Origin of the sequence: Novosphingobium sp. ES2-1 (assembly GCF_015169775.1) — a bacterium.
In the GTDB taxonomy this organism is placed as follows: Bacteria; Pseudomonadota; Alphaproteobacteria; order Sphingomonadales; family Sphingomonadaceae; genus Novosphingobium; species Novosphingobium subterraneum.
In genome coordinates, this window is record NZ_CP063449.1 from 57672 (window position 1) to 114705 (window position 57034).

The window sequence follows — 57034 nt, forward strand, 5'->3', positions numbered from 1 at the left end:
CTTCGTGGTCGAGTAGCATTGCCAGCCATTCGGCATGACTGAGGCCGGCGGCATCGCCGTTGCTCTCCATTTCTGAGAAGGCATGGGCCATGCCAGTGAGGCCCAGCTGGTTCAGCTGGTCCAGTGTCGGATGTTTCAGCATTCATGGGTCCTGTCAGTGATAGTATCCGGAGCCCCGGATGTTGGTGTGAAGGATCGGCGTGCGCTCCGGGGTTTCGCGCACGGGAACCTGGTCGAGCCCTTTCTCAAGGATCGATTTGACGCTGGGATAATTGCGAGCCTGGATTTCCAGTGCACGCAGTGCCGCTGCCTCCAGGCGGACAGCGCCAAAGCGCTTGGCCAAGCCGATTATTCCGAGGCAGGACCGATATCCTTGCTCGGGATGTGGCCGGTCCTCGATGATTTTCTCGACCAGCAAGGACAGCATAGGACCCACACGCGCTGCTTCTTCGCGGATCTTGGCCGGCGTCCATTCGAGGTAGCGCCGATGGCTGGACGGCATGTGCTCAGGGATGGTTGTGTGTCGGCCATTGCCAGACCCACGCATGTGAACGGCAATACGCTCACCGCCGAGGAATATCTCGACAGTACGGGCCGTGCAGCGGACCTCGACTTCACGGCGGGCGAAGCGGTAGGGCACCGAGTAATGATGGCGGTCGACGGCAATGTGGTAATCGAGCCCGACCCGGCACCGCTTCCATTCTGCATGGACCCAAGGCTCGGCCGGCAGCGGCTTCAGGTTCGGCGCGTCTACTTCCTCGAACAATTGGCGCCGCGTCTTTCCGAACTGACGCATCACTCGCGTATCGTTGAGGTCAGCCAAGCAGCCGGCGATCGCCGTATTCAATTCGGCAAGGCTGTAGAAAATCCGGTTGCGCAATTTGCCCAGCACCCAGCGCTCGACAATGCCAACGCAAGCCTCGACCTTCGCCTTGTCCCGCGGCCGCCTTGGGCGCGCCGGAAGCACTGCGGTCCCGTAATGACGAGCCATGTCGTTGTAGCTACGGTTAAGCATTGGATCGAAGTGACAAGCCTTGATCACCGCGACCTTGGCATTGTCGGGAACCAGCAACTGCGGCACCCCGCCGAAGAAGGCGAAGGCCGCATTGTGCGCCTCGATCCAGTCAGCGAACTGCTCGGTCCAGGTGGCACACGCGAACGACAGGCTCGATCCGCCCATCACCGCCACGAACAGATGGGCGTCACGAACTTCGCCTGTACGCCGGTCGACAACGACGGGGACCTTGTCTCCGGCATAGTCGACGAACAATTTCTCGCCGCCTGCATGGCTTTGCCGCATCACAAGCGGCAACCGCCCCTGCCAACCCCGGAACAGGTCACACCAGCGACTGTAACGATACCCATCCGGGTTTGCGGCGTAATACTCCTCCCACAGAACCTGGAGTGTCACGTGCTTGCGCTTGAGTTCGCGCGCCACCACCGACCAATCTGGCTCTGGCTGCTTACGACGGCCGGGCCTCACCCCGGATATGCCGTAAAGGCGCGCTTCCAGTTCCGCGTCGGTCATCTCGGCCGGCACCGGCCACGTCAGCCCGGACCACCCGAAACGCCGCAGCGTGTCGCGCACCGTCGTCGGCCCGATCCCGACCCGTTCGCCAACTACCCGCGTCGACAACCCGGCATCCAGGCTCAGCTGCAAAATCTCGCGCACATGGCGCATCGCTAACCTCCTCGTCGGCATCCATTTCCTCCAGTCGACTGACGACCGGAGAAATGGCCCAACGATCAGGCTGCCCACACCTCAAACTGCGCGCGATCATCTCGGAATCCTGCGCGGACAATTCTCGGAACGCTGCGCGCGATCACCTCGGAATGCCGCGCGCGATCAAATCGGAACAGTGCGCGCGATGACCTCGGAATCCGCAAGCGCATCTTTCCCGCAGAGATTACGACACCGTCATTCACGCCGGAGTTCGTCGAATCCTACGAAATTGGCCTCAAAAACGAATTCTTCAACCGACGACTGCGCCTCAACATCGCGGCGTTCCTGTCCGACTACAGCGATATGCAGATCGTTGTTAATGAGGGAATCGCACCGAAGGTACGAAATGCGGGCACCGGCCGGATCAAGGGGTTCGAGGTCGAGGGCGAAGCGGCTCCAATCGATCAGGTTCAGTTGACCTTTGGTGTAGGTTATCTGGATGCCTATTACACCAACATCGACTTATCAGCCGCCCCCGTTACCAAGGATTCGAAATTTGCTTTCGTACCCAAGTGGACAGCTTCGGCAGCTATCAATGCGGATGTCTATGAAGGGCAAGCCGGGAAACTGACGCTTCGTGGTGACTGGTCCTATCAAAGCGGCACCTTCAAGGATGCGGTAAATAGCCCGCAATTGTTTCAGCCAGCATATAGCGTCTTTGGTGCGAGCGCGTCATTCACTGACAAAAGCGAACACTTCACCGTGACGGGCGGCGTCACCAACTTGACTGACAAACGATACATCCAAGGCGGATACGTCGATCTCGACATCGGCGGCGCCGCCACCGCAAGCTTCTCGCGTCCGCGCGAATGGTTCCTGAAGCTCGCCTACAAATATTAAGACCCTATACCCGAGGGCGGCGGCCCGCCGCCGCCCTCACCCTTGCCTCGACGGGCAAGGCCAGAACAGAATAACTCGGGAGAAATCCGATGGACGGCCTACGCTATTTTCTCATTCCGGTCATGACCTTGGCGGGCGTTATCGGATTCCTGCTCGGCGGCAGCTACGTCTGGTTGGGCGCGGCGACCTTCTAAGCGCTAACGATTCCAAGCAGCTGCTTTGCATCAACCAGATCGCCTGCCTTTACGAAGAGGCTCGAGACAACGCCTTCCGTCGCCGACAGGATCGCAGACTCCATTTTCATGGCTTCGATGGACATCAGCCTGTCACCCGGTTTGACCGGTTCGCCAACTTTTACGCAGATCGAGGAGATGAGGCCGGGCATGGGGGCAGCTACATGGGTTGGGTCTGCCTCATCCGCTATGCGGACGTCGACCCGGCCAATGTTGGCTACTTTTTCGACGATCGCTATGGTTCGCGGCTGCCCGTTGAGCTCAAAGAACAGCTTTCGCTCGCACTTCTCATTGAGCTCGCTCACGGCGATCAGGGCGATATTCAGCACCTTGCCAGGCTCGATCTCAACGGAAATCTGGTCTCCAGGACGCATGCCATAAAAATACGTGCTGGTTGGAAGCTTGGAGACAGGTCCATAGCGTGACTGCGACCGCAGGAAGCCAGCCGTGATTTCTGGGTACATCAGATAGCTTGCCAGCTCCCAAGAGCTGAGTGCCCTACCGCAGCTCGTTTTTGCCACGCTTTCAACCTGCTCAAGGTCTGCGGCTGGTAGCAGTTCGGACGGGCGTTCCGTGTATGGCTTCTCGTCCTTGAGGACAATCTTCTGAAGGTCCTTCGGAAAGCCACCCATTGGCTGACCGAGGTCGCCCTTCAGCATGGACTTCACCGATGCGGGGAAGGAAACCTCCCGGCGCCCAGAAAGAATGTCGTCGGGGGACACGTCCTGCGCAACCATCATCAGTGCCATGTCGCCGACGACCTTTGAAGAGGGCGTCACCTTGACGATATCGCCGAACATCAGGTTGGCATCATGATAGGCCTGCGCGACCTCGTGCCAACGCGTCTCGAGCCCCAGAGCCCGTGCTTGCTCGCGCAAGTTGGTGAACTGACCCCCGGGCATCTCATGTAAATAAACCTCTGAGGCGCCGCTTCTCAGATCACTCTCGAACGCCCGGTACTGTTCGCGGACTTGTTCCCAGTACGTGCTGATCCGCATGAGGCTGCCAGGGTCAAGGCCGGGATCACGTTCCCCAAACCTAAGGGCCGTAGCAACTGTGCCCAAACAGGGCTGCGAAGTGAGCCCAGACAGGCTGTCCATGGCTGCATCGATCGCGTCTACACCTGCCTCGGCCGCCGCGATCAAGGTCGCGGCAGCCCCCCCAGACGTGTCGTGTGTGTGCAGATGAATTGGTAGATCGGTCACGTCCCTGATCGCAGCAATGAGCAGCCGAGCCGCCTGCGGCGTGAGCAGTCCGGCCATGTCCTTGATTGCGAGCATATGGCAGCCGGCTCGATCCAGCTGGCTGGCCAGATCGACGTAGTACGAAATGCTGAACTTTGATCTCGCCGGATCAAGGATATTGCCGGTGTAACAGATCGCTCCCTCCGCGACCTTGCCACAGTCTGCAACGGCGTCGATTGCGACCCTCATGTTTTCGACCCAGTTGAAGCAGTCGAAGACTCTGAAGATATCGATGACGTTGGCAGCTTCACGAATGAACCGGCAAACGACGTTGTCGGGATAGTTGGTGTAGCCTACCGCGTTTGCCCCGCGGAGCAGCATCTGCGTCAGAACATTCGGGACCTTTTCCCTAATGCTCTGAATCCGATCCCAGGGATCTTCCTGCAGGAAGCGCATCGAAACATCGAAGGTCGCGCCGCCCCAGCATTCCAACGACAGCAGGTTGGGCAATGCCCGGGCGTAATCAGGTGCGATACGCTTCATGTCGTAGGTACGCATCCGTGTCGCCAGCAGCGACTGATGCGCATCCCGCATCGTCGTATCGGTGACCAGTACGCGCTCTTGTGCGCGGACCCACCGGGCAAAACCAGTCGGACCCATTTCCTCCAGGAGTTGCCGGGTGCCTGGCTGGATTTGTCCCTTCAGATTTAGCGGTTGTGGGCCTGCGCTGTCAGGCCTCGGCTGAGCCCTTCCTTTCACGTCAGGATGGCCATTGATTGAGACGTCGGCGATGTAGGTCAAAAGCTTGGTGGCTCGGTCGCGCCGCATTCGACCCGTGAGCAACTCCGGTCGCGTGTCGATGAACCGGGTGTTGTAATCGGCGTTTCGAAACGCAGCGTGGCTGAGCAGGTTTTCCAGGAAAGCCAGGTTGGTTGAAACGCCCCGGACTCGGTACTCGCGTACCGCCCTAAGCATTCGTGCGACCGCCTCCTGAGGGCTAGCCGACCATGCGATGATCTTCTCGAGGAGCGGATCGTAAAACCGAGTTACGATCGCACCTTCATAAGCCGTCCCCCCATCCACTCGGATGCCAGGCCCAAATGCCCCTCGGTAGGCGGTGATCCGGCCGTAGTCGGGGATGAAGTTGTTGTCAGGGTTCTCGGTCGTCACCCTGCATTGGATCGCGTGGCCATTTAAATGGATCGATGCTTGGTTGGGGATCCCTGTTTCGTGCACCGACCCGATCCGGCCGCCTTCGACGACTTTGATTTGAGCCTTCACGATGTCCAGCCCAGTGACGGCCTCAGTGATGGTATGCTCGACCTGAATCCGGGGATTGACCTCGATAAAGTAGAACTGGCCGGTGGATCGATCGACCAGAAATTCCACGGTGCCGGCATTGCTGTAGTCGACATGCCGACCAATCTTCAGCGCTGCGTCGCAGATTGCAGTGCGTTGGGCATCATCAAGATATGGCGCCGGAGCGCGCTCGACTACCTTCTGGTTGCGGCGCTGGATGGTGCAATCGCGCTCGAATAGATGGACGAGGTTCCCATGGAGATCGCCCAGCAGCTGGACCTCCACATGCCGTGCATCATCGATAAGCTTCTCAAGATAGACCTCATCCCTGCCAAACGCCGATTTGGCTTCGCGCCGGCCTTCCATAACCATGGGGATCAGCTGGCTGGGATCATGGATCGGACGCATGCCGCGTCCACCGCCACCCCAGCTTGCCTTCAGCATCAATGGAAAGCCGATCGACTGGGCAATCTTCATGATTGCATTGGAGTCGTCAGGGAGTGGAGGGCTCGCAGGTACAACTGGCACTCCGGCCGCCATGGCGATACCGCGAGCGGAAACCTTGTTACCCAATGATCGCATCACTGTAGGCTTCGGACCAATAAAGGCGATACCCGCAGCATCACATGCCTCAGCGAACTCGGGATTTTCCGAAAGTAGGCCATATCCTGGGTGAATCGCATCCACCTTGGTCTTGAGCGCAATATCGATGATGTCGTCAATGGCCAGATAGGCTTGGATTGGGCCCTTCGCCGGATCGAGGCAATAGGCCTCATCAGCCTTGAACCGGTGGAGCGACAGCTTGTCCTGATCAGCGTAGATCGCGACAGTATTGATATCGAGTTCGGTTGCGGCCCGAAAGACGCGGATTGCGATTTCGGAGCGGTTTGCAACCAGCAATTTGTTGATTTTCTTCATAGGATTGGTGCCGTGTTGAGTAGCGCTGAGAATTGACCCAGGTTCATCACTCAGAATTGACCTGGGTATTTATTGGTTATGATCTGAACGCCAGGGCCACGGTCAAGAGTTGGGTCCATCCTTGCGGGATTTGGGTCCGGCGGAGCTGGCTCTGAAGCGGAACCTGTCATTGCCTGTTTCGCCTCGTTTGCAGATTTAGACCACGGCGGCGACAACTGCGCGGTCATCGCCAAGCTGATGGAGAACTGCACGATCTCCGGCATCAACCAGCACGCGTGGCTGACCGACACTCTGGCTAAGCTGGCCAGCGGTCATCCAGCGAGCGCCCTCGGTGAGCTGATACCATGGACCACCGACACCTGAGAACACCGCTTACCTCGATCGCAGCAATCTCACTAAAAAAGACGGGTGCTTGACGAAGCAAGCACCCGCCAGGGTGGAGAGATCTCGGCCGCTTCAGCTTCCGGGCCGTTTGCCAACGCCGATTCCACCGTCGCTGAGCAAAACCGTTCCTGTCATGTAGGCCGAGTCCCGACGCGAGGCGAGCAAGGCATAGAGGCCGGAGTGATCATCCGGTTCGGCGATCCGCGCGAGCGGCGTCATCCCGGCAATCATCGCGTCGAGCCCTTCCATATCTTCCATGTGAACATCGGCTGTTCCACCCGCATGGGTACCGCCCAGCGGCGTTCGGGTGCCGCCTGGCGCCACGCCGTTGACCCTGACATCGGGGGTAAGTTCCCATGCCAGCTGGCGGATCAGACCAAGGACCGCGTGCTTCGATGCCACATAGGGCGTGCCACCGCCGCCGGTATAGAAGCTCGAGGTCGAGGCCGTGAAGATGATGCTGCCCTTGGTCTTCCTGAGTTCCGGGATTGCAGCGCGGGCACCGAAGAAGTAGCCCTTGACGTTGACCCCAAAAATCTCGTCCAACGTTTCGGAGAGCTTGTCCGGATCCATGTCCGCCAGCGGGGTCATGTAATCCCAGATGCCGACATTGCCGACAAACACGTCGAGCTTGCCGAAGGTAGCCACGGTCGCCGCAACCGCGTTCTGGTTGTCGGAATAGTTGCGGACATCGCCCTCAACCACGACTATTCCTTTGCCATGCCGCGTACGCACCAAGTCGGCTTGGGCGGCATCCCTGACCAGGACGCCTACCTTTGCACCTTCTTCGAGATAGCGGGCGACGACCGCCGCGCCGATCCCGGTGGCGCCGCCGGTCAGCAGCGCCACCTGTCCTTCGAGTCTTGCAGTCACATCGTTTCTCCCAATGATCGTTGCTTGCCGATCACTGATCGAACATTCCGGTGCGACCTTCCTGGAGATTGACCACCACCGACTTGGTCTGGGTGTAGTGATTCAGCACTTCATGGCTGAATTCGCGCCCGAAGCCGCTCTGCTTGTAGCCACCCAGCGGCATGTTGGCCTTGAGGTTGTAGTAACGGTTGATCCAAACCGTGCCGGTTTCGAGCTTGCGCGCAATCCGGTGGGCCCGGGCGATGTCCTTGGTCCAGACCCCGCCGGCCAGGCCGTAGGTCGTGTTGTTGGCCTGCGCCATCATGTCGTCTTCGTCGTTCCAGGTGATCACGCTGGTCACTGGACCGAAGATTTCCTCCTGCGCGATGCGCATGGTGTTCTTCACATTGGTGAAGATCGTCGGCTTGATAAAGTTGCCACCAGCCAGGTTGGCGGCATCCGAGCGGGTACCACCGGTAAGGACTTCCGCTCCTTCCTCGGTCGCGAGGCGAAGATAGCTTTCAACCTTGTCGAACTGCATCTTCGATGCCTGGGCGCCAAGCTGGGTGGCCATGTCGAGCGGATCGCCCTGGCGGATGCCTTCCAGCGCGGTCTTGAACTTGGCGAGGAACTCGTCCTGGATGGACTGGTGCAGGAACAGGCGCGAACCGGCCAGGCAGACTTCGCCCTTGTTGAGGACGGTCGACATGGTCGCGCTTTCGACCGCCGCGTCGATGTCGGCATCGCCGCACACGATGTGCGCCGACTTGCCGCCGAGTTCGAGCGTCTGCGGAATGATGTTGGCCGAGGCGTACTGGATGATCCGGCGCGCGGTGGCGACCGATCCGGTGAAGGCGACCTTGGCGACATCGGGGCTGGTAACCAGCGCCTCACCCACGTCGGCACCGTAGCCGGTGACTACGTTGATCACGCCCGGTGGCAGCAGATCGGCCATTTCCATGAAGAATTCGATCACCGAAAGGCAGACCGTCTCGGCCGGCTTGAGCACCACGGTGTTGCCCGAAGCCAGCGCAGGTGCGATCTTGCATGCCATCATCAGCATCGGCACGTTCCAGGGGATGATCTGCGCGCAGACGCCGAGCGGTTCGCGGTGAACGATGCCGACTGCGTCGGGATAATCGAGCGTCTGGCCGTGCAAGCCATAGGCGGCACCGGCGAACAGTTCGAACTGCCCGATCGTCTGCGGCATATCGAAATACATCGATTCGCGCATCGGCTTGCCGTTGTTGAGCGTTTCGAGGGTGGCATAATGCGAATGGCGGGCCTTCAGGCGGCGCGCGATTTCGATCAGGATGTCCTGACGCTCACCCGGCAGACTCTGCGACCACTTGGGGAACGCAGCCTTGGCGGCGGCAATCGCGCGTTCGATGTCCTTGGTGTTGCCCGCCTGAATCTTGGTCAGCACCTTACCCGTCGAGGGATTGACCAGATCGATGGTCTTGCCGCTGTCTCCGGCGATCCATTCGCCGCCGATGTAGTGGCCATATTCCGATTTGATTCCGTATTCGTTTTCTGCACTCTTCAACTGCGTAGCCATGACAATTCTCCCTTAAATCTCATCCAACTTCGATCAGCAGATCGTTCAACGGATAGAGCCGGCACGCCAGTGCGTAGCCCTGTGCCTGATCGGCGGCAGTTACCTTGGCCGTGCTCATCTTGCCGGTCCGATACTTACCCTCGACGACGCGGACCCGGCAGAAGCCACAGCCGCCGCCACGGCAGCCCACGCCGATTTCGTCCAGGCCGGATCGCTCCATCGCGAACAGTACGCGCTCCTCTTCGGAACAGGTGAACTGTGCGCCACCGACAATGCGGATCTGATGCGCTTCAGCTTTCATCCGACCAATCTTCTTCAACTTTCGATTGCGCTGTTGCAGTGGCCTTTGCGGCCAGACTCTGCCCACCGACCGCGAAATGTGCAGGCGCCATCTCCCGCAGGATCACCCTGACCGATTCGCGCGGCGCGCCGATCGCCTCGATCGCCGCGTTGGTCAGCGCCTGGATCAGCCGTTCCTTGGCTTCCGGAGCGCGCCCTTCGAACAGGTTTACCTCGATGATCGGCATATCAGGCCTCCACCTGGAACATGACCGCGCCAAGATCTTGAACCGTGGTCCGCACGGTCTGGCCCGGGGCCAGGTTGGGTGCGGCAGTGATCCCGCCGGCCATGACTATATCGCCGGCGTTGATCTGCTCGCCCGCCTCCGCGACCAGCCTCGCCGCAGCAACCAGCGAGCGGATCGGGTGGCCGAGGATTGCCGCGGTCGATCCCACCTGGACCACCTCGCCGTCGATCTCGAGGATCACGCCGAGATTCGAAAAATCGATCCGTGGATCGTGCCAGGAGCCGATCACCAGCCCGGATGAGGAGGTGTTATCGGCGATCACGTCTTCCAGTGCGAACTTGAAGTTCTCGTACCGACTATCGATGATCTCCATGGCCGGAGCGATCGCTTCGACCGCGGCCAACGCCGCGGCAGCAGTAACCTTGCCGGCCAGCGGCGCCTTCATCAGAAAGGCCACCTCAGGTTCGACCCGGGGGTGAACATAGCGCGCGCGCGACAGGGCTGAGCCTTCCTCGACCAGCATGGCGTCGGTCAGCCGTCCCCAAGCCACTTCCTCTACGCCGACCTGCAGCATCTTGGCACGGCTGGTCAGCCCCATCTTGACGCCGATCCGCCGTTCGCCGCGCGCCAGGCGACGGTCGACCGAGAGTTTCTGCACCTGATAGGCCTCCGCGACCGTGAAAGCAGTGTCCACCGGCGTGATCTGCGGTGTCGCTGTGGACTCACGCGCGGCGGTGTCGAGCTTTTCGGCGTAATTTACGAGCCTGTCCATGTCAGTTTGCCCTGGCCTTGATCAGATCGAGCGCCACGTCGATGATCATGTCTTCCTGGCCGCCGACCATCCTGCGGTTGCCGAGTTCGACCAGAATCTCGCGGGTATCGATACCGTACTGCTCCGAAGCCTTCTCTGCGTGTCGCAGGAAGCTCGAATAGACCCCGGCATAGCCCAGGCTCAGCGTTTCGCGATCGACCCGCACCGGTCGGTCCTGCAGCGGGCGGATGATGTCGTCGGCCGCATCCATCAGCGCCATCACGTCGCAGCGGTGCTTCCAGCCCTTTCGGTTGGCCGCCGCGATAAACACCTCGAGCGGGGCGTTCCCCGCGCCCGCTCCCATGCCCGCGAGACTGGCGTCGATCCGCACCGCCCCGGCCTGCGCCGCGACGATCGAATTGGCCACGCCGAGCGACAGATTGTGGTGCGCGTGGATACCGCGCTGGGTTTCGGGCTTGAGCACCCGGTCATAGGCCTGGAGCCGCGCGGTCACGCCGTCCATATCGAGCGCGCCGCCGCTGTCGGTGACATAGACGCACTGCGCGCCATAGCTTTCCATCAACAGGGCCTGCTGGGCGAGCGCTTCGGGCTCGATCATGTGGCTCATCATCAGGAAGCCCGAAACGTCCATGCCCAGATCGCGAGCAATGCCAATGTGCTGCTTGCCGACATCGGCCTCGGTGCAATGGGTCGCGACCCGGACCGAACGGACACCCATCGAGTAGGCTCGCTTGAGTTCTTCTGCGGTGCCTATACCGGGCACCAGCAGCGTGGTCAGCACCGCGTTCTTGATGACATCGGCGGCGGCTTCGATCCAGTCCCAGTCGGTATGGGCACCGAAACCGTAGTTGAAGGTCGAACCGTTGAGGCCGTCGCCATGCGAGACTTCGATTGCATCGACGCCCGCGTCATCCAGCGCCTTGGCGATCGTGCGGACACTGTCGGTGCCGTACATGTGCAGGATGGCGTGCATCCCGTCGCGCAGGGTCACGTCCTGGATGTACAGCCGGTCGGATTCGGGATTGAAGGTCATGCGGGGATCTTTTCCATGTGGGTCTTGGCAAGGCTCTCGCCGGCAGCCTTGGCGGCGGCGGTCATGATGTCGAGATTGCCAGAATAGTTGGGCAGATAATCGCCCGCACCCTCGACTTCGAGGAACACGCTGGTCTTGAGACCTTCGAATTCGCCGTAACCGGGAATTTTGAGCGGGCGGTTCGAACCGAAGCGTTCGAACTGGACGTCCTGCTTGAGCCGGTAGCCCGGCACATAGGACTGGACTTTGGCGATCATCGCCAGGATCGAATCGCGAACCTTGTCCTCATCGACCATTTCGGACAGCGTGAAGATCGTATCTCGCATGATCATCGGCGGTTCGGCGGGATTGAGGATGATCACCGCCCTACCCTTTGCCGCGCCGCCGACGGTTTCGATCGCCCGGGCGGTGGTGCGGGTGAACTCGTCGATGTTGGCACGGGTGCCGGGACCAGCCGAGCGCGAGGAGACCGACGCGACGATTTCGGCATAGTGCACCTTGGCGACCTGCGAGACCGCCGCGACGATCGGGATCGTCGCCTGCCCGCCACAGGTCACCATGTTGATGTTGCGCACCGCGGCATCGACCGCCGGGTTGACCGGCGGAATGGTCGCCGGGCCGATCGCGGCCGGGGTAAGGTCGACCATCAGCTTGCCGTCACGGGCGAGGATTTCGTCGTGCGCCTTGTGCGCATAGGCCGAGGTCGCATCGAAGGCGATGCCGATATCGGCATATTGCGGCATCCGGCACAGGCCCTCGATTCCTTCGTGGGTCGTCGGGACGCCGCGTTCGCTGGCCATCGCCAGCCCTTCGGAGGCCGGATCGATCCCGACAACCGCCGCTAGCTCCAGCGTATCCGAACCCTTGAGCAGCTTGATCATCAGGTCGGTCCCGATATTGCCGGAGCCGATAATTGCGCACTTCATCTTGGCCATTTGACCAGCCTCCAATTTGAATTCAGTCAGCGGCGAACGCGGCGCGGACCGTTCCGAGTCCGTTGATCCGGGCTTCGACCACATCGCCGCGCGCAACCCCGGCCATCGGCCCGAGCGCGCCCGACAGGATTACATCGCCTTCGAGTAACGGACGCCCCGCTTTGGCCATCACCCGCGCCAGCCACAGCGAGGCGGTGATCGGGCTGCCCAGACAGGCAATCCCGGCACCGACCGAAATCGGTTCGCCTTTGACTTCCATGACCATGCCGCAGCTGCGCAGATCGAGCCCGTCGAGCTTGCGCGGCACCGCGCCGAGCACGAACAGCCCGCTCGAGGCGTTGTCAGCGATCGTGTCCCAGATCTTGATATCCCAATTGGCAACACGGCTGTCCACGATCTCGATCGCGGGAACGACATATTCGACCGCCCGAATCATCTCCGCTGTCGTCATGTCGGGGTGCGGCAGATCGCGGCCGACCACGATCGCGATCTCGGCCTCGACCTTGGGCTGGATCACCTGGTCGAGCGACACCGGAATGCCTTCGGGCACGTCCATGTCGGCGAACAGCATCCCGTAGTCTGGCTGGTCCACCCCGAGCTGGCGTTGCACCGCGAGCGAGGTCAGGCCGATCTTGCGGCCGACCAAGCGCCGGCCGTTGGCGAGGTAGAGCTTGGTGTTGGCTTCCTGCACGGCATAGGCTGCTTCAACGCCACCAGCCGAAATCAGGTCGCGGATCGGGCTGACCGGCTTCCCCGTTTCGGCCGCGCCGCGCAGCGCCAGGGCCGCTTGTTCGATAGTCTTGGGGTCGATTGTCATCGTCTTACAGCTTCACGCAAATGTTGGTGATCTCGGTGTAGAATTCGAGGCTGTGCACCCCGCCCTCGCGACCGATCCCGGAATGGCCTGACCCGCCGAAGGCGGTGCGCAGGTCGCGCAAGAACCAGGAATTGACCCAGCACACCCCCACGTCCATCGCCGCCGCCACGCGGTGTCCGCGGGACATGTTTTCGGTCCAGATCGAGGCGCACAGGCCGTAAACCGTATCGTTTGCAAGTGCGATCACCTCGTCCTCGCTGTCGAACGGCACGATACCGCAGCACGGTCCGAAGATTTCCTCGCGCATCACGGTATCGCCGTGGGCGACGTCGATCCACAGCGTCGGTTCCACGAAGAAGCCACCGGCTTCCGCACCCGAGATTTCGGGAACGCCGCCGCCGGTGACCACGGTGGCCCCGTCCTCGACCGCACGGCGATAGTAACCCAGCACTTTCTCGCGGTGCTCGGCGCTGATCAGCGGGCCGAGATAGGCGCGATCACCGGTCACGCCCGGCTTGAAGCCCTGCGCCGCCGCCGCCATCCGCGCCACGAAGGCGTCGAAGATCGGTCGTTCGACATAGACCCGCTCGGTTCCGAGGCAGACCTGCCCGGTGTTCAGGAAGACCGAGCGCGACAGACCCTCGACCGCCTTGTCGAGGTCGGCATCGGCGAACACAATCGCCGGGTTCTTGCCACCGAGTTCGAACGAAATGTCGCGAACGCCGATCGCGGCCTTCTGCATGATCGCCTGTCCGGTGCCGGTCTCGCCGGTGAAGGTGATGGCATCGACATCGGGGTTGGACGTGAGGAATTCGCCGGCCGAACCCGGACCGAATCCGTGGACGACGTTGTAGACACCCTTGGGCATGCCCACCGCGTTCATTACTTCACCCAGCAGGGCAGCAGTCCGAGGCGTTTCCTCCGAAGGCTTGACCACCACGGTATTGCCGCAGGCCAGCGCCGGGCCAACCTTCCAGGTCATCAGCAGCAGCGGGAAGTTCCATGGGCAGACCACCGCGACCACACCCTTGGGCTTGCGCACGGTATAGTTGAGCGCCTGGCCGCCATCGGGGGTCGATGTGTTGAAGCTTTCGCCCGGCATTGTCGAGACGACATCCGCGAACATGCGGAAGTTGGCGGCCCCGCGCGGAATGTCGATATGGGACGCGACATGGCGCGGCTTGCCGGTGTCGGCCACTTCGGCAGCCAGGAAATCATCCGCTCGGCGTTCGATCTCGGTCGCCACGGCGGCGATCAGCTTGACCCGCTCGGCCGTGGTCATCTTGCCCCATGGCCCGGTAAGCGCTGCCTTGGCCGCAGCCACGGCGTCTGCGACGTCGGCCTGGCTTGCTTCGTGCACAACCCCGATCGCGGTGCCGGTGGCCGGATTGACGTTGGGAAACGACTTACCCTCGCTACCTTTGCGATAGGAACCGTCAATGAAGTTCAGGATAGTTTCGGTGACCGGAGAGGAGGAAGTTGAGGTCATTGGTGCATAATACCTAAGTTGGCCGGAGGCCATGGTGCGTCAGAATTGCCTTGCGCCGATCGCAGCGAGACCGGCGTTGGCGTATTCGACGTCCATCGCTTCGCTCCCGCCGGAAACACCGATCGCACCGACGAATACACCGGCGATTTCGATCGGCAGGCCGCCGCCGAACATTGCTAATCCCGGCTGCGCGACGATTCCGTCGCGCAGGGCCGGATTGCCGGAAACCATCGCATAGAGATCCGGCGTCGGGACGCGGAAGCTGGCGGCGCTGTAAGCCTTATCTTGCGCGATCTTTGCGGATGGCGAAGGGGAGCCGCTGGCGCGGACGAACGCGACCAGATCTCCCCCGGCGCCGACCACCGCGGCAACGACCGGACAGCCCGCCGCCGCACCCGTGGCAACGGCGGCAGCCGCTGCCTTGAGCGCCAGTTCGTGGCCTACCGTCCGGACCGAAACCACCCCGTCCATGATCAGGTGTTCACCGTCATGAAGCGGTCGTTCAGCGCCTTCTCGTAGTAGAAGATCGCCTTGCCGGCGCTCTCTGCCTGCCACATGCGCTGCGGATTGTCGGGATAATAGATGTAACCGCCGCTGAAGGTTTCGTTGCGGTTACCCGAGGGATCGAAGAAGTAGATCGTCTGGCCGCGGGTGATCCCGTGACGCGTCGGCCCGATATCGAGCGAAATATCGTAGCGGCTGATGATGTCGGCTGCATGGCCGACGTCGTGCCAGGATTCGAGGTTGAAAGAGGTGTGGTGGATCTTGCCGTCTTCGGGATAACCGAGGAAGGCAACATCATGCGCCTTGTTGCTGCAGCTCAGGAAGATGCCGAGGCGCGTCCCACTGCCTTCATCGACCAGCTCCTCGGTAACCGAGAAATCCAGCGCATCGACGAAGATTTTTGCGGATGCGGAGATGTCCACGCCATTCAGTGCGCAGTGATCGAAGCGGGTGGCACGCATGCCGCGCGGTTCGACCACCCAGACATCGGGGTTCTTGACCGCCGGGCCGGTGGCCGACAGTTCCATTTCGGCGTAGAGTTCGAAAACATGCTGGGTCGGCGTGTTGAAGCGGATCTTGCGACCCACACCGGGGTCCGATCCGGCCGGGATCACATCGACATGCACGCCAATATCGAGCAGGCGCTCGGCAAAATGATCGAGGTCGGCATCCTTGGCGACTTTGAAGCCCATCACGTCCATGCCGGCCTGATCGGCCTCACGCAGGATGATGCTGTGACGATCGAATTCGTCGAACGCCTGGAAGAAGGCGCGGTCGCCGTCGCGATTGACGAAGTTCAGGCCAATCCGGTCGCGATAATGGGTAATGGCCTCATCGAGGTCGAGGACCCTGAGTTGCACATAACCGGGACGAATTACACCAGTTAGAGCCATGACGATTATCCTCTCCGATCAGGCCTTGAGGCCATTCTTAAAAAACTCGGCAACCATGCGGTTGAAGCTTGCCATCCGTTCGATCTGCACCCAGTGTCCGCATTCGGCGAAGAGGTGCAAGTCCGCACGCTTCATCAAACCGGCGAGTTTCACGGTTGAATCCAACGGGATCACCTGATCAGCGACGCCATGCAGGATCAGCGTTTCGTGCTCGAGTGCGGCGATGTCTTCTTCGCGGCTGGCGAGCATCGCTACATTGCGCTGGCGGTCGGCACCGCCGAAGGTGGCATTGTAGGGCTCATGCGCTTCGGGCCGGGCGCTGGCGACATAGCGCGACTGGATCAGATCCTCGGTCAGGCGGCTGTGATCCCAGGCAAGGTACTTGAGCGAATCGCGCATCGCCTCGACCGAGGGCTCATAGCCCCAGACCTTGTCGAGCGCCGGGGTGATTGGAAAGTTGAGCCCGGCCGGGCCCATCAGCACGGCGCGCTCAACCCGGTCGGGATGGGCAATCATGAACGCCAGCGTGATGCCGCCGCCGAACGAATTGCCGACCATCGAAACCTTGTCGATGCCCAGCCCGTCGAGAAAACCGGCCAGCTGATCGACCCAGATCTGCTTGTCCTCGATCCGGCCCTTGCTGTCCGAATAGCCGAAGCCGAACATGTCGGGCGCGATGACCCGGAAATCCTGGGCGAGAACCGGCATGTTCAGCCGCCAGTTGGCCCATGCAGTCACGCCTGGGCCCGATCCGTGGACCAGCAGCACCGGGGCGCCTTCGCCGACGTCGTGGTAATTGGTCGAACTTCCGCCGACAACCAGCGACCTACCGATTTCCGGAAGTGCCGTGTCCAAAGTCGAGCTTGCCATGGTAGCCATCCGATCCTTTCCCGCCTCGATGATTTTGTATTCGGCTGAGCCTGGACGCCGAATCGCCGTCTCTGTCGCCAGAGGCGTCGTTCATTGCACTATTTGAAACGCATTTGCAAATGAAGAACGACGTGGGCGACGGCGATCGCCGCCGCCCCGCGCCCTTCGATCAGATGAGACCTTCGGCCTGCAAGGCCGCCCCAACCGCAGGCCGCTGCGCAATCCGGCCGCAATAGGCGCCCAGCGCGGGATAGGCGCTCATGTCGATCCCGACATGGGCAGGCCAGCCCAGCATCACGAACAGATAGATGTCGGCGACGCTAAAATCGGCACCCGCATAGTGCTCTTTGCCGGCGAGATCCTTATCGAGCGCGACCAAGTGATTCTTGACTGCGGTCGTAGCGGCGGCCTTGGCTTCATCGCTGGTGCCGGGCGTAAACAGGGGCACGAAGGCCTTGTGGAATTCCGAACCCAGGAAGCTCAGCCGGCTGAGCAGGCGGTACCGGTCCATGGTGCCGTCGCGCGGCGCCAGGCCAGCCTCCGGCTTCTGGTCGGCGATGTAAAGCAGGATCGCGGGGTTTTCGGTCAGCGTTTCGCCGCTGTCGAGGGTCAAGGCCGGAACCTTGCCTGACGGATTGACCGCCAGAAAGTCCTCACCGGTCTCGACCTTTCGGGTCGCCAGATCGACCTTGACCGCATCGAAAGCGGCGCCGGCTTCGCGAAGCGCGATGTGCGGGGCGAGCGAGCAGGCGCCGGGGCTAATGAACAGCTTCATGGATAGTCTCCTTCAGGGATGCAGTGAAACAGGACCCGGTCAGATCGGGGTTGCGAGCAGGGTCGCTATGCGCAGCGTGTCGTAGATGCAGGTCCGGCTTTTCAGACGGACATGTCCGCCGCCCAGATCGAACCGGTCGACGTATTTGCCAGCATTGTAGATGCGGGTTTCACCATCGTTACGGGTCTGGAAAACGACGTAACTGGCTTCCGCGGAGACCTCGTCGCCTTCCACGCCGGTGATCACAGCGCGCCCGATCAGATGGCGGTTGAAATGTTCGGGAAATACGTTGGCCTTGCGCAGCGCAACCACGCGGTCAACCAGCATCCCTTTGCTGTCGCAATACATCACTGCTGCGGGCAAGCCGTTATCGACATTCTCGCGCGCGATCACCTGGTACAGGCAATCGTCCACGAACAGGTCGGGCCACTGCTCGAGCCGGTCGTCGTCGAGGCACAGACCATAGGCGGCGTTGAAATCGTCGATCGCGCTCTGCACTTTGTCCGCAGGGGCGCTCATGCGCGGCCCTCCACCGCGAGATCGGCCAGGGCATTGCCCATCAGCCCGAGATAGCCCTTCCAGAAACCGCGCACGGAATTTTCATCCATGCCCATCGGCGCGTAGGAGGGTCGGACATCGTCCCCGCCCATCTCGACGAAACTGCGCTTGCCTTCGGCACCGATCGTGCCCTGCTGGCATAGTTCGACAGCCTCGCCGTCCTCCATCGAGATTAGCCCCGACGGCCCAACCAGATTGAGGTTGCGCAGGCGGTGGCGGGTCGTCTCCTCGTCATCGTCGGCATAGCCGAAATAGGTCCAGACCAGCTCGGTCTTGTCGGTGCCGTGGGGCACGATCTGCCTTGTCGCGAGGGTGTTCTGAATCTGCTGGACAACGACAGACGGGAAGATCGACTGGATGTGCAGTCCGACATCATCAGCGATCTCCGGGCGGAATGCCAGCAGGCGCTCGTCCTGCAGCTTGGCCTCACCCTGCATCTCGCGGTTGGCCTCGTCACCGAAAGAGCCGTAGTCGACATCGCCCTTGGGCTTCGAGACGGTAAAGACGGTGTGGTAGCCTTCGTCCGAAACCAGCCCTGCGCTTTCCTGGCTCTGGCGGTAGATGCCGAAAGTCGGATAGAACAGGTGCAACAGACCGCCGTGGTAGCTGTCACGACTGTTTTCCGAATAGAGCTTCCAGTTGCCGGCCATCAACTGCCGCGCATAGCCCAGCACCTTGACCGGGCGCTGGAAGACACGCTGAATGTATTTGCGCATCACTGGACCCAGAAAGTCCTCGAGCGGGGCGATGGACGGGTTGAAGGTGCCGAACACGAGACCGCCGAATGTCTCGACACGCAACCGCTCCAGCGAATGCTCGGCCATATTGAATTCCGTCGAATAGCCGCCCACGCCTTTCAGCCCCCGCCGGAACGGCACGCCGACAAGCGCACCGGTCGCGTCGTAGGCCCACTGGTGATAGACGCAGACGAACGCCCCGTCGGCCTGGTTGCCACGCAGCGAGCGGCACACGGTTGCGCCCTTGTGGGCGCAGCGATTTACCCAGGCATGAATGGTGCCATCGGTTGCCCGCGTCACCACCACCGGAGTATTGCCAACATGGGTCGAACGGAAATCGCCGCTGTTGGCCAGCTCGGCTTCGAGGCCGAGGTAGCACCAGGTCTGTCCGCGAAAGATGTTTTCCTGTTCGGCAGTGAAGATCGCTTGGCTGTGATAGACTGCGTAATCGACCGCAGTCGGCTCCGACCCCGCGGCGACGGGCATGGTTTCGGCGTTCATGGTCTTCTCCTTAAGCTTGTTCGAAACCGCGGCCCGAAGCGAGTCGTCCGCAAGTGCGCATCGCGCTCAGCATCATCGCGGCATCGGCCTTGCCGGTACCGACGATGTCGTAGGCGGTGCCATGGGCCACCGACATGTGCAGGTACGGCGGCCCCATGATGATCACGCTGTTGCCCGAAAAGCCCCAGGTCTTGACCGCGATGTGGCCCTGATCGTGGAACATCGCCAGGACCATGTCGTAGCGACCCTCGATGCAGTGGCGGAAGACCGAGTCAGGCGCGATAGGCCCTTCGACATCGATGCCCCTTGCCCGCGCCGCTTCAATCCCAGGCGCAATTTCAAGGCGATCCTCGTCGCCGATGGCATGTGGGTTGAGACCGGCAACCGCGATCCGCGGTTGGGCGATGCCCCACGATTGCATGGCCTCGTGCAGTTGCCCCACCGCCGTGGCGACGAGATCGGCTGAAATAACGTCGATCACTTGCCGCAGCGACATGTGGTCGGTGAGATGCGCAACCCTGAGCGGCCCGGTCAGCAGCACCAGATAGCTTTCGCCCGGGGTCGGGCTGATGACCCTGTCGAGCTTCTTGGCCAGTTTAAGCGAACCAGTGCTGATCGGCCCCATGATCGTGGCGGCGAAAGAACCGTCGCGGGCCAACGCGTCGAGCTCATCCAGCCATTGCGCGGTGGCGTGCCCGGCGGCCTCGGTGTCCTCGCCCAGGGGCAGAACGCCATCGGGCAGCGCGCCGGTATCGATGACGTCGATGATCGCGGGATCGTCGCTGGGTTTTTCGAAGCCGCGCATCACCCGCAGCCGTGCCTTGGTGCCAGTGAAATCGAGCGCCCGCTCTACCGCCGCAGCAGACCCGACCAGCACGGGGATCGAATCCGTGTGTACGGCACCGTCGGCCAGCGCCCTGACAGCCACTTCGGGTCCGATCCCGGCGGGATCACCGATCATCGTCCCCACGACGGGGCGCACCCGCTCAGAGGCTGTAGACATCGGCTACTTCTTGGAACAGATCGGTGACGACAATCGTCTTCTTGCGGCGGATCACGAACGAATCATCCCGAGGTTCGAGATCATAGAAGGCCCACCCGCTGAGAGTGGCGACTTTGCCTTCCAGCACCGAAACCGTGGTCCAAGACGTCCGCGCATGCACCTGGCCATCGCTCTCCTCAGCAGACAGCAGGGAGAACTGGTGAACCGTGCGTGGCTGCGGCGTGCTCGCCGCCGAGCGCCGGGTCCTGATCCGGAACACCCGATCCTCAAGCCCGCCCCGGTTGGGATAATAGATCAGCGAGACTTCGTTCTGCGGATCCGCAGTCGGCCGTTCGTGATCGTCCCAGGCTGGAACCCAGTATTCCGCCTCTTCGTGATAGAGCGCCAGCCAGGCATCCCAGTCCTTGTCGTCAAGCGCCATGGCTTCCTGACCGATGAAGCGGGAAACCGCCAGCCAGCGCGAATGGAATGCGGTCATCATGCCTTCTCCAGCGAACGCTCAAGGAAGGCGGCAAGCTCGCTGCACTCGCTGTCGATGGCCTTTTCCATGAGCGTGAGCCACTCGTCATGGATCGCCACATAGAGGCCTTCGTCGGCAACCGCCGGGCTGCTCAGCACCACATTGAAATCGAGCGGCTCGCCGAACTTGCCCGGGCCGGTGTCCCAGCGCGTCGAACCGCGCGACATCTCGTTGTAGCGGCCTTCGCCGGCGCCATAGCCGGTCTGGCAGTTGTTGAATTCGGTCAGGTCGTCCGGGGTCGCCATGCCGGTCGAATTGAAGAAATCCTCATACTGACGCAGCCGCAGGGCACGCGCCTCGGCGCTTTCGCCGACCGGGGCGATGCACACCGTGCTGACTTCGGTCTCATCCACCGCCAGCGGCTGGATGATGCGGATCTGAGTGCTGGTCTGGTCCATCAGGAAGACGTTGGGAAACAGCTGCAGGTTGCGGATGCGCTTGTTCATCCACTTGGCCTTTTCGGCACCGTGGGTTTCTTCGAGCCAGTCGATGATCTCGAAATTGGGGCGATCCATGAAGTTGGCATAGTCGGCCCACAACACCGTGTGTCCGTTGTGGAACGAGAACGACCCGCCATCGCGCGCGGTGAAGCCATTGAAGCTAATCGCCTTGGTTTCGTTCTTCGAAATGCCTTCGACGCGGCGCTGAACCGTCATGAAGTAGTTGGCGTGCGTGGTCATGACGTGATAGCCGTCGAGCCCGTTCTCGACCTGCATCTTCCAGTTGCCGTGATAGCGGTAGCGGTTGGTTCCGGGCAAAACTTCCATTGCGCCGGACTTCGACTGGTCCACCAGGATATCGATGAAATCCCGCGCGCCGGCGAGGTGATCGACCAGCGGGACGACATCGGCGGAGAGGCTGGCAAAAATGAAGCCGCGGTAGCTTTCCACCCGGGCGACCGGTTGAAGCCCGAAATCAGCGCGATTGAATGCCTCCGGATAGCCCCCGATGCTCTCATCGGTGACGTCCAGCAGGTCGCCCCCAGACGAGAATGTCCAGCCATGGAACGGACACATGTGGTTGCGCTTGTTGCCCGCCCGCTCGCGGCACACGCGCGCACCACGGTGCGAACAGGCGTTCACGAAGGCGCGGACATCGCCGGACTTGTCGCGAGTGACGAGGATGGGGACGCGGCCGATTTTAGTGGTGATGAAATCGTTCGGCTTGGGAATCTGACCTTCGTGCGCGAGGTAGACCCAGTTCCGCTCGAAGATGTACTTCATCTCGAGCTCGAACAGCGCAGCTTCGGTGAAAGCAGCGCGGTCCAGCTGGAAGATCCCGCGCTCGTGATCCTTCTTGAGCCAAGTGCGCATGCGCCCTTTCAAGCCCTGCAAGTCGGCAATTCTGCCGCCGATTTTCTCAGCGAGTTCCATCAATCCTCTCCCGCTCTGTGCGCCGGGCACCCAATGCCTCCGCGAATCAACCGCAGATCGCACACGGTGATTACCTCATCTCGTCATAGCGTGCAACGTGTTGCACAATGGAAAACAATCTGCTAGGCGAAGCAGCAGAAATGGCTGAAACCGGCGGCTTGAATCGAAGCAAGGCGGCCAGCAAATCGCAAAATGACCCCGTTTTGGGGTGAATTGGGAGAGTTTGAACTATGTCGGTCGTCACCGAACTCGGCTATCTTGGTCTTTCCGTTTCCGATCTCGCTGCCTGGCGCGCTTACGCCGCCGAAGTCGCCGGCATGGAAGTCGTCGATGAAGGCGAAGGGGATCGGCTCTATCTGCGAATGGACCTTTGGCATCACCGCATCGTTCTGCACGCTGATGGCAGCGATGACCTGGCTTACATGGGCTGGCGCGTGGCCGGGCCGCAGGAATTCGCCGCGATGCAGGAAAAGCTGAGCGCGGCGGGAATCCCCTTCACCGTGGGCACCGAAGCCGAGGCGCGCGAACGCCGGGTTCTCGGGCTGCTCAAGCTGGCCGATCCGGGCGGCAACCCGACCGAGATCTTCTTCGGCCCCCAGGTCGATACGCACAAGCCGTTTCATCCTGGCCGTCCGATGTTCGGCAAGTTCCTGACCGGCTCGCAAGGGATCGGGCACTGCATCCTGCGCCAGGACGATGTCGAGGCGGCGGCCCGGTTCTATGAACTGCTCGGCCTGCGCGGGTCGGTTGAATACCATCTCCACCTGCCCAACGGCATGGTCGCCCAGCCCTATTTCATGCATTGCAACGAGCGCCAGCACTCGGTCGCCTTCGGCCTCGGACCGATGGAAAAGCGCATCAACCACCTGATGTTCGAATACACCGATCTCGACGATCTCGGCATGGCTCACGACATTGTGCGCGGGAAGAAGATCGATGTAGCGCTGCAGCTTGGCAAGCACGCCAACGATCAGGCCCTGACCTTCTATTGCGCCAATCCGTCGGGTTGGTTGTGGGAGTTCGGCTGGGGCGCCCGCCACTCGACCGGCCAGCAGGAATACTACACCCGCGACATCTTCGGCCATGGCAACGAGGCGGCTGGCTACGGGATGGACATTCCGCTGCTCTGACAATCGCCCATTTTGCTCGATTCTTGACAGGACAACAGGTCAACCATGTCAAACAAATTGCGACTCTGTGAAGCTGCCAGCGTGAAGGACGGCGAGCCGGTTGCGGCATTCGCAGAGGGAATGCCCGCCCTTGCCGTCTACAATGTCGATGGCGAGATTTTCGTTACCGACAATCTTTGCACCCACGGCAATGCCATGCTGACCGACGGATATCAGGATGGCGACATCATCGAGTGTCCGTTCCATGGCGGCTCGTTCGACATCAAGACCGGCGCAGCCAAGGCCTTTCCCTGCCAGGTGGCGATCGCGTCCTATCCGGTCGAAATCGAGGATGGCTGGGTCTGCATCACGAAGCCCGAAGGAGCAGCATGATGGGCCTTCCCACCCTTGAGCAGATGCAGTTTCAGCATGCCGCTGCGCAACTTAATGCGCTTCATGCGGAACTGATCGATGACGACCGGTTGGAAGAATGGCCTGACCTGTTTGAAGAAAAGTGCCAGTACAGTGTGATCTCAGCGGAGAACCACAATCGTTCACTGAACCTGGCTGCGGTGTTCTGCGACAGCCGCGGCATGCTGGTCGATCGCATCGTCTCTTTGCGCCGCGCCAATATTTTTCCCGCGCACAGCTACCGGCATATTCTCGGTCCGACCCGCGTGAAGTCGACCAGCGGGCAGATCGTCACCACACAGACCAACTATGTGGTCCTGATGACGCGCAACGACGGTCAGACGTCGATCTACAATTCCGGAAAATATGTCGATCAAATCGACGTTTCCGGGGCTGCCCCGCGCTTCCTTTCCAAGACCGCGATCTTCGACACCCACCTCATCGATACGATGATGGTCCGCCCGATCTAGCTGCAAAGTTGAAAGCACCCAATTATGTCCATTCCCCAGCAAACAGACGCCTTGGATCAAGCCCCGTCCACTGCAGGATGCCGGGTTCCGTACCGCGTTTTCACCGATCGCCAGTACTACGATCGCGAACAGGAGAACATTTTCAAGGGTGACTGCTGGTCCTTCGTCGGACTTGAGGCTGAAGTTCCGCAGGCGGGTGATTTCAAATCGACCTTCGTGGGCGAAACACCGGTGATCCTCACGCGCGACAGCGACGGCTCGTTGCATGTCGTGGTCAATCGCTGCGCCCATCGCGGCGCCCTGGTCTGCCGCGAAATGCGCGGCAACCGCGCAAGCCTGGAATGCGTCTACCACCAATGGGCCTACGATCTGAAGGGGAACCTGATCGGGGTACCCTTCCGCCGCGGCCTCAAGGGACAGGGCGGGATGCCGGGCGATTTCGACATGTCCCAGCACAATCTTCGCCAGCTGCGCACCGAATCCGTTGGCGGTCTGGTGTTTGCCTCATTCTCCGAAACTGTCGAATCCTGCCGCGATTTCCTCGGCCCGATCGTGGTCGAGCAGATCGAGCGGATCATGTGCAAGCCGATCACCGTGCTGGGCGACCAGCGCCAGCGGATCCGCGGGAACTGGAAGCTCTACGCCGAGAACACCCGCGATCCCTACCACGCGAGCCTGCTGCACCTGTTTCACAACACGTTCGGTCTCTATCGCTCGACCCAGACAGGTAAGGCATTGATGGATGCCAACAAACGCCACTCGCTGCTCTATTCGATCGCGGCCAGCAACGACGATGCCGCCGACAAGCAGGCCTATGGCGATTCCCGCACCTTCGACACCGAATTCAAGCTGCAGGACATGTCGCTGCTGAAAGGTCGGCAGGAATTCGCGGACAATGTTACGCTGGTGATCCTCGCGGTCTACCCCAACCTGGTCCTCCAGCAGATCCAGAACACTCTCGCGGTGCGCCAGACGGTGACCTACGGGCCGGATGAATTCGAGCTCGTCTGGACCCATTTCGGCTACCAGGACGACGATGCGGAAATGCAGGCCATCCGGCTCAAGCAAGCCAACCTGATCGGCCCCGCCGGGCTCATTTCGATGGAAGACGGCGAAGCGGTGGAAATCGTCCAGAACGCCATCGTCGGCGAGGCAAGCGCGACGTCCTACATCGCGATGGGTGGCGGCCGGGCCGAGGATGCCGACCATCTCGTCACCGAGGGCGCGATCATCGGCTTCTGGGACAATTATCGCGAAATGGTCGGCTTTGAGGTGGAGCCGACATGACCCGCACGATCGACTTCTACTTCGATTTCATCAGCCCGTTCAGCTACCTTGCGCAGCTCAAGCTGCCGGAGATCGCGCGGGCAGCGGGATGCACGGTCGATTACTGGCCGATCGACATTCCCGAAGCCAAAATTGCCGCCGGCAACTATGGCCCGTCCAATCGCGAGGTATTGCCCAAGATCAAGGTCATGAAGGCAGACCTTGAGCGCTGGGCCGAGCGCTATGGAGTGCCCCTCACCTTTCCAGCCAGCTTCGCTTGCGCAGACTGGAATTGCGCGGTGCTGTTCGCCCGCGAGCACGGTAAGGCCGAGGCATTTGTGACCGATGCCTACCGCCGGATCTGGGGCCAGGGGATCGATCCCGGCGACCGCAACGAACTGGCCGCATGCGCGATAGCAGCGGGGCTTGATCCCGCGGCGCTGATCGCTTTCGTCGAATCGCCCGCCGGCCAGAACGAATATCGCAAGGCCCGGAGCCAGGCGATCCAGCGCGGCGTGTACGGTGCGCCGCTGATGTTCGTCGACGACCAGATTTTCTGGGGAAATGACCGATTGGATTTTCTTGCCGAGTATTTGAACAAGTCAAAATAAGCAATTCGGTTACATAGGGGAGGTTTGCATGAAAAAGTATGGCTGCTATTTCGTTGCCTTGATGGGAGCGACCGCGCTGACGCCGCAGATGGCCTTGGCACAAGACATCACAAGCGAATCGGACGAATCCCACGCTACCGACACGGGCCTAGGTGACATTATCGTCACGGCCACTCGGCGCGAGGCCAGGCTGCAAACCGTGCCGGTTGCAGTTACTGCGGTTACCGGCGACGCTCTGGCTTCCGCCGATGTTTCGACGGTCCGCTCCCTCACTCAGGTTGTGCCGGGCTTCATCGGCAGCCGTAATATGGGCGTCTTCCAGCCGGTGGTCCGCGGGGTCGGCTCAACCGGCATTTCGGTTGGTGATGAACCCAATATCGCAACCTACGTCGACGGCGTCTATCAACCGGAATCGGCCGCCAACTGGATCGACCTGGTCGAGGTCGAACGGGTCGAGGTGCTGCGTGGCCCGCAGGGAACGACCTTTGGCCGCAATGCCACCGGCGGACTGATCAACGTAATCACCCCCGATCCCAGCTTCGACTTCCGCGGCAAGGCTTCGCTGCGCGTGGGGCGGATGAGGCGCGATGCCGGCGATTACGATGCCCGGCTCTATTTCACCGGCCCAATGAGTGACAAGGTCGCGGCTGATTTTGCCGCGCTTTTCCGCAAGAACGATGGCTATATCGACGATCTGGTCCGCGGCGGCACACTTGGCAACCAGCGCGTCATCGACCTGCGTAGCAAGTTGCTGTTCAAGCCGACCGACAATTTCAAGGTGGTCCTGACCGGGGAATACTTCAATCAGGAAAGCACCACCAATTCGCCGCAACCGCTGGACGGCAACACCGCGGGCCGCAACTGGCCGGGCGTGATCGTACCGACCGATGCCTGGCAGGCGTCGTTGACCGAGGTTCCGCTGCTCAATCTCACAAGGTGGAGCTTTGCGCTGCACACCCGGCTCGATCTGGGCAGTGTGATGCTTGAGACCACCTCTGGTTTCCTCAACCTGCGCTGGCAGCAGACCACCGATGGCGATGCCTCGAACATCAAGCTTTCGAACTTCCCGGCAGTGTTTGAATCGGAGTCGGGCAGCCAGGAAATCAAGCTGAGTTCGGCCAACCCCGGTCGCTTCCAGTGGCTGGTCGGCGGCTATTTCTACCAGTTCGGCGGCGGCGCGCCGGTGCTTCAGCCTTGGTCCACGACCAACCCGGCCTCGCCCCTGGCGGGTCCGTCGCTCACGCCGAAGCTTGATGGGCGCTCATTCGCGGGCTTTGCCGAAGGCACCTATGAGGTTCAGCCGAAGCTGTTCCTCACTCTTGGCGGGCGTTACACTACCGAGACGCGCTGGTTTAGCCAAAGTAACAATGGCGTATTGCTGGTCGATGACGTTTCAAAAACGTTCAACAAGTTCAACTACAAAGTCGGTGTCCGTTATGAGGTGACCGACAAGACCAACGTCTACGCCACCTACAGCACCGCGTTCAAAAGCGGGGTGTACAACATGGCGGCAACCGGCGGCACCCCGGTCAACCCGGAAAACATCAAGGCGGCTGAATTCGGGATCAAGTCCGATCCGCTGGACTGGCTGCGCACCAACCTTGCCGTCTATTATTACGACTACAAGGATCTGCAGCTTCAGTCGAAGGCCCCGACCGGCCCCGGATACATCCTGCAGAATGCCGCCAATGCCGAAATCTATGGTGGCGAATTCGAGACCATCATCAGCCCGGTCCGCGACCTCCGGCTGCGCGCGGCGGTTGCCTATACCCATGCGCGCTACAAGGATTTCCCGAACGCCCAGGGCTTTACGCCGATCGTCAACGACAATGGCGACTTTGCCGGCAACGTGGCGGCGCCGTTCGATGCCTCGGGCAAGGTCATGACCCGGGCGCCGGAATGGTCGGGCAATGTCGGGTTCGATTGGGGGCATGATGTCGGCAACGGCCGCGTCACGCTGGCAGGCAATCTCCTGTGGAGTTCCCGGGTCTATTACGACTTTGCCAACAGGTTCTCGCAGCGGCCCTACACCCTGTCCAACCTTTCGATCAATTGGCAGCCCGAAAGCGAAGCCTTCAAGGTTGGGCTGTGGGTGACCAACTTGACCAACGAAAAGGTCTTTCAGACCATACGTCCCGGAACGTTGGGCACCGACGGGTTCTACGAACAACCGCGCAAGATCGGGATGACGATCGAGACCAAATTCTGAGAACCTGATCCGAAACTCGCGAAAGAGCCATTTTCAGGCCGGCACCGAACGATCCGAAACGAAGTTTCGGATCGGGCGCCTAATCAGCATAACATGAGGGAGAATGCAAAATGCCAAACCGACTAATGTATTTCAGGAAGGCCTTCCTGCGTGCCAGCGCCTCGGCTATGGTCGGATACATCGGGCTTGTGCCGATTTCGGCGCATGCACAGGATGCCGCAGCAAGCGAGCCCCAGGCCGAGGAGCAACAGACCGGCGGCCTCGAAGAGATCACCGTGACAGCGCGCAAGCGGGCCGAGAACCTGCAGGAAACACCAGTCGCGATCACCGCGATGACCGGCGGAATGCTCGAGGAACGCCAGGTCACCAACGTAGCAGAAGTCGCAAAATTCGCGCCGAACGTGAACATCTCGCCGGTCGCCAACATTTCGGGTTCGAGCGCCTCGATCACCGCGTTCATCCGCGGCGTGGGCCAGACCGATTTCAATATCACCGTCGACCCGGGCGTGGGCGTCTATGTCGATGGCGTCTATGTTGCCCGCTCGGTTGGCGCGCTGCTCGACATGGCCGACGTTTCGAGCGTCCAGGTCCTGCGCGGGCCGCAGGGCACACTGTTCGGCAAGAACACTATCGGCGGCGCGATCGTCGTCAATTCCGTCGAACCGCAGAACGATTTCGACATGAAGCTCGAAGCGGCGACCGGACGGTTCAACCGCGCCGATTTCAAGGGCATGATCAACGTACCGCTGAGCGACACTCTCGCAATGCGCGCGGTTGCTTCCTATGAAACCCGCGACGGCTACCAGAAGCGTTTGTTCGACGGAGGCCGCCAGGGCAATAAGGACAGCTTCGGCGGACGCATTGCGTTCAAGTGGGAGCCGACCGACAAGCTGACCGTCAACCTGAGCGGCGATATCAATATCAGGCGCGAAGAAATGGCTGCTTCGACGCTGGTCAACCTTTTCGAATCGCCCAACCTGCTGCAGGTTGTCGACTTGAATGGCCGAACCGTGGTTTTCCCCAGTTCGACTTATGCTTGGAACAAGTTGCAGGGCGGCGCAGGTTTCTGCGGTGCGGACGGGCAACTGGCACCGGTCAACGACCCGCGCTGCGCCACCACGCAGTGGATCACCGGCGATATCGATTCAACCTGGTCCGGTGCCAAGAACCAGTCGGATTTCGACCTGTGGGGCACGAACCTGACGCTGGATTATGATTTTGGTGACATCAACCTGAAGTCGATCAGCTCCTATCGCGATCAGAAGGCCACGATCCAGTTCGACTTCGACGGAACGCCACATCCCTACCTCAACCTGACAAACAATATCGATCTGTGGCAGGCTTCGCAGGAATTCCAGTTGACCGGCAGTGTCCTGAATGATCGGGTGAAGTTCGTTCTGGGCGGCTATTACCTGAAGGAAAAGGGCCAAGACAAGAACAACCTGCTGTTCGGCTTCGCTGACTTCTTCAGCGGCGGCAAGATCGACAACGACAGCTATGCTGCCTATCTGCAGGCAACGATCAAGGTGACCGATCGTCTTTCGATCACGCCGGGCATCCGCTATACCGACGAGACCAAGCGGTTCGATCCTTCGTTCCAGACCATCAATGTTGATTACACTGCTCCGCTTGGGCAGGCCGGCATCATCCCTTACCCCCAGGGCGTGTTCATCGCCTTCAGCCAGTGCGTGACCGGCCAGCCAGTGCCCTTGCTGGTGACCGATCCGGCGAGCCCGCTGTTCGGCTTCCCGCTGCCTGGAGGCTGCGCACCAGCCGCCACTAACCCTGGTGGAAACCACACGATGCCGGCGGTCCAGGTTGCCGCCAAGGCCAAGGAATGGACGCCGGCAATTTCGGCTGACTACAAGATCACCGACGATATCCTGGTCTATGCCTCCTATTCCAAGGGTTTCAAGAACGGCGGCTTCACGCAGCGAATCTTCCCGGCTGAACAGGTTGCGCCGTCGTTCAGGCCCGAATTCGTGGAATCATACGAACTCGGCCTCAAGACCGAGCTGCTGGATCGCCGCCTGCGGCTGAACCTCGCCGCGTTCATGTCAAACTACGATGACATCCAGGTCGTCGTCAGCGAAGGCATCGCCCCCCGGGCACGAAACGCCGGTTCCGGCCGGATCAAAGGCTTTGAAGTCGAAGGCGAGGCGGCTCCGACCGATTGGCTACGCCTGACCTTCGGCGTTGGCTATCTTGATGCCTATTACCGCTCCATTAATCCGCTCGCGTTCCCCGTGAACCTGAACTCGAAGTTCGCCTTCGTGCCGGAATGGACCGGATCGGCCTCGTTCAACGCCGACGTCTATGAAGGTGACATGGGCAAGCTGACGCTGCGCGGAGACTGGTCGTACCAGAGCGAAACCTTCAAGGATGCGGTCAACAGCCCGCAACTGCGCCAGCCTGGCTACAGCGTCTTCGGCGCCAGTGCTTCGTTCACCGAGAAGAGCGAGCACTTCACCGTGACCGCTGGTGTGACCAACCTGACCGACGAACGCTATATCCAGGGCGGTTACGTAGATCCGTTCGTCGCCGGGACAGCGTTGGCAACCTATTCGCGCCCGCGTGAATGGTTCCTCAAGCTCGCCTATAAGTACTGACACTTACCACCCCCGAGGGCGGCGGTCCGCCGCCGCCCTCACCCTTCTGGTGGCACCGACCAAGAGCCTGCCAGACACCTCGCCGCCCAATTTGGTATTGGCAACTTGTCTTGCGGCCAAAGGAGCAATGTCTTGGGCGTTACGATCCCCCCGCTCGAGCGCAGCGATTTCCTGACCGGCCAGCCGCTTGTCGACGGCACCGAAATCTGTGGCGACTCTACCTACGCGATCACTAACCCGGCAACCGGCGAAGCGCTGGCGAATGTCGCCAAGCTTGGCGCTGCCCAGACGTACCGGGCAATTGAAAGCAATTCCCGCGCCTTCATCGATTGGCGCAAGCGGCACGCACAGGAACGCGCCCGTCTGCTGCACGACTGGCTGGCGCTGGTCCGGCTGCACCGCCAGGATCTGGGTCTGCTGATGACCGCCGAGCAGGGCAAGCCGCTGGCCGAGGCGCTGGGCGAGGTCGATTACGCCGCCAGCTTCATCCAGTGGTTCGCCGAGGAGGCGCGCCGCGTCTATGGCGAGGTTATTCCAGGCAGCGCTGACCGGCGGATCATCGTGATCCGCCAGCCGGTTGGGGTAGCGGGGGCGATCACGCCGTGGAACTTTCCCGCCGCGATGATCACCCGCAAGGTCGCGCCAGCGCTGGCGGCGGGCTGCACCGTCACCCTCAAGCCGTCCGAACTCACCCCGCTGACCGCTTTCGCCCTCGCGAAGCTCGCCCTTGAAGCCGGCATCCCGCCCGGCGTGTTCAACGTGGTCTGCGGCGATGCTCCGGCCATTGGATCGGTGCTGACCAGCCATCCCGATGTCACCAAGTTCACCTTCACCGGTTCAACCGCGGTGGGCAAGCTGCTGACTGCGCAATGCGCCACCACCCTGAAACGGGTTTCGATGGAACTGGGCGGCAATGCCCCGCTGCTGGTTTTCGACGACGCCGATCTCGATCAGGCGGTCGAGGGGACGATCGCCTCGAAATTCCGTAACACCGGACAGACCTGCGTTTGCGCCAACCGGATCCTCGTGCAAAGCGGCATTCATGACCGCTTCGTCGAGGCGCTGGCCGCCAGGGTCTCCGCGTTCCGGGTCGGAAACGGCCTTGAAGGTGCAACCGACCAGGGACCGTTAATCACCGCATCAGCCTTGGCCAAGGTTCAGGGACATGTCGCCGATGCCGTGGCGCAAGGTGCCCAGCTGGTCACCGGCGGCAAGAGACACGAGGCCGGAGAACTGTTCTTCCAACCAACTGTGCTGACTGGAGCGAGACCGGCGATGCGGCTGGCGGACGAGGAGACCTTCGGGCCGGTGGCCCCGGTGTTCCGTTTCGAAACCGAGGCCGAAGCGCTGGCGCTTGCCAACGCCACGCACTCGGGGCTGGCGGCCTATGCCTTCACCCGCGACATTGACCGCGCCTGGCGGGTTTCCGAAGGCCTTGAGACCGGGATGGTCGGCTTGAACAGCGGCATCGTCTCGACCGAGACCGCCCCGTTTGGCGGCATCAAGGAATCGGGACTGGGCCGAGAAGGTTCGCGACACGGTATTGAAGAATTCCTGGAGATGAAGACCATCAGTGTTGGGGTCCGGCCCGAGAGTCCGGTGTAAGCGGAATGCGGTCCCAAGGAGTCAAGATTTTCGTTGCCCAATGCGGAATGCATTGTATGATGTCGATAAAAGAGCGGGAGATGGAATTCAGCATGCCCTTCAAGGTTAGGCCTTACGCGACCTTGACCGCCCAAAACGCGCAGGAAAGTCTCCTGCCGTGAAGCGCATGGTCGTGGGGATTACCGGCGCAACCGGCTCGGTCTATGGTCTTCGCCTGCTTGAGCTGCTGCGCGAGACGGGCGGTTGGGAAACCCATCTGGTAATGTCTCCGGCTGCGCTGCTCAACATTCGCGAGGAACTGCCCGAAGGCAAAGCCCGGCTCGAAGCGCTGGCCGATGTGGTGCACAACGTCCGCAACGTCGGCGCCTCGATCGCCAGCGGTTCGTTCGTATGCGAAGGCATGGCGATTGCGCCCTGTTCGATGCGCACGCTGGGCGCGGTGGCGCACGCCCTGTCCGACAACCTTATCACCCGCGCGGCCGACGTGATGCTGAAGGAACGGCGCCGCCTGGTGATGATCACCCGCGAAGCGCCGCTCAACCTGGCGCACCTGCGCAACATGACGGCCTGCACCGAAATGGGGGCGGTGATCTTCCCCCCGGTGCCGGCCTTCTATGCGCGGCCGACCTCGCTGGCCGACGTGGTCGATCACACCTGCATGCGGGTACTGGATCTGTTCGGGCTTCATGCGAAGTCGGAGAAACGCTGGCAAGGCCTTAGCAAAGAGGCGGCAAGCCTTGTTCCGGGTGCTGGGCAAATGGAAGGGAATTGAGAATGGCGTGGGATGTCAGCCGTCGCACGGTCATGAGCGGTGGCGCCGTGGGTGCTGCCGTTGCCGGTCTGGGGATCGGCCGCAGCGCCTTGGCGCAGCGGCCGCGCAAGATCATCGTCATCGAGGAGACGCACGTTCCCGAAAGTCGACTATTTGCCGAAACCTTTACCAATTTGGGGTGCGCAGCGCAGGTTGTCCGGATCGACCGGAGCTTCAACGGCCTGCTGCATGAACTTGAAGCGGTTGAAGGCGTGCTGGTCGGCCTTACTTCCGATCCCGCGGCGATGATCGCCGAGCAGATCCTGGTGGCCGGCGGCGCCCGCCCGCTACTACAGTGGACCCATCAATACCGCAAGCTGCGCTGGGAACACAAGACTGTTGGCGCGCCAACGCTGCTTGCGCGGGCTAGCGTCGGCTGGCCCAGCGTTCTTGCCTACCACATGCAGGATGCGCTCGTCGGCGATCGCCAGGATGCCGAACTGCGGTGCCAGTCAGGAGGACATTGCGGTCTCGATGGAAAGAGCCCCGGCATGCTGGTTTCGTGGGCATTCGAAGTGGGAGTACAGCAGTCGTGAGCACGCGCATGCCCCATGGCGTCGACGCCGCAACCTTTCGCAAGGCGCTGGACGAACTGGCCGCGATCGTCGGCAAGGAATGGGTCTTTGTCGACGATCTGCCGTTGTCGGCTTATCGCGATGCCTATTCGCCGCTGGCCGATGGCGAAATGCTGCCTTCGGCTGCCGTGGCGCCGGCAAACATGGACCAGATCCAGCAGGCGTTGAAAGTCTTCAACGCCTACAAGCTGCCGATCTGGACCTTCGGCAACGGCCGCAATTTCGCCTATGGCGGACCCGCCCCGCGCCAGTCCGGTTATGTCATGTTCGATCTCAAGCGGATGAACCGCATCCTCGAGGTCAACGAGAAATACGGCTACGCGCTGGTCGAACCCGGGGTCTCCTATTTCCAACTCTACCGGCATCTGCGCCAGATCGGCAGCAAGCTGTGGATCGATCCAGCGGCGCCGGGCTGGGGCGGCGTGATGGGCAACGCGCTTGAACACGGCGCCGGCTACACCCCCTATGGCGACCACTTCACGATGCAATGTGGCATGGAAGTGGTCCTTGCCGACGGCCAGGTGGTCCGCACCGGTCAGGGCGCGATCGAAGGGTCGCAGCACTGGCAGTCAACCAAGCACGCCGCCGGCCCGCATTTCGACGGCATGTTCACCCAGTCGAACTTCGGCGTGGTGACCAAGATGGGGATCTGGCTGATGCCCGAACCACCGGGCTACAAACCGTTCATGATCACCTACGAGCGCGAGGAAGACCTCGCTGCGATCTTCGACGCGGTCAAACCGCTAAAGGTTAACCAGGTGATCCCCAACGCGGCGGTGGCGGTCGATCTCTTGTGGGAAGTGTCCGCCAAGACCACGCGCCGCCATTACTTCGACGGCAAGGGCCCTGTCCCGGATTCGATCCGCAAGAAGATCGCGTCGGATCATGGCCTGGGCATGTGGAACTTCTACGCCGCGCTCTATGGTCCGCCGCCGATCATCGAGAACAACTGGAAGCTCGTCGAGGAAGCGATGATGAGCATCCCGGGCGCCAAGCTGCACCTCAACCGCGAAAACGATCCCGCCTGGGACTATCGCGTGCGGCTGATGCGCGGCGAGCCGAACATGACCGAATTCAGCATCATGAACTGGATCGGCGGCGGCGGGCATATCAACTTCTCGCCAATCTCTGCACCCGACGGCAAGGAAGCGCTGAGCCAGTACAACCTGATCAAGCAGCGCTGCCACGATTTCGGGTTCGACTATATCGGCGAGTTCCTGGTCGGCTGGCGCGACATGCACCACATCCTGATGATCATGTACGATCGCGCCGACGACGGCATGCGCAAGAGCGCCTATGACCTGTTCGGCAAGCTGGTCGACGAGGCAGCGGATGCCGGCTTCGGCGAATACCGCACCCACCTCGCCTTCATGGACCAGATCGCCAAGACCTATAAGCATAACGACGGGGCGCTTTGGGATCTGCACCACCGGCTCAAGGACGTGCTCGACCCCAACGGCATCCTCTCGCCCGGCAAGCAGGGTATTTGGCCCCAGGCGATGCGCAACCAAGCGTAATCACACGGCCGGCTGAACAAAGACTTCAAGGATTGACGACCATGACGCAAATTGAGCACTGGATTGGCGGCACCGCCGTGGCTGCAACGGGCGGGGCCTATTTCGACGATCTTAACCCGGTCGATGATTCGGTCTATTCCCGGGTTCCCGCCGGCACCGCGGAAGACGTGAACCGCGCCGTGGAGAACGCGCATCAGGCCTATCTCCAGCATCGCGATCTGCCCGCCGCAGTGCGCGAAGGGTGGATCGCGAAAGCCGCCGAAATCATGGAGCGCGATACCGCCAAATTCGCCGACGTGCTGGTCGACGAAATCGGTTCGCCGATCGCCAAGGCCGGGTTCGAAACCCGCTTCGCGGTCAGCTTCCTGCGCGCGGCGATCGGCGTGCCGCGCCGGATTCGGGGGGAAACGATCCCTTCGGACACCCCTGGGCGGTTCAGCATGAGCCTGCGCCAGCCGGTCGGTGTGGTCGCCGGGATTACCCCGTTCAACGTGCCGCTGATCAAGGGGATCAAACAGTCGGCCATGGCCCTGGCCACAGGCAACGCCTTCGTGCTGCTACCCTCGGAAGCCGCGCCAATGATCGCCGATCTGCTCGCTAAATTGTGGAAGGAGGCCGGCGTTCCCGACGGCTTGTTCAACGTGGTCTACGGCAATGGCGCGGAGATCGGCGACGTGCTGACCGGCCATCCCAAGGTCGCATCGATAACCTTCACCGGGTCCTCGCGCGTCGGCAAGCACATCGCCGAAATCGCGGCCCGCAACCTCAAGAAGTACACGCTGGAGCTGGGCGGCAAGAGCCCGCTGGTGATCTGCGCCGATGCCGATCTGGACAAGGCGGTCAACGCCGCGCTGTTCAGCATCTTCATGTACCAGGGCCAGGTCTGCATGGGGGCTTCGCGGATCTATGTGGAACGGTCGATCTTCGACCAGTTCACCAAGGCCTTCGCCGCCGCGACAGGCCGCGCCAACAGCGGCGACCTGCGCGATCCTACCACCATGCTGGGCCCGATAATTTCCGAACGCCAGCGCGACCGCGTCCGCCGCCACATCGACGATGCCCGGTCCAAGGGCGCCGCGGTGCTGGCCGGCGGCGAGTGGAGCGGAAACAGCTGCGCGGCCACCATCCTGAGTGGCGTTACCGCGGAAATGACCGTGTTCGAGGAAGAGACCTTCGGCCCGGTCACCTCGCTCTTTCCGTTCGACACACTTGAGGAAGCCCTCGAACTCGCCAACAACACCGAATACGGCCTCAGCGCCTCTATCTTCACCCGCGATCTCGACAAGGCGCTGGCCTTTGCCCAGCGGGCCGAAGCGGGGATGGTCCACATCAACGCGCCGACCCTGCACGACGAGCCGCACGTTCCGTTCGGCGGAACGAAGGCCTCTGGGTTCGGGCGCGAAGGCACCGAAGCCGATCTCGAGATCATGACCGAATGGAAATGGGTCACGATCCAGTCGGCGACTGAGGGCGGACACTGACAGGCGGGAACGAATGACCATGAACGATCTCCCTAACCGCGCCCGCTCGATCTCGTCGCTGCGCGACTTCCTCGAACTGCTCGAGGATGCCGGCCAGGCGATCACCTGGAGCGATGCGGTGATGCCCGAACCCGGCGTGCGCAACATAGCCGTCGCCGCATCGCGCGATGCCAACGGCGCGCCGGCGATCGTATTCGACAATATCACCGGTTACCCCGGCAAGCGCTTGGCGGTGGGCGTCCATGGTTCGTGGGACAACATCGCCCTGCTGCTGGGCCGACCTAAAGGCACGACCATCCGCGAGCTTTTCTTCGAGATCGCCGGCCGCTGGGGCGATCAGGAAGCGCAAATCAGCTTTGTCCCAGAAGCCCAGGCCCCGGTGCACGAATGCCGGATCGAACAGGACATCAACCTTTACGATGTCCTGCCGGTCTATCGGATCAACGAATACGATGGCGGGTTCTACATCGGCAAGGCCTCGGTCGCCTCGCGCGATCCGCTCGATCCAGACAATTTCGGCAAGCAGAATGTCGGCATCTATCGCCTGCAGATCCAGGGGCCGGACACCTTCACCCTGATGACGATCCCCTCCCACGACATGGGACGTCAGATCATGGCGGCCGAACGGGAAGGCGTTCCGCTAAAGATTGCGGTCATGCTGGGTAATCATCCCGGCCTTGCGGTGTTTGCTGCCACCCCGATCGGCTACGAGGAATCGGAATATTCCTATGCCTCGGCGATGATGGGCGCGCCAATCCGGCTGACCAAATCGGGCAACGGGATCGACATCCTGGCCGACAGCGAAATCGTGATAGAGGCCGAACTGCAACCGGGTGGACGCGAGCTGGAAGGGCCGTTCGGCGAATTCCCCGGTTCCTACAGCGGCGTGCGCAAGGCGCCGATCTTCAAGGTCACGGCGGTGTCGCACCGGCGCGATCCGATCTTCGAGAACATCTACATCGGGCGCGGCTGGACCGAGCACGATACCCTGATCGGCCTGCACACCTCCGCCCCGATCTATGCCCAGCTGCGCCAGAGCTTCCCCGAAGTCACCGCGGTCAACGCGCTTTACCAGCACGGGCTGACCGGGATCATCTCGGTCAAGAACCGCATGGCCGGCTTTGCCAAGACGGTCGCGCTGCGCGCGCTGAGCACGCCACACGGCGTGATGTACCTCAAGAACCTGATCATGGTCGACGCCGATGTCGATCCGTTCGATCTCAACCAGGTGATGTGGGCGCTTTCGACCCGCACCCGCGCGGATGACGTCATCGTGCTGCCCAACATGCCCGCCGTGCCGATCGATCCATCGGCAGTCGTTCCGGGCAAGGGCCACCGCCTGATCATCGACGCGACCAGCTATCTCCCGCCCGATCCGGTGGGTGAAGCGCACCTTGTCACCCCGCCGACGGGGGACGAGATCGACGCCCTGAGCAAACGAATCCGCGAAATGCAGCTGGGAGCCCTGTCATGACCACCACCGTCTGCGGGCGCTGCAAATCGAGCGGCGCTGTCACCGATTACCAGGGCAGGCAGGACGGCGCGGTCGTGTGGACAATCCTGCGCTGCGCGACCTGCAACTTTTCCTGGCGCGACAGCGAACCGGCCCGCGCGATCGACCCGGCTGCGCGCTCGGCCGATTTCGCCGTCGATGCCGGCGATCTCCAGCGTTATCCCAAGATTCTCCAGCAATAAGGCTCCAGACGCCATGATCGATCAAGCCCGCCAGACGGCCACGCTCGGTACCCTCGCCGAGGCACTGGGCAAGGCCGCCGTCGATACCAGCCCGCAAACCCTGGCCCGCTATGCCGTTCCGGGGATGGCCCCGGCAGGCGTGGTGCTTCCGACCGATGAAGCCCAGCTCGCCAAGGTGCTCGAAGCGGCGCGCACCAGCGGCGGCGTGGTCCAGACGGTCTGCAACGGCGCACATGGGCTGGAAAAGGCGGTGCAGGACAAGGTGATCGTCCTCGACCTCCAGAAGATGAACAAGGTAATCGAAGTAAACGAGCAGCTGGCCACCTGCCTGGTCGAACCGGGCGTCACCTTCCGCCAGCTCGATGCCCATATTAAGGAAAAGGGCATCAAGCTGTGGGTGGACTTCCCCGGCAATCCCGATGAAAGCGTGGCCGCCAGTTTCATCAACCGCCGCCCCGGCTACACCCCCTATTCCGATCACTTCCTGATGCAGTGCGGGCTCGAGGTCATGCTGGCTGATGGCAAGATGGTGCGAACCGGCATGGGCGCCATGCCCAAGAGCACCTGCTGGCAGCTGTTCAAGTTCGGCTATGGCCCGTGGGTCGATGGTCTGTTCACCCAATCCGATTTCGGGGTGGTGACCAAGGTGGGCATGTGGATGATGCCGCAGCCCCCGGCGCATCAGACCTTCATGGTCTCGGTCCCCCAGGAGGACGATCTGGGCGCGTTGCTGGACGTGCTCGGGCCGCTCAAGCTTAACATGGTGGTGGCCAATGGCGTCGCCGTGGGCAATGCGCTCCACGAAGCGGCCCTGCTCGGCAAGCGCCGCGCCGACTTCGAAGGCCAGGGGCCGATGGCGGCAAGCGCGGTCAAGGCGGCCGGCGAAGCGCTCGGCCTTGGCTACTGGAACCTTTACGGCTCGCTCTATGGCTTGCCCGGCAACGTCGCGATCCTGTGGGACATGGTCAAGGGTGCGTTCTCGTCGATCAGCGGCGCACGGGTGATTACCGATGGCAAGGGCATCGATCCCAAGTTGTGGGCCTGGCGGATGGGCACGATGACCGGCGTGGTGCTCGATCCCCCGGCCCGAACCTCGGGCTGGGGCGGCGACACGGCGTTGACGGTCAATCCGGTCAGCCCTGTGGATGGCGAAGAAGCGGTCAAGCTTTATGAACTGTCGCGCGACATCTGCGCCAAGAACGGCTTCGATTTCGTCGGCGAAACCACCGCGATCTGGCGTTCGGCGAACCATCGCCAGGTGCTGTCCCATGCCGCCGGGAAGGCCGAGGACGCGGCACGGGCGAAGGCCTGCGCCGAAGCCCTGATCGCCGCGCAGGCAGAGGCCGGCTTCGGCCAGATCCTGACCGACCCCGGGCTGGGAGCGGCGGTTGCCAAGACCTATGAAAAGGGTGGCCGCTCGGCCCTGCATGCGCGGGTCAAGCAGGCGCTCGATCCCAACTCGATCTTTGCCTCGGTCTGAGCCGATGCGTCGCCATGCCTGCGGAGGTACAATGAACAAGCTCCTCGTCCTTTCGCTCCTCGCCACTCTTGGCGCCTGTTCGTCCAAGCAAGGCGAAGTGGTCGCGGATGGTGCGGAGAACTATGAGCGCTACTGCGCCGGTTGCCATAACCCCGGCCCCGGACACGGAGCGACCATGCTGCTGGCGGAAAAGGGCCGTCCGGTTCCGGCGCTGATCGGCCGCAAGGATCTGGACTACGATTACCTCCATTCGGTGGTTCGTCAGGGCCTGATCGAAATGCCGCCATTCCGCGCCACCGAGCTGAGCGACCCCCAGATCAAGGAGGTCTACGAATACATCAAGACCGCAGAGCCGCCGAAGCAGGAACCCGCGCTGCCCAAATCCTAGAACGGATCGCGTTCGAGCGCCCGATCGGCAAGCTCGCCAAGGCGTTTGACCGCATCGGGATTTGCCTTGTGCGCTTCTGCATAGGCCGTGAAACTGGCTCGGGCGGCTGAGACCGGCGATGCCATCGAGCTGTGCAAAACACCGTCTCGATATCGCACAACCAAGGCGCGCTGGACCAGGCGTTCGCACTTGAGTTCGACGGATTTAAGGGCATCGTATTCGGGCTTGATCGACAATCCCTCGCGCGCTGTCTCGCCATACGACTTCAACCAGCGGCGAGCTGACCGGACGGGTGAAACCAACTCGTTGTTGAGTTCGCCTGCCGCAAGGGCCAATTCGCCGACGCCGGACGATTCAAGCGCGATGCCCTGCGAATCCGCCAGCCATAGGCAGAACAGCATCAGGTTCACGTCGCATCCGTGATCGTCCTGCAGCGCGAGTGACAGGGCCTGCACGCCAGGCTTGGCGTAGGTTTCCAGTGAGAACCGCCAGAAGTCCTCCGTTAGAGCTTCAAGGTCCGCCATTGGGCCGATCATAGCTCAAACAGCGACAGGCGACAGCACAAAGCTGCCGCCTGCCAATCCGGGCGCTGCCCCAGCGGGCCGCGCAGCAGTCGTTTTGCTCAGAACGAGCGGGCGCCGAAGTGGATTTCCATCATCGGGCGCATCACGTCCCAGCGCTCCAGCTGCGACCAGTGGCCCGAACGGTCGAGCACGTAGAGTTCGGCATGCTTGAGATGCTGGATCAGGTAGAGGCTGGTGTCGAGCGGAACCACCCGGTCCTGGCGGCCGTGGAATATCAGCACTTCATGCGGCATCTTGCCCAGCAGCTCGGGCGGCATGTTGAGCGTGTCGATCCCGTTCTTCATCGAATCGATCATCTTGACCGCGGTCTTCATGATCCCCGGATCGGTGGCGATCTTGTAGCGGTTCTGGACGATTTCTTCCATGCCTTCGAACTTGTCGGCATCGTAGGCGAAGCTATGCATCACCTGTCGATAGCGGGCATAGCGCGGATCGGAATAGAACGAGAGCAGGCGGATCAGTTCCGGGGTGCGCGGGCCGGGAGCGCCGATCGAGCCCATCAGCACCACCTTGTCGATCGTGTCGGGTTCCTCGCTCATCATCTGCAGGGTCAGCGCACCGCCCATCGAATTGCCGACGACGTGGGCCTTCTTCACGCCCAGCGCCTCAAGCAGGCCAAAGCACTGATCGACCCGGGTGCCGATCCAGCCCATCACGCTGTCGGGCCAGGGATCGGGGATCACCGACTGGCCGAAGCCGATCAGATCGGGCGCGATCACGAAGAAGTTTTCCGCCAGGTCCGGCATCAGGTGATACCAGTTGGAGGCGGCATGCGCGCCCGGACCCGCACCGTGAAGGAGCAGGATCGCCGGCTTGGACGGATCGCCCGCCAGCAAGGTGTGCGAGGTCAGGCCCCGTCCCGTGATCTTTTCTTCCCTGATAACGCCGTCAGCAGCCATGACCTTCTCCCATGTGGTCTTGTGAAAGTGCCCGCGCGACTCTTCGCCGGAGTGCGCGATGAATTGGGCGGGAGCCTAAGATATCGTTTGACAATGTGCAACGAGTTTTCCCAAGTGTTACGCATTGGGAGCAGGACACATGACAGGCGAGACATTCGACGTTCGACAGGTCGCGCAATTGGCGCAGGAACTCGACCATGCCGAGCAGACCCGCGAACGGATCCGGCCCTTCTCCGTGCGCTATCCCGGCATGCGGATCGAGGATGCCTACCGCATCAACCAGGCCTGGGTCGATCTCAAGCTGGCCCGAGGCCGCACCGTCTATGGCCACAAGATCGGCCTGACCTCGCGCGCGATGCAGCAGGCAGCCGGAATCACCGAACCCGATTATGGCACCTTGCTGGATGACATGGTGTTCGAACAGGGCAGCGACGTTCCAGCCGCGCGGTTCATCACGCCCAAGGTCGAGGTCGAGCTGGCCTTTGTGCTCGGGCGCCGCCTGGAAGGAGCACAGACGACGATTTTCGATGTCCTGAGCGCCACCGACTATGTGGTTCCGGCAATCGAAATCATCGACACACGGGTGCATCCCAAGGATGCCGAAACCGGGGCCGCGCGCAAGGTCCTGGACACGATCAGCGACAATGCCGCCAATGCCGGAATCATCGTCGGCGGTCTGCCGGCGAAACCCGACGGGCTCGACCTGCGCCGCATCGGCGCCCTGCTCAGCCGCAACGGGGTGATCGAGGAAACCGGCCTTGCGGCAGGGGTGCTCAACCATCCCGCCAACGGCGTCGCCTGGCTGGTACGGCGGCTCGCGCCCTGGGGGCAAGCGCTCGAAGCCGGAGAAGTCGTGCTCGGCGGATCGTTCACGCGTCCGGTCGAAGCGGCGCCGGGCGATGTCTTCAACGCCGATTTCGGCGAGTTTGGTTCAATCGGGTTCCGGTTCGTATAGAGGGCGACAATGCAAACACCCGTCAACAGCTTCAAGGCGGCCTTGCGCGAAGGTCCGGTCCAGCTTGGTTTCTGGCTGGCGCTGGCCCATCCAGACATTGCCGAAATCTGTGCGGGCCAGGGTTATGACTGGCTGTTGATCGACGGTGAACACGGCCCGCAGACCTTGCCCGGCATCGTCGCGCAGCTGCGTGCGGTGGAAGCCACTCCACCTTGTTCTGCGATTGTACGGGTTCCCGGCCATGATTCGGTGACGATCAAACAGGTTCTGGATCTTGGTGCGCAGACCCTGATGGTTCCGATGGTCGAAACCGCCGAACAAGCCAAAGCGATCGTGACCGCATCGCGCTATCCGCCAGCTGGGGAACGCGGCCTCGGCGGTGCCCGCGCCTCACGCTGGGGTGGCTATCCTGCCTATGTCGCAGAGGCCAATGCGCAGGTTTGCATCATCGCCCAGATCGAGACCGCGACTGCCGTCGACAACATTGAGGCGATCGCTGCGGTGGATGGGATCGACGCGCTGTTTCTTGGACCTGCGGACCTGGCCGCGACCGAAGGTTTGCTGGGCGCAAGCAGCTTCGATGCCCTGTTCAAGCTGACCGGCGAGGCGCTGGCGCGTATCGTGGCAACCGGCAAACCGGCCGGGATCCTTTCGCGCGACGAGCGGCTCGTCCAGCAGTTCCTCGATGGCGGCGCCCGCTTCATCGCCAACGGCATCGACAGCTTCACCTTTGCAAAAGGTGCAGGCGACGGGCTTCGCCGCTGGCGCGAACGCATCGCCGCGCAGGGCGGAGTCTGACCATGGCGAAACCGGCCTGGCGGGCCGCAGTAACCGGCGATCCGTCCAAACCGCTCGATGGGGTACGGGTGCTTGAGCTCGCCCGCATTCTGGCCGGACCTTGGTGCGGGCAATTGCTGGCGGACCTGGGCGCCGAAGTGATCAAGATCGAGCGGCCCGGTGCGGGCGACGACACGCGGCATTGGGGGCCGCCGTTCGTGACCGCAGAAGACGGTACGAGTCTGGGCGCGGCCTATTTCCATTCGACCAATCGCGGCAAGCGCTCCTTCGCGATCGACATCGCCAGCGCGGAAGGCCAGGCCATCATCCGCGAGCTGGCGAACGGGGCCGACATCGTGATCGAAAACTACAAGGTCGGCGGGCTGGCGAAATACGGGCTTGACCATGCCGCGCTGTCCGAACTGAACCCGCGCCTGATTACTTGCTCGATCACCGGGTTCGGGCAGACCGGGCCTTATGCCCACCGCGCGGGCTACGATTTCATCGCCCAGGCCATGGGCGGCATGATGTCGATGACCGGCGAACCCGATCGCGAGCCGCAGAAGGCGGGCATCGCGGTGGCCGACCTGTTCACGGGCATGTACAGCACTGTGGCGATTCTCGCCGCGCTCAACCGCCGGGACCGCACCGGCAGCGGCGCCCATATCGACATGGCGCTGCTCGATACCCAGGTGGCGGTCATGGCCAATCAGGCGATGAACTGGATGACTTCGGGCAAAGTCCCGCGCCGGTTCGGCAACGGTCATGCCAATCTGGCACCCTATCAAGCCTTCCCCACGCTTGACGGACCCTTGGTGATTGCGGCCGGCAACGACGGCCAGTTCGCCAGCTTGTGCCGCGTTTTGCGGTGTTCACTGCATGAAGACCCACGCTTCGCCACAAATCCTGCCCGTCTCTCGAACCGGGCGGAACTGGTCACAACGGTCGAGGGGCGCACGGCCCAGTGGAACCGACAAGCGCTGTTCGACGCGCTTGAAGAGGTTGGCGTGCCAGCCGGACCGATCAACGAACTCGACGAAGTGTTCGCCGATCCGCAGGTCGTCGCCAGGGGCCTCGCCGCAATGGCCGGAGGGCGCAAAGGCGTCGCCAGCCCGATCGTGATCGACGGAGTGCGAATGGTTTCGAATCTGGCCGCGCCGGGAAGTGCCGAGCCGGTCGAAGACGAATAGGCGGCGCAGTCAGTTCGCAGCCTGAACCGGTATAGGTCCCCCGAACAATCGCCAGCCTTCGCTGAACAGTACAAGCACGATGGTCACGCTCGCCACCCCGAAGAACGAATAGGCCAGAGGCAGCGGGGAACCATTGTAGGCCTGCCCGATCAGTGCGCCCAGCCCCGCGCCAAGCACCAAACGGAAGAACGTCTGAACAGAGGCCGCGGCCCCGGCCACCTTGCCGAACGGCTGCAGGGAAATCGCCGTGAAATTGATGAAGACCGTGATCAGCAAGCACATGTTCGCGGATGTCAGAAGCACAAACTGAAGCAGGGTTTCGCCCGGTCGGGATGCCAAATAGATCTGGCCGATCGACACAAGGAAATGGCACAGGATGGCGGCATGGCCGATCCCCCGGATGCCGAAGCGGTGTACGATCGCAGAATTGGCAATGCTGGCCAGCATCATCGAGCCCGCCATCAAGCCAAAGATTACCGAATAGGCCCCGCCGGCCCCGAAATGTTCGCCGATCAATTGCTGCGAGCTGTTGATGAAGCCGAAGTGAGCGCCGAAAATCAGGGCCATGCCAATGACGTAACCGATCGACCGGCGGTTTGTCAGAACGAGGCGGATGTTGCCGAACAATTCACTGGCACCATGGGACTGCCGCCGGGAAAGCGGCAGCGTTTCTTCCATGCGGTAGAAATACCATGCTGACACTCCCATCGACAGCACGCCGATGACAATGAAGACGGCACGCCAGCCGAGCGTAGTAAAGATCACATAACCCAAACTTGGGGCAAGGGTCGGGACTGCCATAAACAGCATCGCGACAAAGGCTTGCAGCTTGGCCATGTCTTCGCCTTGATAGCGGTCGCGAATGATCGCCAGAGGAAGGACGGTCAGGGCGGACGAGGCACAGCCAAGCAGCGCGCGGGCCGCCAGCAGGACGGAAAAGTCAGCCACGAAAGCACAAAGCAGATTGATCAGGGCGAACAGGCCCATGCAAACCAGCAGGACCGGCTTCCTCCCAAGCCGGTCGGAGATCGTCCCCGGGACGAGCGAAAACAGGCCGGAGCAGATCAGGAAGGTGCCGATGACCCATTGCCGCTGATTTGAACCGCTTGCCCCCAGATCGTTTGCCATGACACCCAAGGCCGGAAGCAAAGTTGTAAACCCAAGTGACTGCAATGCCTGGATCATCGCCATCATGGCGATGAACTCCCGTTTGCCGATTGGCTCTTTATGGGTCAGCGACAACGTTCATACCTTCCGGATGGTCGGGCCTGGCAGCGACTCCGCCATGAAGCCGGTCCACCAATATGGAGGCCAGTCCACTTCTGATGGAAAACCGCAGGAGCTATCCTTGCCAGCCGATCGCACGACTCGCTGCCATGGCCGCCGAACGGATCTTTTCGATCTTCGGCTTTGAATAAAAATGCTTGTCCTGAACTCGCGAGAGAACGCTCATCGTTGCAACAAGCCTGTTCCCGGAATCAAGCACAGGTACACTCAAGGCAGAGAGACCAGGCACAACCGTACCCTGTGTGGTCGCGTATCCCATCTCGCGCGCTTGGACTATCTGCCTTTCCAGTTCGTCGTCGGAAACCACCAGCCCGCTGGCGCGCTCCTGAGCGATGACGGGCCGAGTCAAAGCTCGTGAACAATGGGTCAAATACAGGATGCCGGTGGACGAAGCCTGCAAGGGCAAAACAGAGCCGACGTGCAAACTGGTAAACAGGGGCAGACCGCCATCGATCCAGCGAATCACCGTTGGCCCATAATTGCCCCAGACCGACAGCAACCCTGTCGTTTGCAGTTCTTCCAGCACGCTCGCCAGATTATCGCCAGCGATCCGTACCGGCTCCACCCGCGCCAGCGCGGCCATGCCAATACGAACTGAAAACTCACCTAGTGCATAGCGGCCATTCTGGATATTCTGCTCGACCACGCCTGTATTGACAAAAGCCAGCAGGTAACGGTGTGCCTGGCTGCGTGACAGACCCGATTTCTCGGCAACTTCACGCAGATGTGCGCCATCCCTTGGGCAATCCATCAAGGCCCTGAGGACGCGAACACCAATTTCCACGGACTGGATAGCCTTGCGCGGCGAATCATTCGCGCTCAAATCTTCGGGAGGCAAGCGCTCGGTAGCCTGATGTTCCATTTCATCACCTTTAGCTGCAAGCTGGCTAGCCTTGCGTGCGTTCATCGGTATTCCCCTTCACCAGCCACTCCCCGGCCCCAAAGCCCCTTGCATGATGGGAAAGGAGTTGCATATTGTCCAACGAGTAATGTAAGGTGCAAACGCGTGCAAGAGGATGATCTGAGTCAATTGCGACAAAGAGGCCGAGCGTCAACCCAACCAGGCGCTTAGAAACCAGTGAGAGGAAAGGAAGTCGGGTAATGGCTGCAATCGCGTTTCCCAGATCGTCCGAAGAGCATTTCGAACAGTTGCGAAAGGCGCCCGTTCTCGCCCTGCCGACAGCTCTCTTGTTTGTCGTTTCCATGGCAGGGATCGCAACGACCTGGTACCTGGCGCTGAACGCTATGCTTCCGCTTTGGGTCGGTGCGATCTCAAACGGCCTCGTCACATATCTGCTTTTCAGCGTGATCCACGACGCCTCGCACAAGTCGCTGTCGAGCGTTGGCTGGATCAACGAATCGATCGGCGCGATCGGCTTGTTCTTCCTCTTTCCCTATGCCCCGATGGTCCTGCTCCGCTGGGTCCACAACAAGCACCACACGCATACCAATGGACCCAAAGACCCCGACCGGTTCGAGCATGAATCGCCCTGGTGGCAGGTTCCATTCCGCTGGACCTTCTTCGATGGTGCCTACATCTGGTATTTCGTCAAATATGGTCAGAACGTGCGCAAGAAACATGGCACCGAACTGGTTGTGTTCTATTCGTTCCTGATGCTTCTGTTCGTCGCCGCGCTCTACTTCGGGTTCGGGTGGGAACTGTTCATGCTGTGGTTCGTGCCGTCGCGGATCACGCTGTTCATCATCGCGATCGTCTTCGTGATCCTGCCGCACCATCCCGCGATCATCGCGCAAGACGAAGACCCTTACATGGCGACAACCATGCGGTTCGGCTGGGAATGGTTGCTCAACCCGCTACTGGTTTATCAGAACTACCACCTGATCCACCACCTCTGGCCGGAAATCCCGTTCTACCGGATGCACAAGGCCTATTACCTCAAATACGACGAAATCAACCAGCAGCGCATCCCGCGCCAGAAAGCCTTCGCCCTGAAGCCCGAGAACTATGACGACCACTTTGCGGTTCGCCGGGAACTCGACCAGGCGCAAGGCAAGGCCATGCCTGCCTAACGAAATAACGGCCGGACCGTTCGGTATGGTCCGGCCGTACCTCCAGATCGGAAAACGCACTGATGGCCAAGCAACTTCACCTTGGCGCGTTCATGCGCCCGGTCAGCATCCACACCGGAGCTTGGCGGTATCCAGGTGCCTTACCCGACGCGAACTTCAGCCTGGCAGCGATCCAGCGCTTCATCCGCAGCCTTGAAGCTGCCAAGTTCGATTATTTCTTCATGGCCGATCACCTCGGCGTGCTCAACCTGCCACGCCAGGCGCTGATGCGCAGCCACACGGTGACCTCGTTCGAGCCATTCACGTTGCTTTCCGCACTGGCCGGGGTGACTGAGCGAATCGGCCTCGTCGCAACGGCCTCGACCACTTACGACGAGCCGTTCCATGTCGCGCGCCGCTTTGCCTCTCTCGATCACATCAGCGGCGGGCGGACCGGCTGGAACGTGGTGACCACTTCGAATCCGGACAGCAGCCGCAACTTCGGCCTGGAGACCCAGCCAGATCACGCCGCGCGCTATCACCGCGCCCGCGAGTTTCATGACGTTGTGACCGGGCTGTGGGACAGTTTCGCTGACGATGCCTTCGTTATGGACGCAGCAAAGGGCATCTATTTCGACCCCGACCGAATGCATGCGCTGAACCACAAGGGCGAGCATTTCTCGGTCACCGGGCCGCTTAACATCGCGCGTCCGGTTCAGGGCTGGCCGGTCATCTTCCAGGCCGGTGCCTCTGACCCGGGCCGCCAGCTCGCTGCCGAAACTGCCGAAGCCGTATTTGCTGCGGAATCGACGCTGGAAGGCAGCAAAGCCTATTACGACGACGTCAAAGGGCGGGCGGCGACGGTCGGACGCAATCCCGATCACATCAAGATCATGCCGGCCGTATTCCTGGTTGTTGGAGACACCGTCGAGGAAGCCCACGCGAAGCGCGCGAAACTGGACAGCCTGGTCCACTACGACAGCGGCATCCATTCACTGTCTGGCATGCTGGGTCACGACGTATCGGGCTTCGATCCCGACGGCCCCCTGCCCGACATCCCCGAATCCAACGCCAGCAAAAGTTCGCGGCGGTTCATGATCGAATTGGCCAGAGCTGAGAACCTGACGATCCGCCAGCTCGCCGCGAAGGCTGGCAGCTATGGCGGTTTGGCCTTTGTCGGCACCGCCAAGACCATCGCCGACGAGATGCAGCATTGGCTTGAGCAAGGCGCTTGCGACGGTTTTACCACCATGTTCCCTTACCTGCCCGAAGGCCTGGAAGACTTTACCGGCAAGGTTGTACCCGAACTGCAGGCGCGCGGCCTGTTCCGCACCGAATACGAAGGCGAAACGCTGCGCGACCATCTTGGCCTGCCGCGCCCGGACAACCGCTTCTTCGCCTGATGCGGTGAGCCGGTTTGTCATCATCGGCGCCGGGGCAATCGGCAGTTTCCTGAGCACGCGGTTGCACGACGCCGGGCATGAAGTTCTGCTGATCGCCAGAGGAGCGCGTCTCGAGGCCTTGCGAAACATGGGCGTGCTGCTGTCCGAAGGCGGGGCCGAGCGGCAAGTGCGTGTGCCGGTGTCCGCAGCATGCGATCCCGCAACGCCTCCGGATCATGCCATCCTGGCAACCAAGACGTTTCAGATCGAATCCGCGCTCGCCCTGCTCGAACCACTGCGCGGAAGCCGCTTCACGCTGCTGACGGTGCAGAATGGGGTCGAAGCACCCGGCATCGCCCAGGCCGCCCTGCCCCCCGCTGTCGTTGCTTGGCGCACGCATGCACGGCTTCTTCGAGCTGGAAGACGGGATCGTGCGCCACACCGGCGTCCCCGCCACGCTGCTGGCCGGCCCGGTCGCCGATCACGCAACCGACCCGGCTGCCGGACAGGCCTCGGCAAACCTTGCGGGCGACCTTATTTGCCGCTGGGGTCCCCACCACTCTGACAGGCGACATGCGCCCAGCATTGTGGGACAAGTTCCTGATGGCCGGCGACGATCGGCGCGGTGGCCCCGGCGTTCGGCCTGAAGGTCGGTCAGGTGCTGAGCCATCCCCAGGCCAGCGCGCTTTTGCGCGAGGCCATGGCCGAGGTCGAACGGATCGCAACGGCGTTGGGCATCGAATTGCCGCCCGATTGCATAGACGAGAAGCTGGACTTCATCGGCCGCTTTCCACCCGACGTCACCAGTTCGCTGCAGCGCAATCTCGAAGCGGGCAGACCGTCGGAATTCGTCCACCTCAGTGGGGCCATACCCCGCTTCGCGCGACAGGCCGACCTGCCCTGCCCGGCGACAGACGAAATCCTCGCGCGGCTGCGCGCCCGCGGGCTTCAACCTGATTGATCAGACGATATCCCGCTCCATCGCGCGCCTGGCAAACCATGCACCCGCCATGATCACAGCATGCGCGGCCAAGGTCGTCAAGCCGACCCACAAGGCTTCTCCGCTCCAAACGACGCTATAGATGTCCCAGGCGGAGCCGACGAGTTCGGTCAGCACGATCACCGGAACCAGCGCCCAGTAGCGCAACGGATCGCGCGCGCCCCACAACGCCACAAGGCCGATTGCCGCCAGTTGGATGCCAACGATCAACCAGGCATCAAGCAGCAGGCCGAAAGACGGCGTCCCCTGCCCCAGCGCAATACCGGGGTAGATCAGCCGCAGGGCCCCCGCATAGACCGGCGGCCAGAGCAGCACGAGATTGCAGAGATACCAGATCCCCACGGCGATCAGGTAAGTGCGCAGAACCTTCATGGCGGCCTCCTCAGGCGATCGCGAAGATATCCGATGTGGCGCAGGCGATGCGCGCATCCTTGTGCGGCGCATAGTCCGGATCGTTCATGAAGGCGTCGATCGCCTCCATCGAAGGAAACCGGATCACCACGACATAGTCAGGTGCGGCTCCCTCGCCCTCATAACGGACGAACTCGTGCGAACGGCAGACCATTTCCCCGCCGTGGCGTCCGACCAGCGCCGGAACTGCGGCCATATAGCCTGCCACCCAGGTTTCGTCGTGCGATTTGATCGATCCGATGAAATAGGCAGCCATCACTCCGTTTCCTTTGGTCAGCGCCGGGACCGCCAGCTTTCCGGCTAGAGCCCCAGCAAGGTGCTGCGAACAGCTTGCGCAAATCCCGCGGTTGTCCCGTTTCCGCCAAGATCGGGGGTCCTCGCAATATCGGGCGCAATGAGCGCCGTTTCGAGTGCGCGCATCACCAGCGCGGCGGGCTCGGCTTCGCCGAGATGTTCCAGCATCATTGCACCCGACCAAATCTGGCCGATCGGATTGGCGATGCCCTGCCCGGCGATGTCCGGGGCAGACCCGTGGACCGGCTCGAACATCGAAGGGAACCGCCGTTCGGGGTTGAGGTTAGCAGAAGGCGCCACAGCGATGGTGCCAGTGATTCCCGGCCCCAGATCGGAAAGGATATCACCAAACAGGTTCGAACCAACCACAACATTGAACCGTTCGGGCGACATCACAAAGCGTGCGGCGAGAATATCGACATGATACTGATCGGCGGCAACATCGGGGTATTCGGCGCCGATCGCGGCAAAGCGCTCGTCCCAGAACGGCATCGAATGATAGAGTCCATTGGACTTCGTCGCGCTGGTCACATGCCTGCGCCCGCTCCGCCGAGCGAAGTCGAAGGCATAGCGCAAGATGCGGTCGGTGCCCCGGCGGCTGAAGATCGCCTGCTGGACGACGATTTCGTTCTCGCCGGTCCCGGTCCGACCGCCGATCTGGGAATATTCGCCTTCCGAGTTTTCGCGCACCACCCAGAAATCGATGTCGCCGGGAGCCTTGTCGCGCAGGGGCGAAGCGATGCCCGGCAGCAGCCGCACCGGACGCAGATTGACGTACTGCTCGAACTCGCGCCGGATCGGCAGCAGCAGCCCCCACAGCGAGATATGATCGGGTACCCCGGGAAAGCCGACCGCGCCGAGGAACACCGCATCATGATCGCGCAACCGGTCTAGCCCATCATCGGGCATCATCTTGCCGGTTTCGAGGTAGGTCTGGCAGCTCCAGTCGAAGTGCCGGAATTCGAGCACGAAACCGCACTTGGCCGCTGCCGCCGTCAGCACCTCGATTGCGGCAGGCACCACCTCGCGGCCTATTCCATCTCCCGGAATGCTGGCGATGGAATAACGCCTCATGGTCAATCTTTCACTACAGATAGCTGTTCAAAGTCTTGAGCACCCGATAGGCGCTGAGAAAGGCTGGCGCAGGAACCTGCAGTTGCTCCGCTGCCGCCGCGAGCGGCCCCAGGACCTCGTCAACTTCCATCCGCCGGCCCGCCACGAGATCGTCATGCATCGAGGTGCGGACAGGACGGTTTTCCGGCTTGAACCTGGTGCCCATCGCCATGACACCGGACACTGCCTCTTCAAAGCCTTCACGGTCAATCTCGACCAATCTGGATACCGGCGCGAAATAGTTCTGTGGTTCGTAGCCAAGCGCCTTGTAGATCGCCAGCAGATCCTTGACGACGTGGACATAGTGTTCGGCGCCTTCGCGAACCGCCACACCATCCACAAAATCGAGCTTTGGAAGCGCGCCCAGCGTACTGGCGCTCCACGACGATGCTCCACCGACCTGAACCACTTTTTCCCAATGGACATGGACGATATCGGGAGTTGAGCGCGAACCCATGCCCGCAGCGTCGAGCGCTTCGGCCATGATCCGCGTGCGCTCGCTCTCCCCGCCTTCCAGCTCGCCGAAATAGGCGGTGACGGGAACCGCCATGTGATTGAGCGCCTTGCCCGGTTCGAGCAGGGTCGCCCCGTCCATGATCGAGCCGCCGATCACCTTGTCCTTGCCAAACGCGGCCTGGAGTTTGCCTTCCTTGCCCACGCCGTTCTGCAAAGTCAGCGCGCAAGCGGTGCGATCGACCAACACCTGCGCATCGGCCAGCGCCTGATCGGTACCCTTGGCCTTGGTCAGCAGGATGTAATAGTCGATGTCGCCTTCAACCTCCTCGGGCGTTTCGACCGCGAAGAGGTTTTCGCGCTGGACGAATTGCGCCCGCACACCAGAAATACTCAGGCCATCCCGGCGGATCGCCTCGACATGGGGCTTGCGCGCAATCAGCGTGACCTTGTGGCCGCCGCGCGCCAGGAATCCGCCGATGACCGAGCCTAGCCCGCCGGCGCCGTGGAAACAGAAATGCAATTGCTTGGACATGCTTTGGGATTCCCGTTGGTTCGGTTCAGGCAATGCCCAGTTCGACCAGCTTGGCCCTGATCTGCTCTTTCTTTTCCGGCGTCACATCAGCCACCGGCGGCAGGATCGGGCCAGCCTTGAGGCCAATCGCTTCGTACCAGGCCTTCACATTGGCAAGTGCGCTGGCATAGGTCGCGGTGCGGGCGATATCCCACAGGAAGTTGTCGTGATAGAATTCGCGGACTTCGCTGAGCTGATCGGAAGCGGCCCGCGCTTCCTCCCATTTTCCTTCATGCGCCAGGCGGATGTATTCCTTGGCGAAATGGCGCTTCTTGCCGTACAGCATGTAGGACAATTCACCCCAGCAAACGGTGCCGCCAAGACGCAGATCGTCGAGGAAGAAGTATTCGAATGGCTCCATCGTGTTGAAGCCTTCGGGCATTAGCTGGCGGATCTTGATTGTCTCGGCACGGCTCATGGCACCTTGTTTGACGCCGATCACGGTATCGATATCGGCCAGGCGGCGCATCAGGTCCCAGCTCAGCACGGTGCCCGAAACCGGGGTCCGGTAGAGGCAGACGGCCAGATCGGTGTGGTCGGTCAGGAACTTGAACCAGGAATAGATTTCGTCGTCGCGCTTGAGCTGCACAACCGGGTTGATCACCTCAGCCCCGTTATACCCGAGCTTCTCGACGAACTGCATCTTCTCGATCGCGGTATAGACGCTGGGATCGAGCACGATGGTCCACAGATCGAGCCGCCCGGCATTCGCCTCGGCGACGATCTCGTGATAGCGAAACCAGTCTGACGCTGAGACGTTCCAGCATTCGGCGATGAACCCACCGACGGCCAAGCCATCTACGCCCATTTCGACATATTTATCGATGTTGTAGCGGATACCGTCCACATCGAACTTGTAATCGGCGGTCATCGGGGTGATCGGACACTGATAGAAGCCCCTGACGGTCTTCGTTGCCCAGGCCTTGGCGTCCTTACGATCATATTCCATTTGAGGTGCACCTCATCTCGATTTGGTTCAGAATTTCAGCTTGCATCGGCCGTTCATGAAGGCGCCAGCGCCGCCTGGGCCGCAGCCAGTCGGGCAATCGGCACCCGGAAAGGCGATGCGCTGACATAGTCCAACCCGATCTCCTCACAGAAAGCGATCGTGGCCGGATCGCCGCCGTGCTCGCCGCAGATCCCCAGTTTTAGGTCGGGCCGGGTTTCGCGCCCTTTGCGCGATGCCATTTCGATCAGCTTGCCGACCCCTTCGATATCGAGGGTGACGAACGGGTCCTTGGCGATAATGCCTTTTTCCACATAAGCACCCAGGAAACGCGCCGCATCGTCGCGGCTGATCCCCAGCGTAGTCTGGGTCAGATCATTGGTTCCGAACGAGAAGAATTCCCCGCTTGCAGCGATTTCGTCGGCAACCAGGGCTGCCCGCGGCAGCTCGATCATGGTGCCAACGCTAAAGGCGATCCGCTCGCCTTTTTCGGCGAACACGACTTCAGCGACCCTGTACAGGGTATCCTTCAGTGATTCCAGTTCACGCGGCAATCCGACCAGCGGAATCATGATTTCGGGACAGACCGCCATGCCCGCCTCGCCCGCGACTTCGAGCGCCGCCTCGAAAATCGCGCGAGCCTGCATTTCGTATATTTCGGGATAGACCACGCCCAGTCGGCAGCCTCGATGCCCCAGCATGGGGTTGGTTTCCGCCAATTCGATTGCGCGATGCCGAACCTGCTCCACGTCAATACCCATCGCCCGCGAAAGCTCGGTGAACTCGCTATCCGTATGCGGCAGAAACTCGTGCAGCGGCGGATCGAGGAGGCGGATGGTGACTGGCAAGCCTTCCATGATTTCGAAGATCCGGCGGAAGTCGGTGCGCTGTTCGGGCAATAGCTGGTCGAGCGCGGAGCGTCGTTCCTTTTCGCTGTCGGCCAGGATCATCTGCCGCATGGCGAGGATCCGGCTTTCATCGAAGAACATGTGCTCGGTTCGGCAAAGCCCGACCCCTTCGGCCCCGAACCGGCGGGCCATTTCGCAATCGAGCGGGGTTTCCGCGTTGGTCCGAATCTTCAGGCGGCGATGCTTGTCAGCCCATGCCATCACCGTTGCGAAATCGCCCGAAAGTTTGGGCAGGATCGTCGGCAGTTCGCCCAGGAACACTTCGCCGGTCGAACCGTCGATCGTGATGAATGCGCCCTCTTCGAGCCGCTGGCCGCCGATCTCGGCGACCCGCGCGACCGGGTCGATCTTGAGACTCGCGGTGCCCGCCACGCATGGCCGGCCCATACCCCGCGCGACCACGGCCGCGTGGCTGGTCATGCCGCCGCGCGCCGTCAGGATGCCGGTTGCGACGTGCATGCCATGGATGTCGTCAGGCGACGTCTCATGCCTGACGAGGATGACCTTCTCTCCCAATTCGGCCCACCGTGCCGCTGTTTCCGCATCGAATACCACACCTCCCGAGGCTGCCCCGGGCGAGGCAGGCAAACCCTTTCCGAGCAGCACCCGCGGGGCATTCGGATCGAGCGAGGGGTGAAGCAACTGGTCGAGCGAGGCCGGGTCGAGGCGGAGCAGCGCGGTCACTTCGTCGACCAGGCTCTCTTCGACCATGTCGACGGCAATCTTGAGCGCGGCCTTGGCGGTGCGCTTGCCCGAACGGGTCTGAAGGAGGTAGAGCCTGCCGCGTTCGACTGTGAATTCGATGTCCTGCATGTCGCGATAGTGGCGCTCCAGCAGTTCGAACACCTCAGCAAGTTGGGCATAGGCCTTCGGCATCGCTTCCTGCATTGAGGGAAGCCGCGCACCTGCGGCTTCGCGGGCAGCCCTGGTCAGATACTGGGGCGTGCGGATGCCGGCGACAACATCCTCACCCTGGGCGTTGGCCAGCCATTCGCCGTAGTAGGCCTTCTCGCCGGTTGCAGGGTTGCGGGTAAAGGCGACGCCGGTAGCGCTGGTCTCGCCAAGATTTCCGAACACCATGGCCTGGACGTTAACCGCCGTGCCCCAATCTCCGGGGATATCGTTCAGGCGCCGGTAGACCTTGGCTCGCGGTGAGTCCCATGAGCGGAACACCGCCTCGATTGCCGTCCAGAGTTGTTCCTGTACATCCTGGGGAAAGGCCGCGCCGTGATGGGCAAGCACGAGATCCTTGAAGGTCGCGATCAGGCCGCGCAGATCCTCCACTCGAAGATCGATATCCTCATCGACGCCGCGATCTTCCTTGATGCGGTCAAGGGCTGCCTCGAATACGCCATGCTCGATTTCGAGCACGACACTGGAATACATCTGGATGAAGCGGCGATAACTGTCGAGCGCGAACCGCTCATCCCCGGAGGACTGGCCCAGGCCGGTGACGGTAGCATCATTGATGCCAAGGTTGAGGATCGTGTCCATCATCCCCGGCATGGATACCCGCGCGCCCGAACGCACCGAGACCAGCAGGGGATCGCGAGGATTGCCGAACGTCTTGCCCGTCGCCCGTTCGACCAGCCCCAAAGCAGCCGAAACCTCATCGCGGATGCGATCAAGTGAAGCTCTGCCGTGGTCAAGATAAGCGAGGCATTCGCCGGCGGAAATCGTGAATCCAGGCGGGACGGGCAGCCCGATCCGCGCCAT

Annotated in this window: 56 protein-coding genes (2 of these 56 only partly in view); 25 read left to right on the plus strand and 31 right to left on the minus strand. The window is 61.6% G+C overall.

Annotation, left to right across the window (positions count from 1 at the left end; genetic code table 11):
• Both istB and istA read right to left on the minus strand, forming a co-directional pair.
• Positions 1-142, minus strand: the beginning of a protein-coding gene (istB, locus tag IM701_RS20920) for an IS21-like element helper ATPase IstB (protein WP_039338375.1). It extends 599 nt beyond the left edge of the window; 142 of the gene's 741 nt are visible here — the first part of the coding sequence; it begins with the start codon at positions 140-142; its stop codon lies off the left edge, out of view.
• A gap of 12 nt (positions 143-154) precedes the next feature.
• The gene (istA, locus tag IM701_RS20925; protein ID WP_082013536.1) at positions 155-1681 is read right to left on the minus strand and encodes an IS21 family transposase; all 1527 of its coding nucleotides are present in this window, start codon (positions 1679-1681) and stop codon (positions 155-157) included.
• A gap of 270 nt (positions 1682-1951) precedes the next feature.
• Between istA and IM701_RS20930 the strand changes: the two genes are divergently transcribed.
• The gene (locus IM701_RS20930) at positions 1952-2563 is read left to right on the plus strand and encodes a TonB-dependent receptor domain-containing protein (RefSeq protein ID WP_230488002.1); all 612 of its coding nucleotides are present in this window, start codon (positions 1952-1954) and stop codon (positions 2561-2563) included.
• Positions 2564-2753: 190 nt separating this feature from the next.
• Here IM701_RS20930 and IM701_RS20935 read toward each other — a convergent pair whose 3' ends face one another.
• Positions 2754-6197, minus strand: coding sequence for a pyruvate carboxylase (locus tag IM701_RS20935; RefSeq protein WP_039336988.1), 3444 nt, complete (start codon positions 6195-6197; stop codon positions 2754-2756).
• Between the two features lie 279 nt (positions 6198-6476).
• Here IM701_RS20935 and IM701_RS20940 point away from each other — a divergent pair, with 279 nt between their 5' ends.
• Positions 6477-6560, plus strand: coding sequence for a hypothetical protein (locus IM701_RS20940; protein ID WP_230488003.1), 84 nt, complete (start codon positions 6477-6479; stop codon positions 6558-6560).
• 93 nt (positions 6561-6653) lie between these two features.
• On the opposite strand, the gene hcaB is transcribed toward IM701_RS20940, so the two are convergent.
• From hcaB to IM701_RS21030, 18 genes are all read right to left on the minus strand, one after another.
• Positions 6654-7454, minus strand: coding sequence for a 3-(cis-5,6-dihydroxycyclohexa-1,3-dien-1-yl)propanoate dehydrogenase (hcaB, locus tag IM701_RS20945; RefSeq protein ID WP_039336986.1), 801 nt, complete (start codon positions 7452-7454; stop codon positions 6654-6656).
• Positions 7455-7485: 31 nt separating this feature from the next.
• Entirely contained in the window at positions 7486-8991 is a 1506-nt protein-coding gene (locus IM701_RS20950) for an aldehyde dehydrogenase (protein ID WP_039336984.1), read from the minus strand.
• Positions 8992-9010: 19 nt separating this feature from the next.
• Positions 9011-9292, minus strand: a complete 282-nt coding sequence (locus IM701_RS20955; protein WP_039336982.1) for a 2Fe-2S iron-sulfur cluster-binding protein — start codon at positions 9290-9292, stop codon at positions 9011-9013.
• Positions 9282-9518, minus strand: a complete 237-nt coding sequence (locus IM701_RS20960; protein WP_193829249.1) for a 2-hydroxymuconate tautomerase — start codon at positions 9516-9518, stop codon at positions 9282-9284. The genes IM701_RS20955 and IM701_RS20960 overlap by 11 nt, the downstream gene beginning before the upstream one ends.
• Before the next feature lies 1 nt (position 9519).
• Positions 9520-10290: a 2-keto-4-pentenoate hydratase gene (locus IM701_RS20965; RefSeq protein WP_039336978.1), complete on the minus strand. Its 771-nt coding sequence runs from the start codon at positions 10288-10290 to the stop codon at positions 9520-9522.
• A gap of 1 nt (position 10291) precedes the next feature.
• Positions 10292-11323: a 4-hydroxy-2-oxovalerate aldolase gene (gene dmpG / locus IM701_RS20970; RefSeq protein WP_039336977.1), complete on the minus strand. Its 1032-nt coding sequence runs from the start codon at positions 11321-11323 to the stop codon at positions 10292-10294.
• Positions 11320-12258 carry an acetaldehyde dehydrogenase (acetylating) gene (locus IM701_RS20975; protein ID WP_039336974.1) on the minus strand — a complete coding sequence of 313 codons (939 nt, stop codon included), beginning with the start codon at positions 12256-12258 and terminating at the stop codon, positions 11320-11322. The genes dmpG and IM701_RS20975 overlap by 4 nt, the downstream gene beginning before the upstream one ends.
• Positions 12259-12280: 22 nt before the next feature.
• On the minus strand, positions 12281-13075 hold the full coding sequence (locus IM701_RS20980; protein ID WP_039336973.1) for a 2-keto-4-pentenoate hydratase: 795 nt from the start codon (positions 13073-13075) through the stop codon (positions 12281-12283).
• A gap of 4 nt (positions 13076-13079) precedes the next feature.
• Entirely contained in the window at positions 13080-14564 is a 1485-nt protein-coding gene (locus IM701_RS20985; protein WP_011906647.1) for a 2-hydroxymuconic semialdehyde dehydrogenase, read from the minus strand.
• A 39-nt stretch (positions 14565-14603) separates the two neighbouring features.
• Positions 14604-15035 carry a heme-binding protein gene (locus tag IM701_RS20990; protein WP_010891019.1) on the minus strand — a complete coding sequence of 144 codons (432 nt, stop codon included), beginning with the start codon at positions 15033-15035 and terminating at the stop codon, positions 14604-14606.
• A gap of 2 nt (positions 15036-15037) precedes the next feature.
• On the minus strand, positions 15038-15961 hold the full coding sequence (locus IM701_RS20995) for a catechol 2,3-dioxygenase (RefSeq protein ID WP_039336971.1): 924 nt from the start codon (positions 15959-15961) through the stop codon (positions 15038-15040).
• Positions 15962-15979: 18 nt separating this feature from the next.
• Entirely contained in the window at positions 15980-16831 is an 852-nt protein-coding gene (locus tag IM701_RS21000) for an alpha/beta fold hydrolase (protein WP_039337016.1), read from the minus strand.
• A gap of 169 nt (positions 16832-17000) precedes the next feature.
• Positions 17001-17606 carry a glutathione transferase GstA gene (gene gstA / locus IM701_RS21005; RefSeq protein WP_039336969.1) on the minus strand — a complete coding sequence of 202 codons (606 nt, stop codon included), beginning with the start codon at positions 17604-17606 and terminating at the stop codon, positions 17001-17003.
• A gap of 39 nt (positions 17607-17645) precedes the next feature.
• Positions 17646-18125, minus strand: a complete 480-nt coding sequence (locus tag IM701_RS21010; RefSeq protein WP_039336967.1) for an aromatic-ring-hydroxylating dioxygenase subunit beta — start codon at positions 18123-18125, stop codon at positions 17646-17648.
• Positions 18122-19402: an aromatic ring-hydroxylating dioxygenase subunit alpha gene (locus IM701_RS21015; RefSeq protein ID WP_193829250.1), complete on the minus strand. Its 1281-nt coding sequence runs from the start codon at positions 19400-19402 to the stop codon at positions 18122-18124. The genes IM701_RS21010 and IM701_RS21015 overlap by 4 nt, the downstream gene beginning before the upstream one ends.
• A gap of 10 nt (positions 19403-19412) precedes the next feature.
• Positions 19413-20405 (minus strand): PdxA family protein, encoded by a 993-nt coding sequence (locus IM701_RS21020; RefSeq protein ID WP_193829251.1) that lies wholly within the window; start codon positions 20403-20405, stop codon positions 19413-19415.
• Positions 20389-20883 carry an aromatic-ring-hydroxylating dioxygenase subunit beta gene (locus IM701_RS21025; RefSeq protein ID WP_010891026.1) on the minus strand — a complete coding sequence of 165 codons (495 nt, stop codon included), beginning with the start codon at positions 20881-20883 and terminating at the stop codon, positions 20389-20391. Before IM701_RS21025 ends, IM701_RS21020 begins: the two co-directional genes overlap by 17 nt.
• Entirely contained in the window at positions 20883-22298 is a 1416-nt protein-coding gene (locus IM701_RS21030; protein WP_193829252.1) for a Rieske 2Fe-2S domain-containing protein, read from the minus strand. Before IM701_RS21030 ends, IM701_RS21025 begins: the two co-directional genes overlap by 1 nt.
• A gap of 230 nt (positions 22299-22528) precedes the next feature.
• Between IM701_RS21030 and bphC the strand changes: the two genes are divergently transcribed.
• From bphC to IM701_RS21110, 16 genes are all read left to right on the plus strand, one after another.
• The gene (gene bphC, locus IM701_RS21035; RefSeq protein WP_010891028.1) at positions 22529-23428 is read left to right on the plus strand and encodes a biphenyl-2,3-diol 1,2-dioxygenase; all 900 of its coding nucleotides are present in this window, start codon (positions 22529-22531) and stop codon (positions 23426-23428) included.
• 45 nt (positions 23429-23473) lie between these two features.
• Entirely contained in the window at positions 23474-23800 is a 327-nt protein-coding gene (locus IM701_RS21040; RefSeq protein ID WP_010891029.1) for a non-heme iron oxygenase ferredoxin subunit, read from the plus strand.
• Entirely contained in the window at positions 23800-24288 is a 489-nt protein-coding gene (locus IM701_RS21045; RefSeq protein WP_010891030.1) for an aromatic-ring-hydroxylating dioxygenase subunit beta, read from the plus strand. Before IM701_RS21040 ends, IM701_RS21045 begins: the two co-directional genes overlap by 1 nt.
• A gap of 24 nt (positions 24289-24312) precedes the next feature.
• Positions 24313-25575, plus strand: coding sequence for a Rieske 2Fe-2S domain-containing protein (locus IM701_RS21050; protein ID WP_193829253.1), 1263 nt, complete (start codon positions 24313-24315; stop codon positions 25573-25575).
• The gene (locus IM701_RS21055) at positions 25572-26165 is read left to right on the plus strand and encodes a 2-hydroxychromene-2-carboxylate isomerase (RefSeq protein ID WP_039336951.1); all 594 of its coding nucleotides are present in this window, start codon (positions 25572-25574) and stop codon (positions 26163-26165) included. The genes IM701_RS21050 and IM701_RS21055 overlap by 4 nt, the downstream gene beginning before the upstream one ends.
• 28 nt (positions 26166-26193) lie before the next feature.
• Positions 26194-28374, plus strand: coding sequence for a TonB-dependent receptor (locus IM701_RS21060; RefSeq protein ID WP_039336949.1), 2181 nt, complete (start codon positions 26194-26196; stop codon positions 28372-28374).
• A 110-nt stretch (positions 28375-28484) separates the two neighbouring features.
• Positions 28485-30983, plus strand: coding sequence for a TonB-dependent receptor (locus tag IM701_RS21065; protein WP_193829254.1), 2499 nt, complete (start codon positions 28485-28487; stop codon positions 30981-30983).
• A gap of 132 nt (positions 30984-31115) precedes the next feature.
• Complete coding sequence (locus IM701_RS21070) at positions 31116-32588, plus strand: NAD-dependent succinate-semialdehyde dehydrogenase (RefSeq protein ID WP_193829255.1); 1473 nt, start codon at positions 31116-31118, stop codon at positions 32586-32588.
• Positions 32589-32745: 157 nt separating this feature from the next.
• Positions 32746-33360 carry a UbiX family flavin prenyltransferase gene (locus IM701_RS21075; RefSeq protein ID WP_010891036.1) on the plus strand — a complete coding sequence of 205 codons (615 nt, stop codon included), beginning with the start codon at positions 32746-32748 and terminating at the stop codon, positions 33358-33360.
• 2 nt (positions 33361-33362) lie between these two features.
• A complete protein-coding gene (locus IM701_RS21080; protein ID WP_010891037.1) occupies positions 33363-33935 on the plus strand; it encodes a hypothetical protein in 573 nt (190 codons plus the stop codon).
• A complete protein-coding gene (locus tag IM701_RS21085; RefSeq protein WP_230487996.1) occupies positions 33932-35491 on the plus strand; it encodes an FAD-binding protein in 1560 nt (519 codons plus the stop codon). The genes IM701_RS21080 and IM701_RS21085 overlap by 4 nt, the downstream gene beginning before the upstream one ends.
• Positions 35492-35532: 41 nt before the next feature.
• On the plus strand, positions 35533-36972 hold the full coding sequence (locus IM701_RS21090) for an aldehyde dehydrogenase family protein (protein ID WP_010891039.1): 1440 nt from the start codon (positions 35533-35535) through the stop codon (positions 36970-36972).
• A 13-nt stretch (positions 36973-36985) separates the two neighbouring features.
• Complete coding sequence (locus IM701_RS21095; protein WP_193829256.1) at positions 36986-38446, plus strand: non-oxidative hydroxyarylic acid decarboxylases subunit C; 1461 nt, start codon at positions 36986-36988, stop codon at positions 38444-38446.
• Positions 38443-38667, plus strand: a complete 225-nt coding sequence (locus IM701_RS21100; RefSeq protein ID WP_169494301.1) for a non-oxidative hydroxyarylic acid decarboxylases subunit D — start codon at positions 38443-38445, stop codon at positions 38665-38667. The genes IM701_RS21095 and IM701_RS21100 overlap by 4 nt, the downstream gene beginning before the upstream one ends.
• Positions 38668-38680: 13 nt before the next feature.
• Positions 38681-40147: an FAD-binding oxidoreductase gene (locus IM701_RS21105; protein WP_169494302.1), complete on the plus strand. Its 1467-nt coding sequence runs from the start codon at positions 38681-38683 to the stop codon at positions 40145-40147.
• 31 nt (positions 40148-40178) lie between these two features.
• Positions 40179-40535 (plus strand): cytochrome c, encoded by a 357-nt coding sequence (locus IM701_RS21110; RefSeq protein WP_100868253.1) that lies wholly within the window; start codon positions 40179-40181, stop codon positions 40533-40535.
• Here the strand turns inward: IM701_RS21110 and IM701_RS21115 are convergent.
• Positions 40532-41059 carry a TIGR02444 family protein gene (locus IM701_RS21115; RefSeq protein ID WP_169494303.1) on the minus strand — a complete coding sequence of 176 codons (528 nt, stop codon included), beginning with the start codon at positions 41057-41059 and terminating at the stop codon, positions 40532-40534. The genes IM701_RS21110 and IM701_RS21115 overlap by 4 nt on opposite strands.
• Before the next feature lie 98 nt (positions 41060-41157).
• The gene (locus IM701_RS21120) at positions 41158-42018 is read right to left on the minus strand and encodes an alpha/beta fold hydrolase (RefSeq protein ID WP_100868255.1); all 861 of its coding nucleotides are present in this window, start codon (positions 42016-42018) and stop codon (positions 41158-41160) included.
• A gap of 139 nt (positions 42019-42157) precedes the next feature.
• Here IM701_RS21120 and hpaH point away from each other — a divergent pair, with 139 nt between their 5' ends.
• The 3 genes from hpaH to IM701_RS21135 are packed head-to-tail and all read left to right on the plus strand — an operon-like array spanning position 42158 to position 44940.
• A complete protein-coding gene (gene hpaH / locus IM701_RS21125; RefSeq protein ID WP_193829257.1) occupies positions 42158-42973 on the plus strand; it encodes a 2-oxo-hept-4-ene-1,7-dioate hydratase in 816 nt (271 codons plus the stop codon).
• Between the two features lie 9 nt (positions 42974-42982).
• Positions 42983-43771: an HpcH/HpaI aldolase/citrate lyase family protein gene (locus IM701_RS21130; protein ID WP_010891051.1), complete on the plus strand. Its 789-nt coding sequence runs from the start codon at positions 42983-42985 to the stop codon at positions 43769-43771.
• Between the two features lie 2 nt (positions 43772-43773).
• The gene (locus tag IM701_RS21135; protein WP_193829258.1) at positions 43774-44940 is read left to right on the plus strand and encodes a CaiB/BaiF CoA-transferase family protein; all 1167 of its coding nucleotides are present in this window, start codon (positions 43774-43776) and stop codon (positions 44938-44940) included.
• 9 nt (positions 44941-44949) lie between these two features.
• Here IM701_RS21135 and IM701_RS21140 read toward each other — a convergent pair whose 3' ends face one another.
• Together IM701_RS21140 and IM701_RS21145 are read right to left on the minus strand one after the other, a co-directional pair.
• Positions 44950-46182 carry a multidrug effflux MFS transporter gene (locus tag IM701_RS21140; RefSeq protein ID WP_230487997.1) on the minus strand — a complete coding sequence of 411 codons (1233 nt, stop codon included), beginning with the start codon at positions 46180-46182 and terminating at the stop codon, positions 44950-44952.
• 100 nt (positions 46183-46282) lie between these two features.
• Complete coding sequence (locus tag IM701_RS21145; protein ID WP_230487998.1) at positions 46283-47134, minus strand: IclR family transcriptional regulator; 852 nt, start codon at positions 47132-47134, stop codon at positions 46283-46285.
• A 194-nt stretch (positions 47135-47328) separates the two neighbouring features.
• Between IM701_RS21145 and IM701_RS21150 the strand changes: the two genes are divergently transcribed.
• The 4 genes from IM701_RS21150 to IM701_RS22040 all read left to right on the plus strand — a co-directional run bounded on the left by IM701_RS21150 (position 47329) and on the right by IM701_RS22040 (position 50580).
• Positions 47329-48258, plus strand: coding sequence for a fatty acid desaturase (locus IM701_RS21150; RefSeq protein WP_193829259.1), 930 nt, complete (start codon positions 47329-47331; stop codon positions 48256-48258).
• Positions 48259-48320: 62 nt separating this feature from the next.
• On the plus strand, positions 48321-49640 hold the full coding sequence (locus tag IM701_RS21155; protein ID WP_010890872.1) for an LLM class flavin-dependent oxidoreductase: 1320 nt from the start codon (positions 48321-48323) through the stop codon (positions 49638-49640).
• 4 nt (positions 49641-49644) lie between these two features.
• On the plus strand, positions 49645-50184 hold the full coding sequence (locus tag IM701_RS22035) for a 2-dehydropantoate 2-reductase (RefSeq protein WP_230487999.1): 540 nt from the start codon (positions 49645-49647) through the stop codon (positions 50182-50184).
• 60 nt (positions 50185-50244) lie between these two features.
• Complete coding sequence (locus IM701_RS22040; RefSeq protein WP_230488000.1) at positions 50245-50580, plus strand: ketopantoate reductase C-terminal domain-containing protein; 336 nt, start codon at positions 50245-50247, stop codon at positions 50578-50580.
• Here the strand turns inward: IM701_RS22040 and IM701_RS21165 are convergent, their stop codons facing one another.
• The 6 genes in view from IM701_RS21165 to ppdK are tightly spaced (at most 53 nt apart) and all read right to left on the minus strand, a layout consistent with a single transcriptional unit that may run on beyond the window.
• Positions 50581-50991, minus strand: coding sequence for a BphX family protein (locus tag IM701_RS21165; RefSeq protein WP_008828093.1), 411 nt, complete (start codon positions 50989-50991; stop codon positions 50581-50583).
• 10 nt (positions 50992-51001) lie between these two features.
• Positions 51002-51286 (minus strand): DUF1330 domain-containing protein, encoded by a 285-nt coding sequence (locus IM701_RS21170; protein ID WP_008828092.1) that lies wholly within the window; start codon positions 51284-51286, stop codon positions 51002-51004.
• Between the two features lie 44 nt (positions 51287-51330).
• Positions 51331-52398 carry a tartrate dehydrogenase gene (locus tag IM701_RS21175; RefSeq protein ID WP_010890874.1) on the minus strand — a complete coding sequence of 356 codons (1068 nt, stop codon included), beginning with the start codon at positions 52396-52398 and terminating at the stop codon, positions 51331-51333.
• A gap of 13 nt (positions 52399-52411) precedes the next feature.
• Positions 52412-53425 carry a ketopantoate reductase family protein gene (locus IM701_RS21180; protein WP_010890875.1) on the minus strand — a complete coding sequence of 338 codons (1014 nt, stop codon included), beginning with the start codon at positions 53423-53425 and terminating at the stop codon, positions 52412-52414.
• Positions 53426-53450: 25 nt separating this feature from the next.
• Complete coding sequence (locus IM701_RS21185) at positions 53451-54413, minus strand: dihydrodipicolinate synthase family protein (RefSeq protein ID WP_010890876.1); 963 nt, start codon at positions 54411-54413, stop codon at positions 53451-53453.
• Positions 54414-54466: 53 nt separating this feature from the next.
• Positions 54467-57034, minus strand: partial view of a pyruvate, phosphate dikinase gene (ppdK, locus tag IM701_RS21190; RefSeq protein ID WP_193829265.1) — the 3' portion only. It continues 99 nt past the right edge of the window; only the last 2568 of its 2667 coding nucleotides appear in the window; the start codon falls outside the window, past its right edge; it ends in the stop codon at positions 54467-54469.

What these genes read in the sequence shown, in the direction of transcription:
- istA (WP_082013536.1), bottom strand. Translation starts at nt 1,681, where the DNA reads ATGCGCCATGTGCGCGAGATTTTGCAGCTGAGCCTGGATGCCGGGTTG.
- IM701_RS20960 (WP_193829249.1), bottom strand. Translation starts at nt 9,518, where the DNA reads ATGCCGATCATCGAGGTAAACCTGTTCGAAGGGCGCGCTCCGGAAGCC.
- IM701_RS20990 (WP_010891019.1), bottom strand. Translation starts at nt 15,035, where the DNA reads ATGGACGGGGTGGTTTCGGTCCGGACGGTAGGCCACGAACTGGCGCTC.
- dmpG (WP_039336977.1), bottom strand. Translation starts at nt 11,323, where the DNA reads ATGACCTTCAATCCCGAATCCGACCGGCTGTACATCCAGGACGTGACC.
- IM701_RS21095 (WP_193829256.1), top strand. Translation starts at nt 36,986, where the DNA reads ATGACCATGAACGATCTCCCTAACCGCGCCCGCTCGATCTCGTCGCTG.
- IM701_RS21155 (WP_010890872.1), top strand. Translation starts at nt 48,321, where the DNA reads ATGGCCAAGCAACTTCACCTTGGCGCGTTCATGCGCCCGGTCAGCATC.
- IM701_RS21130 (WP_010891051.1), top strand. Translation starts at nt 42,983, where the DNA reads ATGCAAACACCCGTCAACAGCTTCAAGGCGGCCTTGCGCGAAGGTCCG.
- IM701_RS20980 (WP_039336973.1), bottom strand. Translation starts at nt 13,075, where the DNA reads ATGACAATCGACCCCAAGACTATCGAACAAGCGGCCCTGGCGCTGCGC.
- IM701_RS21175 (WP_010890874.1), bottom strand. Translation starts at nt 52,398, where the DNA reads ATGAGGCGTTATTCCATCGCCAGCATTCCGGGAGATGGAATAGGCCGC.
- IM701_RS21120 (WP_100868255.1), bottom strand. Translation starts at nt 42,018, where the DNA reads ATGGCTGCTGACGGCGTTATCAGGGAAGAAAAGATCACGGGACGGGGC.
- IM701_RS21040 (WP_010891029.1), top strand. Translation starts at nt 23,474, where the DNA reads ATGTCAAACAAATTGCGACTCTGTGAAGCTGCCAGCGTGAAGGACGGC.
- IM701_RS21025 (WP_010891026.1), bottom strand. Translation starts at nt 20,883, where the DNA reads ATGACCGCATTCCATTCGCGCTGGCTGGCGGTTTCCCGCTTCATCGGT.
- IM701_RS21060 (WP_039336949.1), top strand. Translation starts at nt 26,194, where the DNA reads ATGAAAAAGTATGGCTGCTATTTCGTTGCCTTGATGGGAGCGACCGCG.
- IM701_RS20950 (WP_039336984.1), bottom strand. Translation starts at nt 8,991, where the DNA reads ATGGCTACGCAGTTGAAGAGTGCAGAAAACGAATACGGAATCAAATCG.
- bphC (WP_010891028.1), top strand. Translation starts at nt 22,529, where the DNA reads ATGTCGGTCGTCACCGAACTCGGCTATCTTGGTCTTTCCGTTTCCGAT.
- IM701_RS21020 (WP_193829251.1), bottom strand. Translation starts at nt 20,405, where the DNA reads ATGTCTACAGCCTCTGAGCGGGTGCGCCCCGTCGTGGGGACGATGATC.
- IM701_RS21170 (WP_008828092.1), bottom strand. Translation starts at nt 51,286, where the DNA reads ATGGCTGCCTATTTCATCGGATCGATCAAATCGCACGACGAAACCTGG.
- IM701_RS21110 (WP_100868253.1), top strand. Translation starts at nt 40,179, where the DNA reads ATGAACAAGCTCCTCGTCCTTTCGCTCCTCGCCACTCTTGGCGCCTGT.
- IM701_RS21135 (WP_193829258.1), top strand. Translation starts at nt 43,774, where the DNA reads ATGGCGAAACCGGCCTGGCGGGCCGCAGTAACCGGCGATCCGTCCAAA.
- IM701_RS21165 (WP_008828093.1), bottom strand. Translation starts at nt 50,991, where the DNA reads ATGAAGGTTCTGCGCACTTACCTGATCGCCGTGGGGATCTGGTATCTC.
- hpaH (WP_193829257.1), top strand. Translation starts at nt 42,158, where the DNA reads ATGACAGGCGAGACATTCGACGTTCGACAGGTCGCGCAATTGGCGCAG.
- IM701_RS21065 (WP_193829254.1), top strand. Translation starts at nt 28,485, where the DNA reads ATGCCAAACCGACTAATGTATTTCAGGAAGGCCTTCCTGCGTGCCAGC.
- IM701_RS21000 (WP_039337016.1), bottom strand. Translation starts at nt 16,831, where the DNA reads ATGGCAAGCTCGACTTTGGACACGGCACTTCCGGAAATCGGTAGGTCG.
- IM701_RS21045 (WP_010891030.1), top strand. Translation starts at nt 23,800, where the DNA reads ATGGGCCTTCCCACCCTTGAGCAGATGCAGTTTCAGCATGCCGCTGCG.
- IM701_RS21080 (WP_010891037.1), top strand. Translation starts at nt 33,363, where the DNA reads ATGGCGTGGGATGTCAGCCGTCGCACGGTCATGAGCGGTGGCGCCGTG.
- IM701_RS21180 (WP_010890875.1), bottom strand. Translation starts at nt 53,425, where the DNA reads ATGTCCAAGCAATTGCATTTCTGTTTCCACGGCGCCGGCGGGCTAGGC.
- IM701_RS20995 (WP_039336971.1), bottom strand. Translation starts at nt 15,961, where the DNA reads ATGGCTCTAACTGGTGTAATTCGTCCCGGTTATGTGCAACTCAGGGTC.
- IM701_RS21030 (WP_193829252.1), bottom strand. Translation starts at nt 22,298, where the DNA reads ATGGAACTCGCTGAGAAAATCGGCGGCAGAATTGCCGACTTGCAGGGC.
- IM701_RS20985 (WP_011906647.1), bottom strand. Translation starts at nt 14,564, where the DNA reads ATGACCTCAACTTCCTCCTCTCCGGTCACCGAAACTATCCTGAACTTC.
- IM701_RS21015 (WP_193829250.1), bottom strand. Translation starts at nt 19,402, where the DNA reads ATGAACGCCGAAACCATGCCCGTCGCCGCGGGGTCGGAGCCGACTGCG.
- IM701_RS20955 (WP_039336982.1), bottom strand. Translation starts at nt 9,292, where the DNA reads ATGAAAGCTGAAGCGCATCAGATCCGCATTGTCGGTGGCGCACAGTTC.
- IM701_RS21090 (WP_010891039.1), top strand. Translation starts at nt 35,533, where the DNA reads ATGACGCAAATTGAGCACTGGATTGGCGGCACCGCCGTGGCTGCAACG.
- IM701_RS20935 (WP_039336988.1), bottom strand. Translation starts at nt 6,197, where the DNA reads ATGAAGAAAATCAACAAATTGCTGGTTGCAAACCGCTCCGAAATCGCA.
- IM701_RS21010 (WP_039336967.1), bottom strand. Translation starts at nt 18,125, where the DNA reads ATGAGCGCCCCTGCGGACAAAGTGCAGAGCGCGATCGACGATTTCAAC.
- IM701_RS21105 (WP_169494302.1), top strand. Translation starts at nt 38,681, where the DNA reads ATGATCGATCAAGCCCGCCAGACGGCCACGCTCGGTACCCTCGCCGAG.
- IM701_RS21150 (WP_193829259.1), top strand. Translation starts at nt 47,329, where the DNA reads ATGGCTGCAATCGCGTTTCCCAGATCGTCCGAAGAGCATTTCGAACAG.
- IM701_RS21185 (WP_010890876.1), bottom strand. Translation starts at nt 54,413, where the DNA reads ATGGAATATGATCGTAAGGACGCCAAGGCCTGGGCAACGAAGACCGTC.
- IM701_RS21145 (WP_230487998.1), bottom strand. Translation starts at nt 47,134, where the DNA reads ATGAACGCACGCAAGGCTAGCCAGCTTGCAGCTAAAGGTGATGAAATG.
- gstA (WP_039336969.1), bottom strand. Translation starts at nt 17,606, where the DNA reads ATGAAGCTGTTCATTAGCCCCGGCGCCTGCTCGCTCGCCCCGCACATC.
- IM701_RS21115 (WP_169494303.1), bottom strand. Translation starts at nt 41,059, where the DNA reads ATGGCGGACCTTGAAGCTCTAACGGAGGACTTCTGGCGGTTCTCACTG.
- IM701_RS21100 (WP_169494301.1), top strand. Translation starts at nt 38,443, where the DNA reads ATGACCACCACCGTCTGCGGGCGCTGCAAATCGAGCGGCGCTGTCACC.
- IM701_RS21050 (WP_193829253.1), top strand. Translation starts at nt 24,313, where the DNA reads ATGTCCATTCCCCAGCAAACAGACGCCTTGGATCAAGCCCCGTCCACT.
- IM701_RS21055 (WP_039336951.1), top strand. Translation starts at nt 25,572, where the DNA reads ATGACCCGCACGATCGACTTCTACTTCGATTTCATCAGCCCGTTCAGC.
- IM701_RS20975 (WP_039336974.1), bottom strand. Translation starts at nt 12,258, where the DNA reads ATGGCCAAGATGAAGTGCGCAATTATCGGCTCCGGCAATATCGGGACC.
- IM701_RS20965 (WP_039336978.1), bottom strand. Translation starts at nt 10,290, where the DNA reads ATGGACAGGCTCGTAAATTACGCCGAAAAGCTCGACACCGCCGCGCGT.